Origin of the sequence: Leucothrix pacifica, from assembly GCF_003172875.1 — a bacterium.
Taxonomy (GTDB): Bacteria; Pseudomonadota; Gammaproteobacteria; order Thiotrichales; family Thiotrichaceae; genus Leucothrix; species Leucothrix pacifica.
Genome location: NZ_QGKM01000014.1, coordinates 1 through 57,671 on the forward strand (window position 1 = coordinate 1; position 57,671 = coordinate 57,671).

Here is a 57,671-nt window from a genome sequence, read left to right on the forward strand (position 1 = left end):
GTAAGCGATCAAACCACCCCGTTCTAGCCATCAATCCTTTCTGATTTTACGCTGAGGTTTTTCTCACAGGAGCCTCACATGCGAACTTCTTATCAATCCTACAGTGCCGACCAGTGGCGGCAGATCATGGATCACTACCACCGCAGCGGCCTGAACCAAAAAACATTTTGCCAACAGGAAGGACTGGCCATGAGCACCTTCAGTAAATGGCGTAAACAACTAGGGTTGGTGAATAACCGGCCTGCCGTCGATACCCCTGCAGATTTCAGGCCATTGATGTCGTCTCCGCCGCTGACTGTGACAGCCGCCGACGAGCAACCCCGTGATCATGGTCACTGGGACATCGAACTCACGCTGGGTGCCGGGATCATCCTGCGTCTGCGAACCGGCGTGTAGGCTGATGATTTATCGTCCCGCTCAATGGTGGCTGTGTACCCGTCCCACCGACATGCGAAAGCAACATCAGGGGTTAATTGCGCTGGTCACCGGGTTCATGGGAATGAATCCACTCAGTGGTCATGGCTTTATTTTTATCAATGCCCGTCGCACCTTGTTGAAGTGCCTGTACTTTGAACCGGGCGGGTACTGTGTGTGGTATAAACGCCTGGAACAAGGTGAGTTTGCCCGACAGAACACCCGTGATCACGCAACCCATCTGGCCTTATCAAACACTGAGCTACACAGTTTGCTGGAAGGTTTGGATTTAACCATCAATAAACGACGAAAACGCTGGAATAACCCCGACCAAACGAAGGTGAATCAGGTATAATGATGGCTAACCTAACCACCTCTGTTTCCTTTGATAAACAAGGCTTTGTATTGAACGCGTCAGTCGATGAACTCACCGCAGAAAACACGGATTTACGCCGTGAAAACCAAGTGCTGCAACATCAGCTGGAGTGGTTCAAACGGCAGTTGTTTGGTGAAAAATCTGAGCAGCGTTTAATCGATGTGCCACCGGAGCAAGGGCAATTATTTGCAGCCGGATCCTCCGGGGCGTTACCCGCACCGGAAGCCACGGTGATACCGGCTCATCAGCGCCGCAAAAAACAACGGGCGCCAGATGATGTACTGGATAGTGGCTTGCGTTTTACCGAGGATGTGCCGGTCAGAGTCATTGACCGGACACCTGAAGCACTGAGGGGAGCGGGTGCAGAAGATTATGTCATTCTCAGTTATGACAGTACTTACCGCCTGGCCCAGCGGGTAGGCAGTTATGAAGTACTGGAATACCGCACACCCCGCTATAAACTGAACGGTGAAGCCTCCATACACCACGTACCGGCACCGGCTAATGTGCTGGAAAACAGCTGTGTAGATGTGAGTTTACTGGCTGGACTGCTGGTCGATAAGTTTGCCTACCACCTGCCGATTCACCGGCAACACCAGCGACTGAAAGATGCCGGCATTACCGTCTCCCGGTCCAGTCTGTTGAACTGGTGCGGGCGGGCGATTGAACTACTGGAACCAATTGTCTATACCCAATACCAGTCCATCCTGACATCCCGTGTATTGGGGATGGATGAAACACCCGTCAAGGCCGGTAAAGCCAAAACAAAAGGTAAGATGAAACAAGGTTACCTCTGGCCCATGGTTGGTGATCAGGATGAAGTGGTCTTCCACTTCAATCCGTCACGAGGGTCAAAGGTCATTCAGGAACAACTGGGCAAACAGTTTGATGGTGTATTGCTATGTGATGGTTATGTCGCCTATAAAACCTATGCGGAAAACAAAGACAATAACGTGACGCTGGCGAATTGCTGGTCACATAGTCGCCGCAAATTTGAAGCGGTGAAAACGATTGACCCGCTGGCCTGTGAGGAAGCACTGCAGTTGATTGGTGCGCTTTATCACAATGAAGCGCATATTCGTGATCATGAACTGGAAGGGCAAACAAAACTGGATTACCGCACCCAACATAGCGAACCGATTGTTAAGCAATTCTGGCAATGGTGCGAAGCACAACAGCAACGGCCAGACCTGTTCCCCAAACATCCGCTACAGAAGGCCTTAAATTATGTTCTGGAACGGATCGAACCGTTGCAGGTATTTTTATCCGACCCGGATGTTCCACTGGACACTAACCATGTGGAACGTGCATTACGGGGGATTCCGCTAGGCAGAAAGAACTGGATGTTCTGTTGGACAGAAATGGGCGCACGTCACGTGGGAATCATTCAAAGCCTGATCGTCACCTGTCGCCTGCATGGGGTGAACCCTTATCAATATCTGGTGGATGTCTTACAACGAATCGCTGTTCATCCGGCTAAGCAGGTTGAGGAATTGACGCCCCGACTGTGGAAAACACAGTTTGCGAATGCCCCAATGTTATCGGATGTGAGTCGGGAAAGATAGACGGGGTCGTTTGATCGCTTACTCCTCAACTTCAGGGGGGTTATCATCACTACTGCCACCACCACATGAAACCAGAAATGGTAGAGTGGATAACAACATTTTATTTATCATGTTCATATTAAGTTCCTATTTGTTGTTTATTCAGAATATGAAGAGGGTGTTGTTTAGACAACAACTAGCTTACATCATACACATCTATATAATTAAAATTGTCTATTTTTAAACCAGTAAAAACCTAAAACTATCGACATGGTTTTACTTATTCCATGTAAATAAAATACAAATGCCTTCAAAATTAAGAGCATGGTTCGATCACCTAGGAACCCTTGACCACCTCGATAAGCAAGACACGACATTGCAGCGCGCATTTGCAGTGGTGATTTATCACACCATTACGGCTGACGATATTGAAACTGCTAAAGAGAAGCAGCGCTTTGCATCCTTCTTTAAGCAAGACTTTGGTTTGAGTGATGAGCAGGTTAGTGCCCTTCACGATGAGGCTTCCCGTTTTGATGACGACTTTGAGATTTATCTAGATGTGCTGAAAGAGAAAATCGCGGTGTATCCTGAGATTGAACTAAAGCTGATGCAGGTGTTAAACCGCATGCTGACGAGCCATCCTTTTAGTGAGAAGGAATACGAAGTCTTCGAACGGATTAAGCTGGCGCTGTTTCCCAAGTCATAATCTTCGAAGCATCTGTAGATTATGACCCCAGGGGCACCTTCAGTATCAACTGTTAATAACATCGGAAGTTACCCACAACAGGTGTGGATAAGTATGTTAATAGTCGCCTCATAAGCCCCTTGAAGCTGACCACTGCTTGCTCAGTGGAATTTGCTTAAAATATAAGCAAACAAAAATATCCTTTTACATGCCTGATTCAAGTGACCTGTTATCGCCTGAATCTGTACAGAAATGATCGTAACAATCTACTATCAGATTTCTATTTGCTGCTTCTCTTTGCCATGAAATCGATACTTGCACTGCTAATCATCTCCCTATTCCACGCGTCAGCTCATGCTGGAATTTTCAAATGCACCGTTGGGGATCAGGTGACTTACCAATCGGTTCCTTGTAACGATAGCGACAAACAAACCACCTCAGAATCGATTGATATTCCCTTGCAGTCCGAGAACGATGACAGTGAAAGCTGTGACCTGACTTGCTCCACCGCTGCCATGACCTGCCGCTCCAAACTCACGTTCGGTAACTACAATAGTGATGGTGGCTTGGAAGTATGCGCGTTGCTGGAGAAATCCTGCAGTGCGGAATGTAACGAAGAAGACAACGCTAGCAAGCTCAAACAGCAATACACCAAAGCAAAAAGTGCTTACGCGGCCAAACTAAAACGCATTGCCAGCGATCAACAACAGATCCAGAAAAACAAACAACTCGCACTTAAAGCCGCTAAGAAAAAGGAAAAAGCACGCAAGGCCTGTATTCTAAAAGAATCCGCTAAAATCGAGAAAATATACCAGCCGATTGATCAGCTTGATGGTAGCCAGCGGCGTCGTTATAAAAGCGCTCTTGAAGAAGTGGCAGAAAACTGTTGATAAAGACTTTTTCTAAAATGACATTAGTGTCATTTTCCTGCCAGATTGATGTCAGAGTCACCCTGTATAGTCCAACTCATAGACACTTTAACAGTGATTGCTTCAGGCAAATGTTTCTCTCGGCGCAAAGCCAACATAGCCAACGCATGAACTGACTAGAGTCGCTCCTTCAGCCTCTGATGAGTCTCCTCCCCAAAACCATCAGAGGCTTTTTTATGTCTGCTAGAAAAGTAATTTAACGCTCAAAACTCATCCACTTAAATTGTAAATATGCGACTGCAATATTTTAGACTAAGTCGTAAAACTGCTATAAATCAGAGCCTAAGCAGATATGCGCTTTGAGTCATGCTAAAATGGAGCCATCAATCCGTCAGAAGCACACATAATGAATCAGCGGCAAAAGCTCCCCATCGGCATCCAAACCTTTAGCGAAATCCGGCTAAATAATAACTACTATGTTGATAAAACGCCTTTGGCACTTAAGCTCATCAATAACGGAAAACATTATTTCCTATCGCGACCGCGACGCTTTGGAAAAAGCTTGTTCTTAGACACACTTAAAGAACTATTCGAAGGGAATGAAGCGCTATTCCAAGGTTTAGACGCACACACAAAATGGGACTGGTCGGTCAAATACCCTGTCCTGCGTTTTAGCTTTGCCCGTAAAAATTACAATGATCCAGAAAGCTTATCTGAAACCCTAAACCAACAACTCACTCGCTTTGAACAAAACTTCGGTTTCAAACAGCAATTTGATGATGCAGGAAGCCGCTTTGCAGACTTAATTGATAACCTCTCTGCCGAAACCAAACTCCCTGTCGTGATACTAATCGACGAGTACGACAAACCAATTTTAGACGCGATTAACTCACCCGAGATTGCCAAAAAGAACCGTGACTTCTTGCGTGGCTTCTATAGCATCATTAAGGACTACGACGCCCAAATTCAATTTAGCTTTCTCACAGGCGTTAGTAAATTCTCAAAAGTCAGCTTATTTTCCGGACTGAACAACCTTAAAGACATCACCCTCGATGCTCGCTATTCGACCATCTGCGGCTATACAGATCACGACATTGATACCGTCTTTGCAGCAGAACTGGACGGCTTAGATCGCGACAAAATCAGAGAATGGTACAACGGCTATCACTGGCTAGGAGAAGGCGTTTATAACCCCTTCGATATTTTGCAGCTATTTGATGAGCGCGCCTTTAAAAACTTCTGGTTTGAAACTGGCACCCCAACCTTCTTAGTTGACTTAATACGGGAGCGCCAGATCAGTAGTCTTCAGTTGAATAACCTCAGCGGTGATGACGAGCTACTATCCAGTTTTGAAGTAGAAAACATCACACTAGAAACGTTAATGTTTCAAAGCGGCTACCTCACCATTAAAAGCGTGGAAAAGGTTGAAGGCAACGACTTCTATGAATTGGGTTACCCGAACTTAGAAGTTTACCAAAGCCTCAATAACAGCCTACTGAAACACTTAGTGCATGACGGCGGTGCTCAGGTGAGGCAACGCCTCCAACTATCGAAACTTCTTCGGGCAAACGACTTTGATGGACTAAAACTACTCTTCCAAAGCTTCTTCTCCAGCATTCCTTATCACTGGTACACCAAAAACGAAATCCAGAACTACGAAGGGTATTACGCCAGTATTTTTTATTCGTACTTTGCTGCACTGGGTTTGGACGTCACTGTTGAGGACTGTACTAATTTAGGCCGCATAGATATGACGCTTAAATTCAATGACCAGATCTATATCTTTGAATTTAAAGTGGTCGAGTTGGTGCCCGAAGGGAATGCACTACAGCAAATTAAAGACAAAGGGTATGCCGATAAATACCGCGCACTCAAGCAAACGATTCACTTAGTTGGGGTAGAGTTTAGTAAGGAGACGCGTAATGTGCTGAGCTTTGAGGTGGAGCAAGCTTAGCATTATAGTGGTTTGCCTAATCTAATTACTCCTGAGCATTCCCCGTAGCTAATAGCGACCCCAAGCGATTAACCAAATAAAACGGCAAGTTGATCAGCTTGAAATCCCGCTCTTTACCTGCGCTCTTCGCCACCAACTCATTCACCGACGGCTTGCCCGAACTAACCCGAACCGCCAAATCTGCCTGCTTTTTGATGACATAGGATTGCAGCGATTTGATTGTGCCAGTGCTACCTGCTTTCACCTCAACCGGAATAATAGTATTGCCGGAAACATACAGGAAATCTACTTCAGCCTGCCCCTGAGACTTTGGCGGATGCCAATAATACAACTCAGGATTCACGTATTCAGGCTTTGAGTAAAGCAACTGCTGACCCACAAACTGTTCAGCCAATGAGCCTCGGTTGGCCAACTCCAGGTTTGCATTCATCACCTCCTGAGCAGGAATACCCTGAGCGGATAACAACAAACCAACATCGATAAACAGGAACTTACTAATCCTGACACTCGTATTCGCACCAAAGAAACCAAAGGGTGGTTAAGATCAGACATAGCGGCAATTATGGAGCGAAATGGAAAAGTCTTCCGAGTAGTGCCTTTTTCTTAGCTTACAATGTTTTAAGACCCTTATTCTCTAGCTACTACTGTGTTATACAACCCGTAATTAGTCAGCCCTTCGTGGCTTTGTATTCCTGTATAATTCAGCGAAGCATCTTCGTAACGACGAAACGCAAACACAGCTTGGTTCATGTGTTCTGTATTGAATACTTTAAGGCGAACCAGCATATAAAAGTCCTGCACAGTCAGGCCAGTAACAGTCAAAAACAAATCTGGTTCAAGCTTTGTAATAACATCCTGCAGCGTGTTCTCACGAAAATCAGTAAGATACATAAACGCTGGAATGCGCGTTGCGAATTTGATTAGTTTTTCCTGAACAAGCTTTCTTTTGGATTTAAACTCTTTCTCTTCAGCAGTTAACTCTCTCTTTTCCTCACCTGATAAACCCTCGTTCTTACCCTTTTTATTGAGTTCTTTTATTTTTTCGCTCTTGTTAATGATTGTTTCGATGACATTATCACCTAGTGATCTCCACCCTTCGATGCGCTCTACAGCAGCCATAGCCTCAGGGCTATCCAATACACGACGCAATGTCTCATTATCTACATTTACTAATAAAGCACTTTCCCATTTACGGGCTAGCAAAGTAGCAGAAGTACCTGCCATGGCAATATCAAGAATACCACCAGCATCGATCTGCGTCATATTTGCTCCGTCATAGGCGAGCACAGGAAGAAATGACACCAGCTCCTTAACTGCATTTTCTGGATTTGACTCGTTGGGTGAGAGACCAATACCGTACTCTGATAGCTGCCTCAACGCCCGTGTCGGTGCAAAATCAAAAACAAAGCAAGCAGGTTTGAGTACTTCTTCTTCATTAGGGTTATCACCATTCGGGTTTTTAATTGACCAGGGTGATTGCACGCGAAACGCCGCTTGAAAATACGTTTCCGGTGATTTTAGATTACGAAGCATCAAAATAGATGCCCACTGCGATACAGTTACACCCGTAGTAAGCTTACCGCAAGATAGCGTGATTGTTTTGGTATCAAAGCCACTGCCAATCGCCTTACGAACTGGCGGTAGTGCTTCCAAGCCTATACCGGCTGATGCACCTGCAACAACTAACACTTTATAACCATGCCAAAAAGTATTTTGCTTCTCTTCAAGCAAGTTGGCCATGGCGTGGCATGAGGCTACATTAGGCATAAACCAGAATGCATGCTGCAGATAAGGAAGAAGCCGCACATCAGAGTAAGGAAATGGTGGCCGAGTGCCTGTTTTCAGGTGCTCGTGAGATTTCGGTGCATACCCCCCACGTATAATATCAAGCCATTTTTGTACATCATCTGAGTGTTTGAACTGTGCATCTGCACCAGATCCTGAGGCCTCAAAAAAAGCATTAAGATCAAATTCGTCGAATTCACCTGCACTGGCAATAGCGAGTAACTCATCAGGCATTTGATAAGTAAGTAGACGCATCTGAGGAAGTGCGCCATATGGGTTCCGATGATTAGGATACTTTACTGCAAAGGTTTCCTTGGCACGTTGTTCGTCAGTATATGTCCAGTTAAAAATTTGTTCCTCGATAAATTCCCCAGTGGCTAATGCTTTAAAAGGCGTGCCTGACAGGTACAAATAAGCCTTGGTCGTTATTGGAAGAAATTCGGTTTCTTCTTCCAGTGGCTCTTGCAAATCCGCAATTTTATCTTTTAATTTGTTACCATCATCGAGTTGCGCTTCACGCTTATCGATGGTTTCTTCCTCCCCTTCTTCAAATAACTCTTTTGCTGTTTCTCGCCAAGCCCCGAAATGATATTCATCAAATGCTACCAGATCCCATTTCACCTTGTGCAGCCATTCATTATTGGGTTTTATATTTCCACTTTTATCACGACCCAGAAGATCCTGAAAAGAACCGAAGTAAACTACTGGCTTTCTTTTATCGATATGCGTTGGGTCGCTGTCGGAGTTACGCGAAAGATATTGCCAACCATCAAAGTCTCTATGACTTTCCAAATCAGTTTGCCATGCATCCTCTACGGCAGGTTTAAAAGTAACTACCAGCACACGCTTGGCACCCATTTTTTTGGCCAATTGATAAGTTGTAAATGTTTTACCAAAGCGCATTTTTGCATTCCACAAAAATCGTGGCACCGCATGCATGTCTTCTTTCCATAAGGAGTGATAGTAGGCATGGGTTTTGTTAACAGCCTCTTGCTGCTCGCGGCGCATCGAGAAAGTTTCATGATGAGAACCTGTGACTTTTTGGCCGCTACGTAGCTCTGTTAATACGGTTTTTACATCCTTAACCCTGCAACGCATCCATTCCAATTCAGTATTTTCAAAGCCTTTTTTAATCAGTGCAGCACGCACTTCATGATCACTAAAGATACTTCCATCATCGCGCTCAGCGGAGTCATCCAATTCAATTTTGTAATTACGAATTGCGGCGGTTCTTAGCTGTTCAGCAACACGTTGCTGAACATTACGCGTGGTTTGTCCAACCTTGAGCAAACCGTTATGTGCAATATCATCAATTGAATAAGCATAGATGCGTGGCCTAACTTCAGGCTTTACTGAGAGAATCTCTTCAATAGACTTACTCATCGTTTACTTCCATCGGACGTATTACCGCTTCAATATAATCGACTTCTTCGTGTGTCAGTTTATATTTTTTGTAAAGCTCCTCGTCTGACCATCTCTTGCTCCACTTCTGCTTCGGCACGAAGGTATATACGCTTTGAGTCGCATGCTGGGTAATTTTTCTTAGCGAAACCAGAAATCTAAAAAACTTTGTTGCATAGTAAGACTGAGCACTTGCTGCTTCCTGTTGAGAGCTAAAAGGGCCTAATACCAGATACGTAAGCGTGCATACTGAAGGCGGCCCCGCCACAATTGGTTTTCCTAGAACGATACTCGGTATCCTCTGCCCTCCATCAGAAGCCGCCTCTGGAACAAAGACCTTCCAAACATCAATTAGGTGTCGATTCTTTGTCGCTTTTTTTGAGTCTACCCAAACTGAAATTCTTTTTTGTCCCTGATTCATAAACAACCTAATATCACCAACTGAAGGTGATTCGCGAAATTCCTTGAATTTTGAGCCAAGGGCTGGGCCATAAGGATCACGAGGTGATACAAGTTCACTAAATGACTCCTCACTATACGCTAATACTTTTTTGAGTATATCTACGGCCCTTGGGTCCCGTATAAAAACATCAAACTCATTTAAGCTGCGTTTCGTTGGCCCAAAAGTAGTTTCACCGCGAATCATTGAGACAGACGCCGGACCTTTGTGTGAGGCAGACCATAGGAAATAACAAATACCTCCCTTTACTTCCACACCTGGAAATACTTCACTTGAAACTGGGTAGTCAACAAGAGCAGAAAGGCGACTGTCATTTAGCATTACTTCTCTGAACTGACCAAGTGCTCCAGTACTTTTACCTCCAGCCATCCACCTGGATGGGATAACCATACTAAGATAGCGCGGCTCAAGCGCCTTTGCCTGCTCAACAAATTTATTATAAATTGGGGCTACATTCTGACCGGATGAATCCATTTCAAGCTGGTATGGCGGATTTCCAATAATGACATCGAATTGCATCGTCTCTCCAAAAAGCTCAGCTAAACGAGCCTTGATATTGTTAGTGTGAATAAACGCATATGCGTGGGTCTCACGCTCATCACCACGATCCAGTACAGTTTTTCCTGCCCCGCAAAATACGCACTTATTACCATCCCACGTATGCTGTGTACGCTCAAACCAAATATTACCCGAATCATTATCAAAACCTTTCACGATGGAGTGTTCCCCATTGGCATGTTTTGAACAATAGAGGCTTCGCCTTGCCAGTAAACTAGTTAATTTTGTAATGCCAATGCCGTACACTTGCTTCGTTAATATATGATTGACCCGCTCTTCAAGCTCAGGAATTTCTTTTTCCAAACCTTCTGTCAAACGACTGGTGATTTCACGTAAAAATACACCCGACTTGGTGAACGGGTCGAGAAACTTGATTTTTTTGTCTGCCCAGATATTCGCCCCCTCGTTATCAGCCGCCCACGCTTCTGCTAATGCATCTAGCATGCGATTAGCAAAGTCTGGAGGAGTAAACACTTCATCGCTAGAAAGGTTAGCAATGCAGGTAAGGACATCAGGGTTACGGCCACGTAATGAAAAGCTGGCTCTTCTGCTTGTATCCTCGCTTGTCAAAAAACTCATGATCTAACCTCCAGTAAATCACTCTTCTGGGCTGCCAATTGATTAATTGTCATTGGCAAGTAAGTTTTGATCGGTTGGAAAATTTCGTGCTTCCCCAAATGAGCAAACAGTGAATCTTCCGCACTAAAAGCCGAAGAACCAGTAAGCACGTCGAAGCGAAAATCACGCCGCTGATATTTACCTTTACCCAAATAACCCCATTCCGCAAATGTGATTGGCTGATCACTCAAGTTACGCATCGTTAGCGCATCACCGTGCAGCAAGTTTTGTGATAGCACATAGAAAGCGGCGTGGTAGATATCACTCGAGCTGTCAACTTGAAGATACTCGGTAAACACCTCAAGCATATTTGCTCGACACTCTGCAATATTGTCATCGAGCAGTTCAATACCATAAATGCACATCACAGACAGAAGCGCGTAATGGCGTTTTTCAAATTCCAAATTTCCAAACTTAAGTTCAACCGCAGCCAATTTTCGGAGAAGTATTTGAAGCAGAAAATTGCCACTACCACAGGCAGGTTCTAAAAAACGAGAATCGATACGGTCTGTTTCACCCTTGACGAGATCTAGCATTGTTTCAACCATCCAAGATGGAGTAAATACTTCTCCATGGTCTGCTACTCGTTTTTTTGATTTGACTAGACTCATATATACATATTTTCTTGGTTATAGTTTGATGGAAGTGATCGCGGCTAAGGATCAAATCACCAGCGACAATTGAGCGTAACTGATTTGCCGTATAAGTGTGGCACTATCTCAGTCAGTTATAGATCATTATCTACTTCAAACTGATTCGCCAAATGAGGAACTCTCCTAACTAAACTCATCCTGATACAGCTCCTTATTTCGATTATCAATAGTTTTGGATTTAGTAATTATCCCGCCCTCTATATAAATATGCATCTCACACTCATAGACTGAACCGAACTCCATATGAACATAATGCATCATATTACCTTGGGGAACCCTAAGAACTCCTGTAAACCAGTCAGCAAAAATTGGCGTTTTATCTGCTAACTGAAAGTTTCCATCTAAGTTGATGAGGTAGAATTTATTTTCTTTGATTTCCCATGTGCCTACGTATTGTCGCCAACAGTCAGTCGAGAAAGAGATGTAGCCATCATCATCTTTCGATTCAATTACTCTTGAATCATTTTCTGGTAATGGAGGGCAGAAAGCCATTGAGGTTTCTTGACCATCTATGATGAGAACTTCATGTACTTGTGCAGTCATATTTTCTTTCCGATACAGGGGTATGCCTCAAAGAAGACTATATTCAGTAATCTATACAGATTACTCTCAGGTCAAAGAGAATAGTCTTTCTTAACGAAAAATTAAGGCAATAATAACACTTTAAGGCAATTTTTTACACGAAGACCAATAATATTAGACACCCAATCAATGCGGCGCCTCACCCCTCACAGGCTTAATCCCTCTCTCAGCCCGCAACTTCCGCTCTTCCTCAATCACCGCCTCCGGCAACTGACTCATAAAGCAATGACACAAATTATCATCGATCATAGTCCGTGGCCCATGCGGATGCGCCACATGCTTATAAACCCCATGCGAATGACCATGCGCTTTGGTGTGTTCTTCTGCACTACCCGCGCTCTTATTCTTATCGGCCGGAGCATCATGAGAATGGCTATGTCCGTGGCTGTGGGAATGATCACCGTGTGTGTGACTGTGCCCATCGTGGGTGTGTGTATGCTCTCCGTGCGAATGACTATGTCCGTGATCATGAGAGTGACTATGACCTTCAGCGCCTTCCGGCTGGAACTCCGCGTGGTGATGATGGATATCGACTTCACCTTTCGCCAATCGCTCATGGAATGATTTCATCAAGTCATGATTATCGGTAATTTCACCGGCGGCACATTCTTCAATGCGCGCCATAAAGGTATCCAGCACATGTGCCTGATCACTCAGATAATGCGCTGTCATAAACTTCACATCCGGATTTTGCTCTGCCACATGATCAATGTAATTGTGAATACGTGTAATTAAGCGACCAGAGAATAAGAAGTAAGGCGCGACCACAACTTTCTTGTATCCCAGCTTGAGCGCCATTTCCAGACCACGCCCTACTGACGGGAAAGTGACACCGGAGTAAACCGTTTCCGCCCAGCCAAAACCTAAGTCTTCCGCAACGATACGCGTCAGTTTTGCAGCTTCAGCATTGGCTAGTGTGTCAGATGTGCCACGACCAACCACCACTAACATCGTGTCATATAAGTCACCCGGTGATGGCGCCTCAGGCATATCCATCGCTTCTAAAATACGCGCTTCAAATGCCTTAATCATTAAAGGATGCAAGCCAAGTTCACGACCATAATGAATCGTCAAACCATCGTGCTTTTGTTGGTACGTGGTGAGAACGGAGGGGATATCATTTTTCACATGAGTTGCCGCAAATAACATGCCCGGTACGGCGTAGATTTCCTCCACACCTTGCGCCACCATGTCATCCAGTCCCATGTGAATATTCGGTGAGGAGTACTCCAAGAAGCCATATTCAACAGGAATATGTGGATAACGTGCTTTTAGCCCCTTGGCCAATAGACCGAACTCTTCGCCGGCGACTTTAGAGCGGCTACCGTGGCCGCAAATCATGATTCCTGTTTTTTTCATGGTAACGTTGTTTGTCAGTGTTTAAAGAATGCATTATCTCTGCATTCCACTAGCAATGACAAGAAAGGAAAACATTACCTAACTAAAAAGAAAGTTTTTGAACCCTTCTGTCCAGATTCCTACTAAATGGGTGGGCATAAACAGCGATTTATGATTGTTTTTACTGCTATTATTAGGCTGCAATCAATAAATCTAACAAATTTTATATCGGAGAAACATCAAATGAGTTTAATGGGAACATTAGGAAAAGTCGCCATGGGCGTAATCGTTGCTAAAGGCGTCGGTAAAGTCATGAACGGCGGTTTAAGCGGCGGTAGCAGTTCAGGTGGCGGGCTAGGCGGAATGCTTGGTGGCCTAATGGGCGGAAACAGCGCACAGAGCGGCGGTGGATTGGGTGGCATGCTAGGTCAGCTAACTGGCGGTGGCAACCAGCAATCTGGTGGCGGCTTAGGCGGTATGCTAGGTCAACTCACTGGCGGTGGCGCACAGCAACAAGGTGGCGGTCTGGGTGGTTTACTCGGTAGCGTCATGGGTGGTGCTGGCGGTGCAGGTGCAGCTGGTGGTTTAGGTGGTTTGATGGCGGGCCTAAGTGGTCAGGGTCAAAGTGGCACTGGTGGTCTGGGTGGTCTTTTAAGTCAATTAGGTGGTGCAACAGCGCCAACTCAAGGCAGCCAACCTGACTTCGGTAGCATGTTTAACTCTGCACTACAGGGTGAAGAGCCTGAGCAAGTTTCTCAGCAAGACGAAGAAAATGCAGCGGTTCTGCTTCGTGCAATGATCAGCGCAGCAAAAGCTGACGGTGAGCTGGATGCAGAAGAACAAGCTAAAATCACTGAGCACTTGGGTGACGTTTCTGAAGAGGAAGCAGAGTTCGTACGTAACGAACTAGCTGCGCCATTAGACCTTGACGGCCTGGTTGCCAGCGTACCAAGTGGTCTTGAGCAGCAGGTTTACCTAATGTCTCTAATGTCTATCACTTTGGATACTAAAGAAGAAGCGGTTTATCTTGATGCACTTCGTCAAGGTCTGAACATCTCTGAGCAAGCAAGTAACGATATTCACACTCAGCTTGGCGCTCCGACGCTTTACGGTTAATTCATACTGCTAAAGTCGATTAGCAACGGGCTGGCAGCAATGTCAGCCCGTTTTTTTTGCGTAAAAAAGATGATTCATCGCCTTTCTACTGATACTCTCTCGGCCTTTATTCACTGCGATCGACGGCCATCATGTTACAGCTACTGACATTACCACTGTCATTAATCGCTGACCGCCTCCTCGGCGAACCTAAACGCTTCCATCCTCTGGTTGGTTATGGCGCATTCGTCGATCGTATCGAAGCGAAACTCAATCAGGGTCAGGAAAGAATCAGTAAGGGCGCATTGGCTTGGGTGATTGCGGTGGTTCCTTGCGTTTGCCTGGTCTGGCTGATCGATGAACTCATCGGTGGCTGGTGGATGAGTATTATTTGTGGCTATTTGGCCATTGGTTGGCAAAGCCTCAGGCAACATGGACAATGGATCGAAAAAGCCCTACTCGCCAATGACATGGAGGAAGCCCGTTATAAATTAAGTTGGATTGTCAGCCGCGACACTTCACAACTTGATCGCTCAGACATCAGCCGCGGCAGCATTGAATCCTTATTAGAAAATGGCAGCGACGCTATTTTTGCACCGCTATTTTGGTTAGCCATCGGTGGCGCACCCGCAGTGGTTTTATACCGACTCAGTAACACGCTGGATGCCATGTGGGGCTATCGCAATCAACAATTCGAAGCATTCGGTAAATTCTCCGCACGGATGGATGATGCACTCAATCTTATTCCGGCCAGACTGACCGCACTGAGCTACGGCATCTGCGGCAACTTTAAAGGTGCAATGCGGGCTTGGCAGGCTCAATTCGGCCAATGGTATAGCCCTAATGCAGGCGTAGTGATGGCAGCGGGTGCAGGTGCATTAAACCTAAGCCTTGGCGGCGATGCCATCTATGACGGTAACACCAAAAGCCGTCCGACATTAGGCCACGGACACTCGCCAACGCCGGAAGACTTAACCCACGCACTCACACTGATTGACCGAAGCGTTTATCTGTGGGCTGCGATTGCTCTCATTCTTGCTGGACTCAGCACACTTTAACAGGAACACCATGCGACCGACTCACCAACATGGCGGACAGCTGAAACTGGCCAGCGAACGTTATAATATTCCTTTAGAAAACTGGGTGGATTTATCCACTGGCATCAATCCGGACAGCTACCCTTTACCCGCTGTACCGACAGAAATATGGCAGCGCTTACCTGAAAGCAATGATGGCTTAGAGTCGGCAGCTGCATCGTATTATGGTAGCTCTCATTTATTGCCGACAGCAGGCTCACAAGAGGCGATTCAACGTTTGCCTTTGTTACGTGAAAGAAGCCGTGTCGGTATTATCAACCCCGCGTATCACAGTCACAAACAAGCATGGCAAGCAGCTGGGCATGAGATCTTTCCACTCAATAATGCAGATATCGAAGGCAGCTTATCAGCGCTGGATGTATTGGTTTTGGTAAACCCAACCAACCCGACTGCTCACCGTTATTCTCTGGAGCAACTGTTGTTTTGGCATCAACAATTAGCACAGCGTGGAGGCTGGTTGGTGGTTGATGAGGCCTTTATGGACCTGACTCCTGAAGGCAGTTTAATCGCTGAAAAGCCTCGCGCAGGTCTGATTGTTCTGCGATCGATTGGTAAGTTCTTTGGTTTAGCAGGTATTCGCTTAGGCTTTGTCTGGGCTGACGATACCATTCTCAAAGGCCTAATAAAGCTGCAAGATGATTGGGCAGTGAGTAATCCGGCGCGTTGGGCAGGACGTTTAGCACTGAGTGATTTCAGATGGCAGCGCGATCAGCGTAAGAAGATCCCTGAATCGATGGCAGGGCTAAAGATACGCTTACAGGCAATTTACCAATGTGAGGTTGCAGAAGCAGGCTTATTCGCCTATGTGCCTTTGGGCAAAGAGTCGGCGATAGAAGAGCATGAACGCTTATGTAAAACGGGTGTGCTGACGCGCTTGTTTGCGGACGCTGGTGCGTTACGTTTTGGATTGGAGAAGCGCTAGACGCTAGATCACAGCCACCAAAGCCCGAAACTGTGGCAAACTAAAGCATATGATCGATCCAAGCCGTATTCTTGCTGACATAGACAACGCCAATGATCTGGCCACGTTACAACAGATCAGTCAGCAAGTGCCTGAACTGCAAATTCAGATCACACAGCAAGGCCGGAAAGCTAATGAACTGGGCCGCATCATTAGCTCAATCACTACCGAGATCACAATTCGCCTGATTCAACTGGCAGAACAACAACTTGGACCACCTCCTGTTCCGTATGCCTGGATAGTCGCAGGCTCGCAAGCAAGAGAAGAACAAACCAGCCACACAGACCAAGATACTGGACTGGTTATTAGCAATGCGATGCGCCCTGAGCATGATGCTTGGTTTGAGTCTTTAGCTCGTTTTGTCAGCGATGGCCTGAATAGTTGCGGGTACATCTACTGCCCCGGCGATGTGATGGCCAGCAATCCAAAATGGCGACAAACCCAAAACGGCTGGCGTGAACATTTTCATCAATGGATTGACCAGCCCCGTAAACGCGGCCTGATGTATTCGAGTATTTTCTTTGACCTCAGAGCAATCTATGGAGACATTTCGCTGTGGGATGAATTGCATAGCGAGGTTCTGCAGCATACCCGAGGCAACAGCCTGTTCCTAGCTCAGTTATCCTCAATAGCCCTACATCACAGAGCACCGCTGGGCCTGTTTAATCGCTTTCAATTATGCTCAGAGCCACATGCGGATACGGTCGATATCAAACATGGTGGCATTATTCCGATTGTTGATATGGCTCGCATATTTGCACTGGAAACAGGCGTGCTTGCGGTGAATACTCGTGAGCGTTTGCAGCAAACAGCGGGGAGCGAAGCGCTCTCACATAGCGGATCTCAGTCCCTACTCGCGGCGTTTGATTTCCTGCATAATTTACGGGCGAATCATCAGTTGCGGCAGCTTCTGGCTAATGAGAAAGCGGATAACTATATCAACCCAAAAGCACTTTGCGGCGCTGAACGGAAGCAACTGAGAGCCTCTTTTAAAGTGATCCGGTCAATGCAGCGAACCATAAAAAGTCGCTTAGGTGATGGTTTACTGGATGAATAAATTCAGTGGTGGTCGTTAAATATGCTACTGTAGCGCCAATCACACCTACCCATTTCAGACAATACACACCTCTTACTTTTTAAGGCTCCACCATGAACAATAACGACGTACTACGACGCCTCCGCTATACCTTCGAACTTGATGACTCCACCATGATCAAGCTGTTCGGCATGGCGGGGCATGAAGTCACTCATGCTGAGATTAGTGATTGGCTAAAGCGTGATGACGACCCTGAGATCAAACAAATTTCTGACACCGAAATGGCAGCCTTTCTCAATGGTTTTATCGTCTCGAAGCGCGGTAAGAAAAATGGCAAAACGCCTGAGCCTGAGAAAAAGATGAATAACAACATCATGCTCACTAAGCTCAAGATTGCACTCAACATTCAGTCTGAGGAAATACTCGCATTACTGACCTTGGCGGGGTTGCCTATTAGTAAACATGAGCTGAGTGCCTTTTTCAGAAAGAATTCACACAAGCATTACCGGACTTGTAAAGATCAGATTCTGAGGAATTTCCTGAAGGGAGTGCAGATGCATTATCACGATGGAATGGCGTTGCCTGAAATGACTGAGCAAACAAAAACAAATCAAAGCAAGACTGCTCCAAAGAACACTCCGGCAAAGAGCGGCCAGTCGAAAAAACACACGCAAAAAAATTCCCTAAGTAATGCACCTAAGAAAAAACCTAAGACATTCCAGTGGGGAAAACTACCGAGCGACGACTCCTAGGCACAGGAGTCATCGATCTAGGTATATTTATTTAGCCGGCTAAGATTGATTCAGCCTGAGCTTTAGCTTCACTGGCTAGGCGAGTGATCTCGTCCCAGTTCCCACCATTCAACATATCAGCCGTAACCAGCCACGTTCCACCGACAGTCGCCACGTTTGGTAGTGATAAGTAGTCAGCCATATTCGCTGGCTTCACACCACCGGTTGGGCAGAAACGGATTTCAGAAAAGACTGTTGAGAAACCTTTCAGTGCAGCCGCGCCACCTGAAGTACCCGCTGGGAAGAACTTAAGGTCTGTGATTCCAAGCTCCATCGCTGCAATGATTTCTGACGCAGTCACAGCACCCGGTAAAAATGGCATGTCGTTATCAGCCGCTGCATGCGCCAGTGTTGCAGTGCAACCAGGACTTACCACAAACTGAGCACCAGCTTTTTTCACCTGTGCGAACTGCTCTGCACGAGTCACTGTTCCGACACCAATAATAGCCTCCGGCACTTCATTCGCGATGCGCTCAACCACTTCCATCGCTGATGCAGTGCGCAAAGTCACTTCCAATGCAGTCAAACCACCCGCCACCAAGGCTTTAGCCATCGGTACAGCGTGCTCAGCATTTTCTACGACCAATACCGGAATTACAGGATTATTGCCTAGTGCAGCGAATACATCATTTTTAGCCATTATCATTTCCTTTAAAAACGTTTCAGGAGCAACCCTTCAGTTTCATTATTAAGTGATTGCATCAAGTGCAAACCAAACACACAATATGCATGAGCATCTATCCGCAATCACCTTACAGGTACTTAAGTTAAGCTTCCGCGTCAAAACTACACGCGCCCTGCTCTGCATCACCTACGTTATTGCGGAATGCCGAGAATAACTCCCGACCAAAACCGAAACCAGCCGCCTCTGAAGGGGTTAGTTCCTGAGTTCTGTTTTTCCAAACTTCGTCATCAACCAATGCGTTAACCTCACCCGTCTCACAGTCTACGCGGACAATATCGCCATCACGTAGTAATGATAAACCACCACCCACCATGCACTCTGGCGTCATGTGGATTGCGGTCGGTACTTTACCTGACGCACCAGACAATCTGCCATCTGTTACCAATGCGACACGATGACCACGGTCTTGTAGAACCCCCAGCATTGGCATCAATTTATGTAGTTCTGGCATTCCATTGGCTTTTGGCCCTTGGAAGCGCACGACCACTACAACATCGTGATCAAGCTCACCCGCTTTAAACGACGCCTGAGCATCCTCTTGTGAATCGAAGATACGACATTCTGCTTCGATCAACCAATTCGCCGGATCAACCGCGGACACTTTAGTCACCGCACGGCCTAAGTTGCCAGCCAGCAATTTAATGCCGCCCTCGTGACGGAACGGTGCATCAACTGTTGATAAGATATCATCATTATCACCCGCTGCTGGTGATTCACGCCATGTCAGCACTTCGTCACTCATAAACGGCTCTTGCGCGTAATCGCCCAGACCAGTCCCTGTTACAGTTTCAACGCTTTCATGCAACAAACCAGCGCCAAGCAACTCACGTATTACTGACCCAACACCACCAGCCGCGTGGAATTGATTGATGTCTGCCTGACCATTCGGGTAGACCTTTGCAATCAATGGCACAACGTCTGACAAATCACTGAAGTCATTCCAGTCGATCTGAATGCCTGCTGCACGCGCCATCGCCACCAAATGGATCGTATGGTTTGTCGAACCACCGGTTGCCATTAAGCCAATCATGCCATTTACAACCGCACGCTCGTCAATAACGTCGCTTAACGGTTTGTAGTTACCACCTGTTTTTGTCATCGCCAATAACTGACTAACCGCACGGTCAGTTAATGCATCACGCAGGTTACCTTGTGGTGGTACAAATGCTGCACCAGGCACATGTAATCCCATGATTTCCATCAGCATTTGATTACTGTTTGCCGTTCCGTAGAAAGTACATGTCCCTTCACTGTGATAAGCAGACAGTTCTGACTCTAATAACTCATCACGGCTCGCTTTACCTTCTGCATAACGCTGACGAACTTTCGCTTTTTCGCTATTACTAATGCCGGTTCCCATCGGACCAGAGGGTACAAACACCGCTGGTAAGTGACCAAATCGTAGCGCTCCAATTAATAAGCCAGGTACGATTTTATCGCAAATGCCTAAGTACAATGCGCCATCAAACACATTATGAGACAAAGCAACTGCAGTGCTCATCGCGATCAAATCACGACTAAACAGAGACAATTCCATGCCAGGTTCACCCTGCGTTACACCGTCACACATTGCCGGTGTAGCACCTGCTACCTGTGCAACAGCGCCCTTGGCACGTGCTGATTCCTTAATCAGATCCGGATAACGCGCATACGGAGAATGTGCTGACAACATGTCATTGTAAGCTGTCACGATACCTAAATTTGGTGGACGCTCCTGACGCAACATAATCTTGTCGCCTGCCGGTGCAGAAGCCAGGCCATGCGCTAAATTGGTACACCCTAAACCATGTCGTCCAGTATGCTTTAACGCTTCCTGCATACGACTCAGGTAGAGACCACGTGACTGCTCACTACGTTTGATAATGCGGTCCGTGACACGATCCACTACTGAGTTTAAGATAGCCATCGGTTTGACTCTCCGTGTAAATTATTTAAAATGTAGTTTAACTACATAATAATATGAATACAAGAGACCCAAATCACATTAATGTGATAAAGTAAAACCAAATTGTAATTTAATTACCAAACCGGCAAAGACCGTAGCTTATGTTATCTCTAATTGAATCCTCATTAACTGACCTCAGTAAATCTGAACGCAAAGTCGCCGAATACGTTCTCAAACACTCCAGCAAAACTATTGAACAGCACATTGCTAAACTGTCTGAAGCAATCGGAGTGAGTGAGCCCACGATTATTCGTTTCTGTCGACGTTTAGGGTTTAGCGGCTTCAAAGATTTCAAACTTCGACTTGCCCAAACAATTCCTCAGGCCAACCAAGGCCTACTGCTTGATATTAATTCTAGTGACACACCACTTGGCATTGGTCAAAAAATCATTGATGGCGCGATTGCCAGTTTGCAGCAAACCCGTGAGTCACTCGATATGGCCTCGTTAAACCCTGCAGTCTCAGCACTTAAACATGCCAAGCGTATCGAGTTTTACGGCCAAGGCGGTTCGGGTATTGTTGCCACTGACGCTCAGCAAAAATTCTTTCGTTTAGGTACTCCTGTTGTCGCTTATAGCGACCCTTATATTCATGGTGTGTCCGCTGCTCTGCTTGACGAGAACTGTGTTGTTGTCGCCATCAGCCGCTCTGGTGACTCCAAAGATCTACTCAGTAGTGTTGCGATTGCCAAGGAAAACGGAACCACCACAATAGCGATCTGCGCCAGTAATTCAGCACTGGCTGAGCTTGCTGACATTCACTTGCCTATTGATGTCAAAGAAGACAGTGATCATTACGCACCGATTAAATCCCGCATGTCTCAATTGGCAATGCTGGATACGTTAGCTGTCGCTGTCGCACTGACCGATGAAGATGCGTTGACTGACAAATTATCAAAAGCCAATGAAGCACTTGCGCACAAATATCAACGCTAGTCACAGTCGCAGACTATTTACAATACATCCGTAAACGATAGTAATCAGCAATCACTATGACATTCAAACACTCCGGCATTACCGGAGTATGCATAGTAAAAGCCGTAAACCAATAGGTATCACTACTAATAATTGTATTTATCTATCACAACGATAGCTTTAATCTGATTTATCAATTAATAAGTATTTAATAATATACTAATCGAAAGACAAGAAGCAGCACACAAACATGGCTTCGAGTCTTGCAACAAACATTAAACAAACAGACAAAGGATAAACATCATGGAAAATACAGAATACGGTATGCCACGCATCAATGAACCTGCCCCCGCTTTTGAAGCGCGTACTACACACGGTGTTAAAAAGCTGGAAGATTACAAAGGAAAGTGGTTAGTGCTTTTCTCACACCCTGCTGATTTCACACCGGTGTGTACAACTGAGTTCACAGCATTTGCAAAGCGCCACGAAGACTTCAAGGCACTTAACACTGAGCTACTTGGTTTATCTATCGACAGTTACTACAGCCACATTGCCTGGGTTCGCAACATTAAAGAAAACTTCGGTGTAGAGATAAACTTCCCAATCATCGAAGACCTCAGCATGGATGTAGCACGCGCATACGGCATGATTCACCCGGGTGCTGGCGACACTTCAGCAGTCCGTGCCACATTTGTGATTGACCCTGAAGGTGTACTAAGAGCAATGGTTTACTACCCGATGTCTAACGGTCGCTCTATTGATGAGTTCGTTCGCTTGGTAACGGCATTACAGACTTCTGATGCGCATGGTATCGCGACTCCGGAAGGTTGGCAGCCTGGTGACAAGGTTATTGTGCCACCACCTCAGGACATGGAAGCTGCAGAGGCACGTATGAATGAAGGCTACGAGTGTACCGACTGGTATTTCTGCAAGAAGTCTTTGTAATCATAAAAGCTAGCTGACTCTCATCGAGTCAATTGAGCAAACCAAAGCCCGTCATTATCGTCGGGCTTTGGTTCGTATGAGGAGATCAAGCAGGACCCATCATCCCTACTCTGCGTCCTAGTGCGTCTATTTTTTCGCGTAAATCATTAGGATTGAATGGCTTCTCGATATAATCATCGGCACCTGCTTCCAAAAATTCAGCCCGCTCTTCCCAACGCTCGTAACTGGTCATCACAATAATGGGATAATCCAGCATGAGATGTCTGATTTTCTTTATCAAATCAATACCGGATACACTCGGCAAACCACAGTCAATTACCGCCAGATCAATCTGAAAATCACAAGCCCGATGCAATCCCATCAAGCCATCTGCAGCCGTATCGACCACATACCCTTTTTTGCGGAGAAAGCCCGCTAAGTTCTCTCTAATTTCATAACAATCTTCGACAATTAATACTCTCATGTTCATCCTTGAAAATTCTGAGGTGTTACTATCTTCTGATTATAAATTATTCATTTAATTCCATAGAAATTTAACTAGATCACTCACTAAAACACCATCGTTTATGACAAGGCAGACCTCTTTAGCTGGCTCGCATTGATGTCAAAGATAGATTTACACAATATATTCTCAACCAAAGACCTAAATTCCCTTAACCGAAGCGCTGCAAAATGCGGTTTTATATTGCCATGAGATAGTGATGACTGTTGAAAAGCACTCTCCAAATCTGGCTGTATTTTACCTATTTTCTGGCAGCAAATTGATTGTCTATTATTCACCATCAAAGCCAAGTTAATAATCGCTGCACACGCATGGTGCAACTACCTTAAGCCTCGCATACCTATTGCCTAATCAACAATTACCTTGATTCTTCTTTATATAAAGTGATTTGCACCGTATTTTTATTCAAATCAGGCAATACCACTAAACGCTGAATGATATGCTATTACTCGTTTCATAATTTGACATGACAGATGATGCGCAAACAGACTACTAAGAACTGCCATTAGGCACAGTCTTGGTTCAGTCTCGCACAACAATGGACGACAGGATTTAGCCCCTAAAACATTCGGTGCTATCTTTAATGAGCCGCGCATAATATAGTCACTGGTGAAACACAGAGGATGAAATTGTTAAACGCAGAATTTTGGTCTGCCCGGCATGTCGGTCGCTAAAAGACCGTCTTGTTGTGTGGGCATAAATTGTGTAAGTTAGATTACAGACATATAACAGGGTTATCGTATTTATGAGTAACACGACTGGGGCAGCTGTCCGCTTTGAGAAGGTTCAGAAAAGCTACGACGGCGAAGTGATGGTGGTTAAAGACTTAAACCTGGACATCGCTCCTGGTGAGTTCCTGACAATGCTAGGCCCTTCCGGATCAGGTAAATCAACCTGTCTGATGATGCTGGCAGGATTCGAACCTGCAACTAACGGCGAAATATACCTCAACGATAAAGCCATCAACTCCGTCCCGCCAAACAAACGTGGCATTGGTATGGTGTTTCAAAACTACGCCTTATTCCCACACATGTCGGTCGCAGAGAACCTGGCCTTTCCATTGAAAGTGCGGGGTATTAGCAGCAAAGATATCGATGAAAAAGTCAAACATACACTGGATCTGGTTGAGCTAGGCGCGTTCGGTAATCGTCGCCCTGCACAACTCTCAGGTGGACAGCAGCAGCGTGTGGCCGTTGCCCGTGCTTTGGTTTTTGAACCAGAACTGATTTTGATGGATGAGCCACTAGGCGCATTGGACAAGCAGCTTCGTGAGCAAATGCAATACGAGATCAAACACATCCATGAACGACTCGGTGTAACCGTTGTTTATGTGACGCATGACCAGACCGAAGCATTGACCATGTCGGATCGCGTAGCGGTATTCGAAGATGGCATCATCCAACAACTATCTCCCCCTGATGAACTCTATGAAAGCCCGCAAAACTCTTTTGTAGCGCAGTTTATCGGTGAGAATAATAAACTCTCCGGCAAAGTGACCACGCTTGACGGCAATGTCTGTGACGTACTACTGGATGATGGAACACACGTAAAATCAGAGGCGGTTAATGTTTCTGCAGTCGGTGATCGCACCACTATTTCGTTACGACCAGAGCGTGTCGAAGTCGACCCACAGTCACCGATGGACAATAACCTCAAAGGCAAAATCAGTGAAATCCTGTATCTGGGAGATCACTTGCGAATCGTCATGGAAGTCGCCGGCAATAAAGAATTTATCGCAAAGATCAGAAACCGTGGTGAAACCAGACCGTTTGCAAAAGATCAGGTGGTGACCGTGAGCTGGGCTGCAAGCGACTGCAAAGCGCTGGACCCTGTTTCCTGACAACCAATTTAACTACCGAGACTCACGCTTCGGTTGTTTTTACTAGTGCCCGAGACCAATCGGGCTGTATTCTGAGGAGAATAAAATGAAGTTAAAATTACTTATCTCTAGCATGGCATTAAGCCTGGGCATGGGCTTTGCTGGTTCAGCAAGCGCTGCTGGCGGCGAAATCACCGTCGTATCATGGGGTGGTGCTTACACTAAGTCTCAGGTTGAGGCATACCACAAACCCTGGATTGCTAAGACTGGAAACAAGATCAAATCAGAAGACTACAATGGCGGTATCGCTGAAATCAAAGCAATGGTTGAAGCCGGTAACGTGAGCTGGGACATCGTTGACGTTGAACTATCTGACGCTATTCGTGCTTGTGACGAAGGTCTGCTTGAGACAATCGATCACTCGAAGCTTCCTCCTGCAAAGGACGGTACTCCTGCGACTGAAGACTTCATCGAAGGAACACTTTATGACTGCGCGGTAGCAAACATCGTTTGGTCAACTATCTTTGCTTATGACAAGTCAAAGATGCCAGAAGGCCCTAAGACAATGGCAGACTTCTTTGATACAAAGAAATTCCCTGGTAAGCGTGGTCTTCGCAAAGGCGCTAAAGTAAACCTTGAGTTTGCTCTGATGGCTGATGGCGTAGCTGCAAAAGACGTTTACAGCGTCATGGAAACTGAAGAAGGAATTGACCGTGCCTTTAAAAAGCTAGACACCATCAAAGATGATGTTGTTTGGTGGGAAGCTGGAGCGCAACCACCACAGCTATTGGCTGATGGTGAAGTTGCAATGACAACTGCATACAATGGTCGTATCTTTAACGCTGTTGCTGGTGAAGACAAGCCGTTCGAAATCGTTTGGGACGGTCAGGTTTGGGATTTAGACCTTTGGGTTATCCCTAAAGGCACTAAGAATAAAGAGCTTGCAATGGACTTCTTAGGCTTCTCAACAGGTACTGAGCCACTGGCAGCACAAGCTTCCTGGATCTCTTACGGCCCTGCTCGTAAATCTTCTGCACCATTAGTAGGTAACTATGCTACGAATGAGAAGATTGATATGGCGCCGCAAATGCCAACTAACCCTGAGAATCTTACTAACGCTGTACAGAACAACTTTGAGTTCTGGGCAGACAATGCTGACCAGCTTAACGAGCGTTTCAACGCTTGGTTAGCGAAGTAAGTTTTATTTAAGACGTCACACCTCGTACGGTGAGTCATCACCGTGCGAGCTTTCCACAAAAGCGTTGAGCACTCACAACCATAGAGATTCTTCATGCCAGATCCCACCACACCTATTCTGACTGCCGATGGAACGCCTCTTAAAGCCAAACTAGCGCAGACTACCCGTCAATTAAAGTGGAAAGCATTTTTACTGACACTTCCATTAGTACTATTTGTCGTCATCACGTTTGTACTCCCGATAGGCCAAATGCTCTATCGTTCGGTACACAACCCGGCAGGTTCTAATGTTGTTCCTCAATTCGCAGAATTCATTCAGGAGTGGGATGGACAAGGTTTACCGGACGACAAGTACGTTGAGTCATTTGTTAAAGATCTTGCTGTGGCACGCAAGAACCGCGAAATCGGTAAAACCGTCGGTAATCTGGCAACTCGTGTAAACTACGAAATGCCCGGCTCCCGAAGTCTGATTACTTCAACTGCCCGCAAAGCCGCTAAAATTACCGAAGGCCCGTACCTTGATGCGCTCATCAAGATCAATAAAAAATGGGAAAACCCCGCTATCTGGCTAACGCTGCAACGGGTATCCAAAGACTACACACTCGCCTTTTATCTCGCTGCTACCGATATGAAGTATGACGAGACCGGCAAAATCGTTCAGGCCGACGATCTTTATCAAATCTATATTCCTATCCTGCTGAAAACCCTCTGGCTATCGGCAGTGATCACCGTGTTATGTTTTATTTTGGCCTACCCGGTTTCTTATCTGCTCTCAACGCTACCACTGCGCACCTCGAATCTGTTAATGATTCTGGTATTACTGCCCTTCTGGACATCACTCTTGGTGCGAACCACCGCCTGGATAGCCATGCTGCAAACTGAGGGAATAATCAATGATGCTCTGGTATTCCTGGGAGCCATTGATGACGATGGTCGTATACAGATGATCTATAACCAGACCGGTACCATCATTTCTATGGTACACATCTTATTGCCATTTATGATTCTACCGCTGTTTTCGGTTATGAAGACTATTCCACCCTCCTACATGAGAGCAGCAAAATCAATGGGGGCATCAACGTTCTATTCATTCCGTCGCGTTTATTTCCCACAGACTATTCCAGGGATTGCCGCAGGAACATTACTGGTATTCATTCTGGCTATCGGTTACTACATCACTCCGGCCTTAGTTGGTGGTAACGATGGTCTGCTGATATCGAACCTAATCGCTGATCACATTAAGAAGACACTTAACTGGAGTCTTGGCGCCGCCCTAGGAACTATACTTCTGGTGGTCGTCATGGTGTTCTATTGGATTTATAACAAGCTTGTCGGCGTCGACAATCTGAAGTTCGGGTAAGGGGGAATTATGACAACACAAAAACCATTTATCACACGCCCCGGCACGATCGCACTATATGTTGCCACTGCGATTGTGTTCCTATTGACCTTCTCACCAGCAGTTGCGTTAGCGTTTATTCTGGTGTTTGGTATTCCACTGTTTTTTATGCACGAGATGCCTGCGTATACCACAACAGGGGAGAAAATCGGTAAGTACATATTTCTCACCATCTGTACGATGATCTTTATTTTTCTGATTACACCGATTCTTGTCATTATTCCGCTATCGTTTAATGCTGAGCCTTATTTCACCTTTACTGAAGGCATGCTGTCGCTAGACCCATCTGCCTACTCTCTACGCTGGTATAAGGATATTGTTCAGTTCGGTATGTTAGACCCCACTGGCACCGAAAACTGGTGGTCAGACATGTGGAATAACTCAACGTGGGTGCGCGCTGCCAGAAACTCTTTCTTTATCGCATTAGTTTCAACAATATTGGCAACAGCATTTGGAACCTTGGCAGCACTGGGCTTATCTCGCCCTGAGATGCCTTATCGTTCTGCGATTACAAGCTTGCTGATCTCACCTATGATTGTGCCGCTGGTAATCACAGCGACTGGCATGTTCTTCTTCTATTCGCAGAAGAATTTATTTCCATTCTATCCGGATGGATTATCTAAGACCTATCTGGGAATTATTCTAGCGCACGCAACTCTTGGTGTGCCATTTGTAATTATTACCGTGACAGCGACCTTGTCTGGCTTTGACCGCTCATTGATTCGCGCATCACAAGGTTTGGGCGCCAGTGGTACTACAACATTCTTTAAAGTCATTATGCCGCTGATTCTGCCGGGCATGATCTCAGGCGCATTGTTTGCCTTTATTACCTCTCTGGATGAGGTGGTGGCTGTTATCTTCCTTGCGGACGTGGATCAGCGAACCATTCCAAGACAAATGTTCTCCGGTATTCGTGAGCAGATTTCACCGACTATTCTGGCGGTGGCGACATTGTTAGTTGTGATGTCGATTGCCTTATTGACCGCGCTAGAACTGTTACGGCGACGTTCAGAGCGGTTAAGAGGACTGGCACCTAGTTGATCTGACATAGCGTCTTAACGAGCCAATACAGTTAGGGGTCAAGACCTTTGTCCATAACCCTTCATAAAAAACCGGTGGCTTAATTGCACCGGTTTTTTATTGCCTGACAGATTTGTAGCAGGCTATATAAGGCCGATTGAAAATGATAACTAAGCTAAAATAATTAACCAAACTGAAATGGTGACGACCGACAGAACCGTTGATAACAATACTGATGAGGCCGCTATTCCAGTTGCACGATCATACATGGTTGCAAAAATATAGACATTCATACCCGGTGGCATAGCTGCCATTAATACCACTGGCTTCAGAACTTCCGGAGCAAGGTCAAAAGCGTAACGCCCAAGCAGATAAGCAATCAGAGGATGAATAATCAGCATACTGATACTGATCAATCCTACCTCGCCTAATCCGGAGCGCAAACGATAACTCACCAACATCGCCCCTAAGCCAAACAGAGCCACCGGCAATGCGGAACGAGCAAATAACTCCAAGGCAGAGAGCATCGGGGCCGGAATGGTTATATGGGCTAAATTGACGATAAATCCAAGCAAGATGCCAAGCATCAGTGTATTGGAGAACACCTGCTTAAACACTACCCTCATGGTTGCAGCAAAGCCCAAACCGTCTGCCCGGGAAAACTCCATCGCAGTGATGCCCAATACATAACAAAAAGGGGCATGAATCGCCACGATTGCAAAGGCAACTTTCAATGCATCCGCACCATAGGCAAGCTCAACAATGGCCAGACCGATCAATACAAGGTTCGAGAAAAGTCCCGCAAAACCAATAGCAACCCGTACTCCCGGATTGTGTTTGAAGACCAAACCAGCGCCCAGCCAGACGATAACGAAACTACTCAATGCGCCGATATAAAACGGTAATAACACACTGGGGTTAAACTCTTTCGCCAGATCTAAATTAGCGACGGCGAGAAACAATAAGCAGGGAATCGCAAGCTGTGTTGCAAAGCGCATCAATGCCGATGCTTGTTCAGCGGTGAAGTATTTAAAATAAGCCGTTAGGTAACCCGTGCCGACAACCAAAAACACGGGCAAAACGATCGTGATAATGTCGAGCACTTAAACGCGCTCGAATAATAAATCCCAAACACCATGACCCAACTTGATTCCACGGTTCTCGAATTTCGTCAATGGGCGATAATCAGGGCGCTCAGCATATCCACCCTTCTCTGCCATATTTTTATAATCAGGTGCCGCCGTCATCACCTCCAACATCTGAATCGCATAATCTTCCCAGTCTGTCGCGAGATGAAGTATGCCGCCTTTTTGTAATTTTGTCGCCAGCAACGCAACGAATTCAGGCTTAACAATTCGGCGTTTGTTGTGTCGTGCTTTATGCCAGGGGTCAGGGAAATAGATTTGCACGCGATCCAACGTCCCATCCGGAATCATCTGATTAATTATTTCAACCGCATCATGGTGCATGACTCGCACATTAGTCAGTTCACCATCGCCTACCAGATGCAATAAGTGTCCTACACCTGGCCTGTGGACTTCTATCCCAAAAAAATCACGCTCTGGGGATGCTGCGGCCATTTTCGCCAACGAATCACCATTACCAAAGCCAATCTCTAAGGTAATTGGTGCTGTACGCCCAAACTCAGCTGCAAAGTCCAGCGGTTTACCTGAGAATTCGATACCAAACTTTGGCCATTGAGTTTCTAATGCGAGTTTTTGTCCTGTGGTGAGTCGCCCCTGACGTAGGACGAAACTGCGAAGTGGACGATGATGGCTTGTGTCAGTCATAGCTCTGTTCACTGAATGCTACAAAAGCGGGGATAATAAACGGAAATGTCAGTTGAGGGAAATTTGAAATGAAAAACGGGACTGCATTTCTGCAAGTCCCGTTATTGGTCGAAGCTGATTTAAATTACAAATCGACCTTATAATCCTGCGCCGTCTCCCGGACCAGCACCTTGAATCACCGACGGATTGGTAATGACAATCGCCTGACCAAAACTTGCCTGATAAGCACTAATCTCAGTTTGCATTTCTACTGTTGCATCTGTACTTTCAGCTGGATCCAAAACAGAGCCATGGTTTCCTTCGCTAAAGCGCACAATACCATTCACACCTGAGGCACTACTTTGCGTACTCGTAATGCTCTCTAACCCCATCAACGCAGCTAATGGCTCCGTTCCTGATAGTGGACCTGTTGCCACTGCATTAGGGATGACACTGTCACCAATCACCTCAATCATGTGGATAGAATGAGTGCCTGCAGCATCCATCGCGTAATTAATCGGATCCGCTGAATCCAGCACCCACTGAGCTCCGGTCAAATAACTTTGATAAGCGTCACCTACAACACCCTGAGCCGCTAAACCAGCACGAATTGTGTCACCAAATACCTCTGAGCCATCCAGTAATCGAGGTATTCCACCACCAGTGGTGACTAGTGATGATGTCGTCACACTGTCTTCAACCCCGAGGTAAACAGTACCGACAATTCCACCCAAGGAATGTCCAACAAAGCCAATCTGACTCCCATCTAATGTGACACCACTGAAGCTTGGTGAAGTTTCCAAAGTCTTTCTGAGTACCAGCAGGTTAAGAGCACCTTGGCGAATGTTGTCTCTGGATGTCAATAAGCTTGCTAAGTTAAGAAAGCTGCTTCCTGAACTATCTTCAACACCATCTGGAGTATTAGCAGTAACATTACCATCAGCATCCTCAGTCAAATAGTCAATACCAAACGTGAACTCGTTTTCTGTCTTAAACGGTAAAACTTGTGCATCAGATTGATCTGTTACTCCATGCAGTGGCAGGTCAATAGACACTACCGCAAAGCCTGCTTGTGCAAGCGAGTCTGCGACAGCAAGCATATCGGTACGGTTTCGTGTTATACCGTGCTGAAACATAACCACGGGCCATCCAGTTGCTGGCATGACTTGCCCGGTTAAAGGATTAGGTGTGGAGATTAAAACCGGAATAGTCAGCGTTTCATTGACAACCGGACTAGGGTTAAATCGCGTCAAATCACTACCGTCCGCCCCTTTCCAGTAACCTGTTACTGCAGCTACAGGATTAGCTTCCGAAGGCTTTTCAAGGTAGTAAGGAATATCCAAGGTACTCGTTGATATGACCGCGGCACCAAGCGGCGATATACCTGCAGTATTTACCTCACCCATCGATCCAGCCTCAACATCGGCTGCCAGGGTATCGAGTGTTTGGGAGATTGACTGTGTAGTGAATGACCAACTCAGTACGATATCACTACTGCTAAGGCTCGCATCTTGCGCCACAGCAGCTGACTCCATGGCAACTGTAAATGGACGCAAAGCATTCAATGCAGCTAGTGGAGAACCACTTGGATAATCCGCTAATACCTTTGTAAGATTGTAGATAGTCGATGGTACCGCCGCTACGGCTTCTCCAGACTCACCCGCCAGCACATCAATTCCACTCGTTAAGACAACCATATAGCTGGTGCTTGCCTTAAGAGGCTGAAGTGGGATTAACAACAATGAATCGTTATCGTCACCACTCGTGGTTACAGCAATCTGACTAGCGCCTAATTCACTATTGACAGCAGTGACCAAACCATTAGCATCTTTGGTTACCTCAAATACCCGAACACTATCACCAACCACCAAACTCGTAGGATCAATAGGTGTCCCAAAATTGGCAACCATTGGCGCTGATGTTGAGAACCCGTCCAGTTTATTAACCGCTGCAATGACAGGATTTTCATCTGCATTGGGAATATTCAATGTTCCATCAACTGACCCTGCAAACAGAAGATCATTTGTTGTCGGGATTAATCCATTGGCCGGATCAAAAATCGGACCTGCTGTGCTTGTATCTGGTGATGTAACTTCCTCTTCACGGTCAGAGTCATTATCAGAGCTCCCTGAACTACAACCAACTGCTAAAACAGAGGCAATACATATTGGTAATAACCACTTTTTAAATTTCATTTCCATCTCCTAAACCTCAGAACTTGTCGTTACCCTGAGTATTCTTTTGAATGTTATGATCGGGCACACGCTGACGAATGCCTGAAAAATTTACAAGCAGAAACCAATGAAAAACATCATTCTATATTCAATGGTTTCTGTGAGAATGACTTACTTGAAACGATAGTTAATTGATAGTGCCGCAGAAATCGCATCAGCCTCTACATCCGCACTGGTGTAGTAACCCGTTGGCTCACCCGTATCCGGATCAGGCGCTGTGTAATCAACATTCGTATCTTCAGGCTGCACATAAGCCAAACTAGCATCGATACCTAGCTTTTTGTTGACCTGATGAGAAACACCGACAGAGAACCACATTGAATCAGAGCGAGGCGCACGTGGTGTGCGATGTTGAGCATCTGGTGTTGGCGTTGGATCCTTTGCTATACCCATCCTCAACTTAGTTTTTGGATTCATTTGATACGTCAGACCAGCACCTACACGTACTGTGTCTTCCCACTCAAGTGACGTAACAGAGTCGCTCGCCGCTGTGTCAGGAAAAACAATGCGAATTTCAGGAACCGAAGACCACTGTGTCCAGGTAACATCACCATGAAGAGTGAGTTTATTGGTGACTTTGGTGGCAAATGCTAGTGAGGCAGATGCTGGTAATTCAAGATCAGCTGTTGCATCCTGATCACTCAATCCGGCACTACTAAGCGTGGCCTCATCAAAGATATTATCCAGGCCTTTCGACGTATCAAAATCTGCATCCCCTTCCATTTCATACTTAACCGCAGAGCGGTATCCAACGGAAATTCTAGTGTTAGGAGTTGGGGTGTAAGATGCACCAACGTTTCCACCAAATGCAAAACCAGACGCTTCTACACTGACTGAATTGTCACTATTCTCATTATGATACGCTGCTCCTGCTGCACCATTACAGAGTGATAACGCCTGAACTGTAGCCTGCTGAGCTGCTTGTGCAGGCGCAACACCCGCTGCAACAAGTTGTCTGGTTATACCAGCAGTATAAATACTACTGCAGCCCAGGTAAGTATCTATCGACTTAGCAAGTACTGCCTGACCATATTGGAAATTCAATCCTGCGCCCAGTGCTAATTTGTCATTAATCTTCCATGACATTGCCGGATTAATATTGATGGTTGAAAGTGAAGACTCCGTTGCTTCATAGCGTGCAAATTCATCCTTCTCGTACTCGGTGGACACACCGAATGGAATGTTAACCCCTAATCCAAATGCCTTATTCGCACCAATATCACGCTTATAGAATAAACTCGGCGTGGCAGATGCACCACCAGGTTTTGCGACTTCCCCTAGTGTACCAATCACTCCACCAACAGGGTCTTTAGAGCCAGTATTTGTCACCTGAAGGTCCGCACTGATGACTGAAACACCACCATTTAACTGAGTCCCTTCAACAGCAGATAACAACGCTGGGTTGTACCACATTGCAGAGGCATCTTCTGCCATTGCATGACCAGTAGCGGCATTACCACCACCTGATGCGCTTTGAACAGTTATACCAAACCCACCTGCCTGAGCAGTTCCGGAAAGACACCACAGTGAAACTGACACAGCCAGAATGCTGTACCGATAGTTTTTCATAAGATAATACTCCTCAGTTCATCTATTATTTTTTTGTATAGCCTTTGTACTTATAAGCCCTGCATCCGCACGCATGACTTGCCGATCATTTCGCCATACTAAACCTTTTGATCGTATATTACCAAATTGCAATAATATGAATGCTTAACCAATAGCAAAACACGCCATTGTTGGTGACACTTTTGTTCGTCGTTAACTAATAACACCCCCCATAAACCCACCAATTCGCTTACTGAGTGCGGTTGAACGCTCCGGATTTCTCAACCCCATTAAGACTTTGCTACGCATTTCAGGCAGCGTCATTAAATCAACTAATAAAATATTGAATATATTTTGTTCTTGAGAGGAGGCTGCTTCCAGAAACTGATGCAAAAAAGCCTCATCATTAAAGTCTGCCCAACAACGTCCTGAGATAGCGGCGAGGACATCAATATTGTGAGCCAATTCTGTTCTTAGTAGTTCACTTAGCAAACGAACTCGCTCAACCTGAGCATCACTACTGGAAAGTGCCCGAATCAGTGATGCAAGTAATGGTGCCCGCACTTCCTCTCGCTCCATCTCCTGCTCAAGCCGTTTGGATACAGCTGCACTGAGTCGTCCGGAAAAACGTCGGTGCTCTAAACACTGCATAAAAATATCAAGGGGCGCATCCGGGAGCTCTGGCAGTGCCTCTGCCAAACTATCGGCATTATTATCTTGTTTCAAGCGGGCAATAACATCCGCCACACCCTGTATGCCCAAAAACTGCCACTGATCAAAGCCCACCTCACCTCTTAAGTACTGCTGTGTGTGCTCATAGTGTTGAGAAGGCGCTTGGTTTAACTCAACTGTCGCAAGCGCGTGAAATATGGCTAAGCGGTCTTCTCTGGGCTTGAACGAGAATGGACTTTCTTTAAGACTGTCCTGCCCTGCTCCACCTTGCAGATGCGCCTGCATATTCTCACCAATATTTTCCAGCAGATCTCTGACAAAGGCATCGCGAGACTCCAGCTTCAGAAGCCCCATCTCATCAATAGGAAAACTGAGAAACCATATTACCGGCTCTTGTTTTTTCTTCTCATCCCAAAACAAAAATGCCAGCCACGCTTTTTGTTGAAAAGGATAAGGATATTGAGTTTGTTGGGCCTCTATCCCTGCAAAGGTTTGATTCGAGATGCGCTGAATCTTTCGCCCCATATCAAAAATACGGTACTGAAAGCCACTCATGACCAAAAAGTCACTAATCGATTCCAACTGCTGCTGCATCACTAACCTCAAACTACATACAAAAATTAATTACGAATAATCGCATACTCGCATCCACATGTCCGCATGGATATACTCTCCCCTCGATTCAATCTTCACAGAGCAGACGAGCGACATGATTAATCTTCGGCAGCAGTTTCCCCATTACCTCAAATTGATTCGCTTCGATCGCCCTATCGGCAGCTACCTGTTGCTATGGCCCACGCTGTGGGCGCTTTGGATCGCAGCTGATGGCATTCCAGATGTTAAAATATTACTAATCTTTGTGGCAGGTGTGTTTGTGATGCGGTCAGCCGGTTGTGCCATCAATGACTTTGCTGACCGCGATATCGATGCCCATGTGGAGCGTACTGAAAACCGCCCTCTGGCCACCGGTGTCATCAGTGCTAAAGAAGCCCTCGGCGTTTTTATCGTGCTCTCTATTGTCGCACTGTTGTTGGCACTACAACTCAATGCACTCACCATCAAACTCTCTGTGGTAGCAATCCTGCTGGCAGCAAGCTATCCCTTCATGAAACGAGTGCATATGTTGCCTCAGGTTCACCTCGGTGTCGCCTTCGCCTGGGCGATACCAATGGCTTATAGCGCGATTAATAATTCTTTACCCGACTTGAGCATCTGGTTAGTTTTCCTGACAACCATCATTTGGACAACAGCCTATGACACGATGTATGGAATGGCTGACAGAGAGGAAGATATACAACTGGGCTTGAAGTCGACCGCGATACTGTTTGGCGACTATGACAAACTAGCGGTCGGCTTGATGCAGCTATCGGTGATCATTCTGTTAGCCCTAATTGGTGCACTTAATGATTTGGGTAGTTTTTACTATATTGGTGTAATCATTGCTTCAGTTTTCTTTGTCTACCAGCAGTTTCTGATTCAGGATCGTGATGAAAAGCGTTGCTTTCAGGCATTCCTAAATAATAACTGGTTTGGCATGGTGGTGTTTATTGGCCTGGCACTGGATTATTTAATCTAAACTCACAACAGAGTGATGTTATAGTCAACGCCTCCAGTCACTCTAACAATCAGCGATTTACCATGATGGGGAAATCGCTTAGTCAATACCGTGATCACTGATGTCATGATTCACCGTCGGTATCAGAACTGTTAGCTTCTGCCAATATCCATGAGACAAATGCTTCCACGGATTCATTCTTTACATCTCTTTCGCGCCGGATGATGTAGTAGGCAGACTCCAGCGGCATCTTCAAATCAAACGGTATGCATAGACGGCCTGCATCAATATCATATTGAGCCAGAGGCTCCATACTCAATCCAATACCCTGTTCATCAATGGCACCGCCCAATACCAGCGATACATGATTAAAGTGCAGGCCACGTTTGGCGTCGATACCTTTGACACCAGCCATCTCTAACCACTTTTTCCAACTCGGGCGACCGGTATAGCCCGTATCATCATGCAAAAGAGTGTAATGGCGCAGATCATCAGGGGTCTTTAGAGGATTCTCTTTTCTGGTCAGTAAATTTGGACTACAAAGCGGCACCGCTGACACGTCAAACAACTTATCTACGACAAACCCCGGGTAGTCACCAGAACCAAAACGAATAACAACATCAATGTCATCACCCCGAAACCATTCGTCCAAATTACCAGAGTCAACACGATTACTAATCAACGTATCATCACCGATAATTTTCATATCAATGTCCGGGTGTGTACCGGAGAACTTGTGAAGCTTTGGAACCAGCCACTTCGCTGCGAATGAGGGGGCCATACACACGTTCACACTGTCATGTTGAGTGTGTTGCTGCATTAGCTTGACAGCCTCGGCAAGGTTGTTAAACCCTTCACGTAGTTTTGGCAATGCCAGCTCAGCCGCTTCTGTCAGCTCGATAGAACGATTCTTACGCTCAAATAACTGAAACCCCAGATATTCTTCCAGTGCTTTGATTTGATGACTGACTGCCGCTTTCGTCACAAAAAGTTCATCAGCAGCCTTGCTGAAACTCAGATTTCTGGCCGCAGACTCAAGCACACGCAGAGAATTTAGAGGGGGTAATTGAAACATTAGCTAGGATTGCCCGGAACGATGTAGCGTTGAATAAGAAAGTGCGATTATAAGATTTGGTATAACTTACCTAATCAAGCATAAGAAAAAAAGGCAACTGACACAAGTGATCATAATTATTTTATATAGTTACTGATGTATCAATGAGCTTCTCTTATAGCCTCAGAGCTCGGCTTTGAGGGCATACTCACAATAATAACCCCCACAATGATGATTAAAATGCCCAGATTCTTTTGCATACTAAAGTCTTCATTCAGGCCTGGCCAGAAAACAGCTCCAAGATACACAAAGACATAAGCCAAACTAAGCAACGGGTATGCTCTGCTCAACTTCAGAAATGAAAGCACATAAATCCAAAGCAACATAGACAGGAAGTAACAGGTAATACCAACAGAGAAGTCTAATAATCCCCTAATATCTTCGCTCGACAATTGCCATGCGTAAATACTTTGAACTAACTCACCCCAGGCCGATAACTGTACAGCGCTGAGTTTCATAAAAATCTGGCCGATAGCCGTAAGGATAATAGCTAGTAGCAATATGAGCCACGTGCGGGCTGAGATCGGGTTAAGCTGTGCCTGCTTCACAACCCACCTCTTATTAATACGCTGATGCCCGCTAATATGAACACTACACCAATCCAACGCCTTATCGGGATGGCTTCTCCAAACAAATATCTGGCACCAAGTAGAATCACAACATAATTAATACTGAGCAGAGGGTAAGCAACACTTAATTCTACTCTGGACAACACCAGCATCCAGAAGATAAGTCCGACTCCCAAAAAAAGAGTACTAGTCACCACTTCAACACTGAGCAAATGTTGAAAGATGCTATCGCCTTTTAATTGTGAGTACTTTAATGAGGCTTTTTTCTGCAACAATTGGCCACTCGTTGTAAAAAACACCGAGCAGATCAATGCGAGAACAACCTCCCGTGTAAAGACCACCTTGCCTTCCTCTTTGTGTATTATTCACCCAAAAAAACCTATTATTTCATTATCACCGTAACATAGATCATTGTAAAGTTAGATATAATTTATTTAATCCAAATCAATTACTTAAAGGAATAAGTACAAGGCAAATTTCAAACCTGAAGATAGAAATATGTCGAGTTGATATTCAATTTAAGCTTATTTAATAAGCTGTTTTTATAGTTATTATTTTTTCTATTTATCATAAACTTAAAAATAAATAATTCGGCTCTGAGGGATTAGTGATACAAGGGATGAAGGGCTTCCAGGAATTTATGGTTAAGCCGGATCGTTTGGATAAAATTCTGAAATCACTTGAAAAAACTCGTAAGCGTGAGTTTAAAGTGAAGTAAGTTTTGGCGTAAGTCAGAATGATCAGGGCGGCAGTGTTAACACTACCGCCCTTTTTTTACATCGAAATAACACACAAGACCAAGGTTTACAGTGAGGATTATAAATTCTTTAGATGAAATTCATCTTCGCAGCAATGGCCCGATCTACGTGCTTACCCTCTTCATCAGTATCTTCAGCACTTGTTTCGGTTTGCTCTTGTGATTCAGCCGATGGCTCGACGAGCTCTTCCTCAACGCCTTCTGGCTCATCAACAACATCCTCTAAACCCGGGCCACCGGGGTCAATCATCATCATAAAATCATTGGGCACTACCAGAGGCGGTTTATCTTCGCCTGAACTCGATATGTAGGAAAACTTAAGCACCTCAGTTTCCAGTAAAGCCGCGATGGTATTTTCCAGCTCCCAACTTCTACAACGCGCACTGGTCAACTCACCATCAGAAAAGCGCATCAAAATTGATTGTTTACTTTCCGTCAGTAACGTCAACATTCCGGATTCTTTATTTTTAAAGATTGTCCTGAGCCGGTCAAACAGCTCGGACTTTGGCACAAAATCGCTCGTCGCCATTTCTCTCTCCACTTTATTAATTGACACCTGATATTGATCAGATGCGTGAACCCCTTGTATTTATTTTATGATAAAGAGCCCTGTTGTTTTTCCGCCAATCATAACCTAACTTCTAATCTGCCGTCTATTATCGGGCACCGACAACCATTACACATGACTACCTAAAATCTGAATTAAGTTTACCAACCGTTTAAAACGACCTAGAGTTGTACCCTTAAAAATAATAAAAATGGTGTCGTCATGAGGAAAACCTTACTCTTATGTGTGTCGCTACTAATTACCCCCTTAATCGTTCAGGCCGATGAGACTACAAAAGCCAAAACTTATAGCTTTGGTGTTGTGCCCCAGTTTTCATCTGAACGAATTAGTCGTACTTGGGAGCCAATTCTTGAATTACTTGAAAAAGAAACCGGACTGTCGTTTGAACTGAGCGGCTCATTGGATATTCCGGCGTTTGAACGCACTTTTACTAAAGGTGTGTTTGACTTCGCTTACATGAACCCATATCACGCGATTGTGGCGCATGAGAGCGAAGGCTATGAGCCTATTATTCGTGATGTAGGGCGTAGTCTCTACGGGATTATCGTGGTCAAGAAAGACAGTGCATTTAGCACTGTTGAAGATTTAGACGGCAAGAAAGTTGCCTTCCCGGCACCGAATGCTCTAGGTGCAGCCCTGATACCTCGTGCTGAGTTTAGTCGAAAACATGGGATTGATGTTGAAGAAATGTATGTAGGCAGTCATAGCTCGGTTTATCTCAATGTAGCATTGGGGCTGGCCTCTGCTGGTGGTGGTGTGCAAAAAACTTTATCTCAGCAACCAGAGCAAATTAGCAGCCAGTTAAAAATTATCAACAAAACTCAGGAAGTACCGCCGCATCCGGTCACTGCCCATAAACGCGTCCCTGATGACGTTAAAAAAGCAGTTCGCGATGCGTTTTTGAAAATTGCAGCAACAGAAACAGGTGCTAAACTATTGAAAAAAGTCCCTATTAAATCAGCCGGAGAGAGCAGTATCGGTGATTATCAGCTACTGACTGATATGAAGCTGGATGAATTCTACGTGAAATAAGTGCTATGAATCTGCGCCTGAAACTCATATTACCTTTTGCTTTACTGCTGGCAGCAGTTTACGCCTATAGCTCACTCTACATGATTCCGAGCTATATCGATCTTGCAAAAAGTAAACAACTCGAGCAAGAGTCAACCTATGTCGACCTGCTATCCACCGCACTTCTGCCAGACTTACTGGAAAGTGACTTGGCCAATGTCTACAGTACGCTGGATACCGTGTTGTCTGAGCGAAAGCATTGGTACTCACTGTCGCTTTTTAATGTGGATAAGGTGCGTATTTATCCTTTATCAGACCGCTATATTCCCAAAGATGCGGTGCTCGAATCGCTGGACCGGGATGTCATTTTCAACGGCAAGTTTTACACTTCCATCAAGCTACAGTTGGATATCAATCATCAAATTCAGGAGGAAGTTGCCTACATCGCTAAAATCCAAAATTCGGTGATGATCGTGTTGTTCTTAACCTTCTTAGCGATGTCTGTGTTTCTTGACATATTGATTAGAAAACCGATGGTTAAACTGGCCAAACTTGCCGACAGAATAGCCCGAGGTGACTACCAATCAAAGCCTGTGATACACACCAAAGACGAGGTAGGTAAACTAGGTCAGTCTTTAGAGGCCATGCAACTGAAAATTCATGAACGTGATCAGGAGATGAATCATTATTCAAATATCCAGGACACCATTCGCTTCATCCAAAGCAAATTCATCTCTGAGCAAGAAGCGACACACGTTTTTCTGGAATTACAGCGTAAAATTTTAAAGCTTACGCATTGCACAGCCGGCTTAATTGGTGAACTTATCCTGGACGATAAGCAGCAACCATATCTGTCCCCTCTCTCCACTGACAATAAATTACACCTTTACTCAGGGAGCACTGTCATCAAGATTGCGGATGACAACTATGAGCAGTACAACCAGGCCGACACCTTGATGAGTAAACTCATGTCTACAGGAAAACCGTTGATCGATAATGGGCCTGATATCCAGATGGAGCGCCTTGGCTTTCCTGTAGAAAGTGATGAAGCTGTTAAGAATTTTCTGGGCTTGCCTCTATATACGGGTTATCAGTTTGTCGGTGTCTTGTGCCTGATTAATAATAAGACCAGCTTTGATCGTTCTATCTTTAATGATCTTGATGTCTTGCTGCAAACGCTGGCTCAGTTGATCGTTGCGTATCGTGAACGTAAAACCTTAATCGATAACGAAGCACGTCTGAGAATGGTTGTCGACAATGCGGTTGAGGGCATTATCTCAACCGATGAAAAAGGCACCATTACCAGCTTTAACTCGGCCGCTGAGCGTATCTTTGGATATAGCCAAAACCAGATGATTGGCGCAAATGTGATATCACTAATCCCTGAACACAACCATACCGGACACATTGAGGCCGTTAAATTTCTACTCGACAGTAATCTCAATATTCGTCAGGTTAACAACGAGTTGGAAACAGACGGTCTTCATCGTAACGGTAAGCTCATTCCTTTGGAACTCTCAATTTCTAAAGTGGTGACTCAACAAGGCATGCAATATACCGGCATTGTCAGAGACATTACAGAGCGTAAACAACATGAAGAAGAACTCAGTCGTGCTTACAGCGAACTACAGCTAGCCCACGAACAACTGGAAGAACAAAACCGCCGGGATGCCCTGACAGGACTGGCGAACCGTCGCCATCTCGATGAAGCGCTGCAACTGGAGTGGAAACGGGCGGAGCGTCAGGCCGACAGCCCCCTCAGCATTATTCTTTGTGATATCGACTATTTCAAACCGTATAACGATACTTATGGTCATCTTGAAGGTGATGAATGCTTGAGACAAGTTGCGCTGGCGATTAAAAACAGCTTTACTTGCGAAGTTGACCTGGTAGCGCGTTATGGGGGTGAAGAGTTTATGGTAGTGCTTCCGAATACACCTGGAGACTCTGCAACGCGTCAGGCAGAAAAAATGCGAAAGAACATCTGGGCACTTGCTCTGGAACATAAGTCTTCAAAAGTTGCCGCCAGAGTTAGCATCAGTGCAGGAGTGTATACGGTAACCACCACGAAGCACCTATCACTGAACCAGTGTATAAACTTTGCTGATGAGTCCTTGTATCAGGCTAAGGCAGCAGGACGAAACCAAGTGATGCATTATGACGCCATCAACGCTGAGATGTCTGCACCTGAACAGGACATCATTTAGCACTTAAGCACTCATGACAACAACCGTTAAACGCTTATATCTGGTCAGCGCTTAGCTCTATACCGAACACTCATCCACTAAGTAAGCAATTGAGCGATACTGTCGCCCCGAATGCAAGGACAAACCAATTTCACAGGTACGGCTATTACTCACTCCCGTGGCACAATTTTCAGGTATTTGCTGCTTTAAACGGGATAATGACGCCGCATTCAACTCAGGAACACTAAAGCCCTTATCCCCCGCAAAACCACAACAGCCTTCTTCCTCAGGCTCAAATACTGACTCGGCACACAGCTTGGTTAAGTGACGTAAGGTGTTGTCCAAACCCATTTTTCTGGCACTGCAGGTAATGTGTAATGCCATAGGCTCAGGCTTTGGCGTAATGCTGAGATGTGGCAGTAAATACTGCTCGATAAAACCTGCGGTTTCTAATAATTTCAGTGGTTTTTCGAACTGCTCGATCATCCTTAACGTACAAGGACTGGTATCGCACAGCACCGGATATTTACCCTGCTCACTGGCCTCCCACAACATCATTTCCAACTGTTTGGAGGATTGCTCCGCGGCCTCGGGATAACCTTTACTGGCAAATGGCATGCCGCAACACAGCTTATCGACCTTATCAGGAATAATCGCTTCAAACCCTGCCTTATCCAATAAAGATGCCATCACTGTTTTAAGATCCCGGGATTCGCTATCGTTCACGCTTGATCCCATGCTTCGTGTAACGCAGGCGGGGAAATAGACCACTTTGCCATTACTCGCGGCCACCGAATTTGAGTGCGACGACCCGGTCACCGCTGCCGTTGCCTTATCAGCACCACGTGGCATATAAGGATGCCATGTTGGAATATGCCCGGCAGACACTTTACTCATTCCACGACTGACTTTAGACAAACCAGACTCACCTAGTGCCTTGTAAGCAAGATTCGCTGACTTTAAGCCCATACGCGTTGCCGCAGTAATCGGTGCCATATTCTTTTGCACACCACTGGCTATTTTTGCTGACAAGTCACCATGGCGATCCGTTCTTAATTCACGCATCAACTCGCCCGTATTAATCTCTACCGGACAACGCGTCGCGCATAAACCATCTACCGCACAGGTATCAATCGCATCGTAATCCAGTGACTTAGCCCATGTTTTTGCCGCCTCATCCTGACCATCAGCTAGTAATCGCGCTTGCTCACGCACCGCAACGATCCGCTGTCGTGGTGTCAGTGTAAGATGCCGGGAGGGGCAAATCGGCTCACAGAATCCGCACTCAATACAACGGTCTACCAAGTCATTTGCCGCTGGCATTGGCTTGAGGTTTTTCAGATGGATATCAGCATCTTCATTGAGAATCACACCAGGGTTTAATAGGTTCTCAGGGTCAAACAGATGCTTCAATGACCACATCAATTGATACGCATCTTTCCCCCACTCCATCTCTACAAATGGCGCCATATTACGGCCAGTGCCGTGCTCTGCTTTTAGTGATCCGCCGTACTTAACTGCCACCAATTCAGCAACATCATGCATAAAGCCAGCATAACGATCGACTTCAGCTTGCGTACTAAAATCCTGTGTAAACACAAAGTGCAGATTACCTTCCAGCGCATGACCAAAGATAATCGCTTCGTTGTAATGATATTTTTCAAATAAAGCCTGCAGCTCTCGGGTACCACGTGCCAATGACTCTATGGGGAACGCCACGTCTTCGATAATTACAGTGGTGCCTTTTTCACGCACCGCACCCACCGCCGGGAACAATCCTTTACGGATATTCCAAAGTCGTGTGTACTCCGCAGGGTCGGTACTGAACTCAGCAGGCATTAACAAGTTTTGGCCTGACAAGCACTGCTGCACTTCAACGATTCGGGCAGTTAAGGCATCAGCCGACCCACCCCGTACATCAATTAACAATGCAGCAGCTTCATTGTCCAAGGTTTTAAGTCGCTCCGGCATGCCCGGTTTATCTTGCACCGACCGAAGCCCCGCACGATCCATCAACTCAACCGCGTCAACCGGCTCAGACTTCAACGCCGCAACAGCATTGCAAGCATCTTCAATGTTTGGGAACAAGACTAATGCAGTCGCCTTGTTGGCGTAATCTGGAACCGTGTTATAGGTAATTTCTGAGATGAAGCCCAGCGTACCCTCTGAACCAATCATCAGATGCTCAAGAATATCAATTGGCTGCTCATAATCCACCAACGCATTCAGGCTATAGCCGGTGGTGTTTTTCAGGCGAAATTTATGGCGTATTTTCTCACTTAGCGCCTTATCAGACTGGACTTTCTTTGCCAGTTCAGACAGCCCTTGCAACAACTCACCATGTGACTGAGCAAAGTACTCACGACTTTTTTCATCACGTGTGTCCAGTACCATGCCGTCAGCGAATACAACCCGCATTCCCGCTAAGGTACGGTAACTATTGTGTGCAGTTCCGCAACACATACCGCTGGCATTATTGGCTGCGATACCACCAATTTTAGCAGTGGCAATAGAGGCAGGATCAGGGCCGATTTTACGGCCTAGTGGCGCGAGATACTTATTCGCTTGTGCGCCGATAATACCCGGCTGCAAGGTAATCCGCTGCCCGGCCTCGTGAATGGTAAACTTACGCCAACTGTCCCCTTCCAATACCACCAGCACCGAATCCGTTACCGATTGCCCGGATAAGCTGGTTCCGGCAGCACGAAAGGTGACAGATATATTATTCTGCCGCGCCAGCCTCAGAACATTGACCACCTCTGCCTCATCGACAACTTTCACCACCACCTTAGGAATCAGGCGGTAAAAACTGGCATCAGTGCCATAAGTCAGGCAATGCAACTCATCACGAAACACCCGGCTTTCGGGAATCCTTTCTGATAAGGAGTCACAAAAAGTATCGTAATTAGTGGTGGTCATTGAGTGTACTCCAAGTTTTCAGATACGGTGATCCGACGCCTGATCACCTTTAAATTGATTGAGTCATTCTATTTTCGACGTCAGGCATGGTCTTGCCAAGTCTGTGAGTGCCTAAATATAAAAGTATTGCCCACAGCCGTTAGTAAAACACATACCTGACTTCGTGATTGCGCTCTAACGCGCTAAGCTAATTACCATAAGCCACAGAGGGTAGCCATGTAACCAATGCAGGGAACATAAATACCAGCGCGAGACCAATCATCTGCAAGATAACAAACGGAATAACTCCTTTGTAAATATCCAGCAATGTAACACCAGGAGGACACACACCTTTCAGATAGAATAAGGCAAACCCAACTGGTGGCGTCAGGAAAGATGTTTGTAAAGTCACAGCGACCAGCAAGGCAAACCAGACCAATTCCGGCTTATCCACCACACCGTAACCATCAACTCCCAAGTCCAGACCAGACACAACGGGTGCCAGTAAGGGTAGCATAATCAGGGTGATTTCGATCCAATCGAGGAAGAATCCCAACAAGAAAACAATCAGCAGAATAAACAGGATCAAACCCATATCACCAAATGGCAATCCGGTTAATACGTCTTCAATCAGCTCATCTCCGCCTAATTCACGCAGGACTAATGCAAATACAGTCGCACCCACAAAAATAGCGAAGATGTAACCTGCGGTGTTGAACGTGTTAATCACGACTTCTTTAAGCACAGCGAAGTCCAGACGGCGATACATCATCGCCATAATCGTCGCGCCGATTGCCCCAATACCAGAGGCCTCGGTGACCGTGGCAATACCTGCAAAGATCGAACCCAGAACGGCCAGAATTAATATCGCAGGTGGGATGATATCTAAGAACACACGCCCAACCAGCGACCATTCATTGACGGGTTCTTGGTTCTCAGCCAGTGGTACATTGTTGGGTTTAATCAGACCGTAGATAAAGATATAGCCGATATACAATACACCGAGCAACAAGCCGGGGAATACTGCCCCCATAAACAAGTCACCCACCGACAAGGCCATTTGGTCACCCATGATGACCAGCATAATGCTGGGTGGAATCAGGATACCTAAACAACCCGCACTGGCCACAGTACCCAGCGCAATACTCTTACTGTAGTTTTGATTAAGCATAACCGGCAGTGACATCAGACCCAGCAATACCACCGAGGCACCGATAATACCGGTTGATGCAGCCAGAATGACACCGATCAGCGTTACCGTAATCGCCAGACCACCACGCACATTACCGAATAAACGCTGCATGGAATGCATCATGCGTTCAGCAACACCGGACTTATCCAGCATCAAGCCCATAAAGATAAACATGGGCAAAGCAACCAATACCCAGTTATCCATGACACCATAAATACGCCCGACTGCAAGCCCCAACACGTTGTAATCAAGGCCGGTAATAGTGTCTAAATAAATATCCGAAAAATAACCAACAGCGGTAAACAAAATTGCTACACCACCCAATACCCATGCGACCGGATAACCGATGAATAGCAGCAACATGAACGTGCCGAACATCGCGATAACTAAAATCTCACTGACTTCCATTAGTGCTTCTCCTCAGTGGATGTTTCGTTCTGGTGCGCTTGTACTGAAAACATGTGACGTAACAAAGAAATGCGTCCCGACGGCTCCGCAGGTTGCGGCGCATCATGGTCGTGACGGAATAAAACAAAGGACTGAATCAATCGCGCGATACCAGCAACGATCAACAAGAAAAAGCTCACCGGAATGACACTTTTAATGATCCAACGATGCGACAAACCCTGCGGACTGGAGGATGCCTCGTTCATCGCATAAGAATCCCAAACCCACTCCAGACTGTGATGAAAAATCACAATCGCAAATGGCAATAACAGGAACAGCAATCCAAATATCTCAATCGCATACTGCAATTTTCTTGGGAATTTTGAATGTAGAATGTCCACTCTGATGTGGCTGTTTTTAACAACGCCATAACTGAGGCCAAACATAATGCCGACCGCATACAGATACCATGTCAGCTCCTCCAGTGTGACCATTGCCTGATTCATGCCGTAGCGCATAAATACCGAAGCCAGAATCACAGCGATTAAAATTACATTGACCCAAGCGGCAAGATTACCTATCCGCTCGACAAAACTATTGAGTTTCTCAACCACCGGAATCCGGTAAGTAGAAACTGCTGCAGTGCCTGCACCCATCGCACTCTCCTTTTGAAGACTTGATCTTCACTTCACTACATAACGGAAAATCCGGTATTTATCTCACCTAGTCTCAAGCTACACCTGAATACTCGATTTGAAACAAACCACAGACTCCTTTTCGGTCTCACTGATAAAGCTAAGTGAGAGTCAGATACCTAATTCGCAATAACAACAAAGCAGGCATCTGACAGACCAGCTTAATTACTCAGCTTTAGCACGTGGTAAATAGCCAGTTGCACCCCATATCGCATAACCTTCCCGGAACGTCGCAAGGTTATCCCAGATCGCTTTAAACTCAGGGTCTTTTGCGGACTCTTCCACAACCACTTCGTCCCACTTGCTCTTAAATGCACCCAGCATCTCATCAGACCACACGCGGTTTTCAACGCCGTTCTTCACGTTCTCCTGCATCACAGGGAACTGCATAGACTCACCCATCGCGAATGCATCAAGAATCGCCGCTTTACAGGTCGTCTCGATCTGGTTTTGCTGGCCTTTGCTCATGTCTTTCCACGTGTCACCGTTGATGATCAACTCAAACAACGTTGTTGGCTGGTGCCATCCAGGGAAGTAGTTGTACTTCAGGATCTTGTGGAAACCGAGGTTCTTATCGATCGCAGGCATAGAGAACTCAGTCGCATCGATCGCGCCTTTTTCCAATGCAGGGAAAATTTCTTTTGACGATAACAAGCTCGTCGATACACCCAACTTTTCCATCACCAATGCACCCAGACCGAAGAAGCGCATGCGCAAACCTTCTAAATCTTCCGGCTTATCGATTGGCTTTGAGAACCAGCCTGAAGTCTCAGGAGCAACCGTTCCACAAGGAATCGCATGAACGTTCAGATTCTTCTTCTCGTACATTTCCTGCCACATTTTGCGGCCGTCACCGTAGTAAACCCACGCCAGGAACTCACCGAAGTCTGGACCGAACGGAACGGCTGAGAAAATCGCTGCGCCATTACCCAATACGCCCGTGTTGTAACCCGGAGTGGTGTAACCCGCATTGACCTGACCTTTACTGACTGCCTGCAGAATTTCTTTAGGTGGGATTAATTTGCCCGGCTCGTAGACTTTTACTTTTACAGTGCTGTCTTGAGCTTTTAGATTATCAGCCAACCATTTAGGCGTTGTTCCTAAACCAGGCAGGTGTGTACCAAAATAAACAGGCAGTTTTAACAGAACTTTCTTATCTTTTGCGTGTGCAACTGCTGACCCACCTAATGCCGCAGCGATAGCAACACTCATTGCTACCTTAGTCAGTTTTTGAAACATGATTGCTCCTCATCGTGTTAACTAAAAAACTTACCAATTAATTGAATTGGTAAACTGGTAAGTCCAAATATTCTCAACGCTAAGTCATCAAATTGTCAACCGAAAAATTATGAACAAGGTTTAAAGAGACGCCAAAAATAACTATTAATCTAGTAGTTTCATAAACTTAAGAGTCAATAAATTTTATCTTTAATAGGGCTATTGCATTCCTGTTTCGGACTTATTAGAATGATTTCACAAATTGGTAAGACCAATAGTTGAGGGAGTCATGAAAAAACCACGTCTGTCAGAACGCATCGCCGAACAACTTGAAAGCATGATTTTAGATGGCAGTCTAAAGCCGGGTGACCGCCTGCCAGCCGAACGTGTTTTATCCGAACGGCTGGAAGTGTCACGCCCTTCCCTGCGCGAAGCGATTCAAAAATTGATTAGTAAGGGACTGCTATTTACCCGACCGGGTGGCGGCACTTTTGTAAAAAACAGCATCGCCACCAGCTTTAATGATCCAATGGTTGCGATGTTTCGGGAGAACCCGGAATACCGCTTTGACGTACTGGAAATTCGTCATGCACTGGAAGGAAACGCTGCGTTTTATGCCGCTTTGCGCGCAACGGATGATGACAAAGTACGCATCCGCAGCAACTATGAGCAAATGATCAAATTGCACGGCAGCAAAGACCCAATGGATGAGGCACGGGCCGATGCTGCCTTTCATTTATCCATCGTAGAAGCCTCTCATAATCTGGTTCTGCTGCACGTGATGCGTGGACTGTTTGAGCTCTTACAAAACAGTATCACCCACAACCTTGACAAGCTTTACACCATCCCACGCGTGTTCGATCCGCTTAGCGCGCAACACAAAGAACTGATGGAAGCCGTGGCTGAAGGCCGTCCGGAAGATGCCCGCAAAGCGGCACAGCATCACCTCGCCTTCGTTGAAGATTCCATCAAAGAAATTGACGCTGAAGAAGCCCGTAAAATCCGCTCTCTCAACCGTATGAACATCCTCGGAGAAACACCAAAATGACCACTCTATTGCAACCCGACTCCGTTTATTTTTACGGGACTTGTCTAATCGATTCTGTCTATCCGAACGCTGGTGTGTCTGCCGTTGAGTTACTGCAACGTGCAGGCATTCGTGTCATCTACCCACAGGCGCAAACCTGCTGCGGTCAACCCGCATGGAACTCTGGTTACCGGGATGAGGCACGTGAAGTTGCGCGTAAGCAAATCGCTTTGTTTCCTAAAGACATTCCCATCGTTGTGCCTTCCGGCTCTTGTGGCGGCATGATGAAACACCACTACCCTGAATTATTTAAAGGCGAACCGGATGAAGCAATGGCATTGCAAGTTGCCGGACGTATCTATGAGTTCACAGAGTTCTTGGTCGATGTCTTAGAAATCAAACTTGCCGGAAAGGGCGTCAAAACTGATGTTGCGATCCATACCTCCTGCAGTGCGCGACGTGAAATGGGCGTGGCTGATAAAATTGAACAACTGGTCGGACAATTAGAAAACATCACTGTTCACGAACAACATCACAAGAAAGAATGTTGTGGTTTCGGCGGAACATTTGCCATCAAAGAGCCAGAAATTTCTGCCTCGATGGTCACCGACAAAGCGGATGCCATTCGCGAGACCGGTGCGAGTGTGATGATCACTCAGGACTGTGGTTGCATGATGAACATCAGCGGCGCGTTTGAGTATGAGAATCAACATCATGCTTTACGAATGCCACAATCAAAACACATCGCTGAATTCTTACTGGAACGCAGTGAAGTGTTGTGCACTAAGTACGATATCAATGTGCCAGAAACATCTGATACAACGGAGGATGCAACCCATGGCTAAGCTGTCAGACTTCAGAGTCCGCGTAGAAGACGCCCTCGCCAATGAAGAAGTACGCGGCAATTTTCGCAAGGCAATGGATGGTTTAATGAGTCGCCGCCTAGACCAATTTCCGGATGAGGCAGAGTTAGAGCGCCTGCGTACACAAGCCATGGCGATTCGCTCCAACTCGCTGGACAACCTGCCAGATCTTTTAGAAAAGCTGGAAACTAATCTCACCAAAAACGGCATTCAGGTGCACTGGGCAGAAACGGTTGAGGAAGCCAATCAGCATGTGCTGGCGATTATGAATAAGCACAATGCCAAGTCCATGATCAAAGGGAAGTCCATGGTTTCCGAGGAAATGGGACTCAACCACTTCATGGAAGAGCTTGGCATTGAGTGCTTAGAGTCAGATCTTGGCGAGTTCATTATCCAGCTAGATGGCGAAATGCCCTCGCACATTATCATGCCGGCGATTCACAAAAATAAGCGGCAGATTGCCAAGCTGTTTCAGGAAAAATTCCCGGACATTCCTTACACCGAAGACGTGGATGAGTTGACTCAAACCGCGCGTAAAATTCTGCGCGAGAAGTTCTTTAATGCACCTGTGGGCTTATCAGGCGTGAACTTTGCTGTCGCAGAAACTGGTACGCTCTGTTTGGTAGAGAATGAAGGTAACGGACGTATGTCTACCACCGTTCCACCGGTGCATATAGCCGTGACAGGTATTGAAAAAGTGGTGGAAAAACTCAGCGATGTACCACCACTAATGAGCATTTTGACACGCTCCGCCACCGCTCAACCCATTACCACCTATGTAAATATGATTAGCTCACCGCGTAAAGAAGGTGAAATGGATGGGCCGAAGGAAGTGCATTTGGTACTACTGGATAATGGCCGCTCCAATATTTACAGCGACCCTGAGTTGCTGGCGACTTTGCGCTGTATTCGTTGTGGTGCCTGTATTAATCATTGTCCGGTGTATGTACGCGTTGGTGGACACAGTTACGGCACGGTTTACCCCGGCCCGATTGGTACTGTGCTGGAGCCTCAAAAGGATGGTTTAAAAGCACATGGAGAACTGGCACAAGCCTCCAGTTTATGCGGTGCCTGCGGTGAAGTTTGTCCGGTACGTATTCCGTTACCAAGCCTGATTAACCGCTTGCGTTACGAAGGCGTGAGACAAGACCAAAGCAGCACCAAAGACTCCGGCAGTCGTCGTAAAACTGCTGAAGCACTGACATGGAAAGGCTGGTCATTTGCCGCACAGCATCCCCTGATCTACAACACCGGAGCCAGTGCCGCTGCCAGCTTCCGCAAACTGATGCCATCAAAAATGGGCGCCTGGACGCGGGTACGCACCGCACCACCTATCGCTGCAAAAACCCTGCACCAACAGCTAAAAGCAAAAGGAATCGACAATGAGTAAGGCACGTAACAATATAATCAATCGACTCCGCACCACTAAGCCGGAGCCTTGCCATTTTAGCGAGCGCGACCACCTCAGCCGCTTTAACTGGGATAAAGAGGAACGTATCAACCGTTTTGTTGAACGCATGGTTGCGGTGCGTGCTGAAATTATTCATGCCAGCAAAGACGACTGGGCTGAAAAAATCGCTGAGATATGTCAGGAGAAACGCCTGAAAAACATGTTGGTATCGCCGGAAACAGCGCAAGGAAAAGTGCTGTATAACATGGTGGATCAGCTACCAGACTTGCAATCTTACGACCACGAAATTGAAGACTGGAAGTCGGAAATGTTCAATCAAACCGATGCTGGATTTACGACGACATTGGGCGGCATTGCTGAAACCGGGTCATTGATTTTATGGCCAACCAAGCATGAACCTCGTTTGATGTCGTTAGTACCACCGGTGCATATTGCGCTACTGGATACGAATCAGCTGTATACGACCTTTTCGGAGGTAGTGAAGGAGCAAGGCTGGGTGGATAAGGGGATGCCAACGAATGCGTTGTTAGTATCCGGGCCTTCTAAATCGGCAGATATTGAACAAACGCTGGCTTATGGTGTGCATGGCCCCAAGGAATTGGTGGTAGTTTTAATTTCTTAAAATATGGCTAAAATTAAACCAATGATTAACCAATTTCATTAAATTCCTAATGGGAATGAGGCCGGCATATTCATTTAATTTCGCCTCGATTAGGATTATATAGAGACAATTGAGACCAAGTAGCGAACAATAGCGACCTGTGGAAATATAGACTGGCGAATAATATGCTATTATCGACACAAAGAAACATTCTTAATAAACGTCGCCAGGTAGGAAAGCGATGCAGGATAAGGCACTTAGTAGCAGTCATGAGACCAGTTGCACAGATATGCTGTGCCACCTCTTAGACCAAAACAATGATCATGGTGCTGCTATGATGAATCTTATTGAGCACTACATCAATCATTTCAACCAACGCTACGCCAATCTGGAATTTCACGAGCGCCAGGACATTCGGCAGGACATTGCTATTAAACTGATTAGTCAGGGCCATAAAGTCAGAGATAACTGCAGTAGAGCCTGGGTTTACACCGTCGTTAGAAACCAATGTATCAACCACATTCGCAGCAAATCGAAACACTTATCGATACCAAACGCTCAGCACTACACCGACGTCGAAAGTAATGAGACGGGGTTAATTCCATCACTGGATGAAGGCCACAACGTTCGCCTATTGCAACAGATGGATTGTCTTCAAAAAATATTTGATCAAATTGAGGCCAAAGAAACGGGCAAAGCGGATGTTGCTATGTATACGCAATATGCTTTTGGACTGAGTTATAAAGAAATATCAAAGTGCTCTAAACGCAGGGTTGACGCCATCGGTCGACGTATTTCAATACTAAAAAAGCGTCTGAAAAAACTCGCTGAGGAATGTTGTTAGGAGGAGAGATGAGTAATCAAGATGATCCGGATCAAACATTAATTCCAAAAGACGACGACGAACAGTGGCGTAAAGTCCTTCATGGCGAGATCCCCCCCTGATCATGGATGCGCAGGGACATCCTTTTGTAATGAATCCTGAGCTTTCATGGAGTAATCCGGGTTATGAACAAAATGATAGCTTCCCGGTTACCTGCGTCAGCTGGCACGACGCACAAAACTATATAAGTTGGCTGAACAAAAAACCAACTCCAACTACCGTCTGCCAACCGAAACTGAGTGGGAGTATGCGGCCAGAGGTGGACAATCCACCGCCTACTTCTGGGGCTCTCAAGCCAGTCACAACCAAGCCAACTACAAAGGCGTAAAAGGAAAAGATCGCTGGAAATTTGCAGCACCGGTCGGCCAATTCCCTGCGAACAAATTCTCAGTCCAAGACACCTCTGGGAATATGTGGGAATGGGTACAAGATTGCTGGCATGACACTTACCAAGGCGCACCAACAGACGGCAGTGTATGGGATTATGACTGCAAAGATATCGACACTCAGGTTCGCCGGGGTGGTGCATGGGACGCCAATACGGTGGGGATTCGCTCTGCAAACCGCAGTCCCGGCGGCAAACATGACCGCAGTAATCTCTATGGTTTCAGAGTGGCCAGAGATTGGCTGAAACCGGAGTAATCACTCAGGAGTAACCAGATCTTCACCATCAAAAGGCTCCACCGTATACCCCTTTTTCTCCAACTGCTGCAATAGCCCATCCTTACCAATCATGTGCAGCGCGCCCACCAGCACCAGCTCAATTTCCGGTGTTTCAAACAGTGCCTCAATCTTTGGCATCCAGTTATTATTACGCTCAACCAATAGCGCTTCATAAGCCTTCGGGTAATCCTTTACAAACGGCTCCAGTAACAGCTCGCGATATTTTGCCCGATCTCCTGATCGCCAGGCGTCTTTCATATCCTTCATCATTTTTGGCATGTCTGCCAGATCACGCAGGGTATACATAATCAGCTGATCCGGGTTACCTTCGCCGATCGTGGAGAAAAATGCCATTTGCTCTTCGATGGTTTCCATCTGGCCCAACGTCTTTTTATCTTCACGCGCTTTGGTATCGTAAAACTCATCCACGCCTGAATCGGTCATGCCCATGGCCATTAGCTCCATCGACATCAACACCAAATAGACGCCACTGGGATTAAAGCCATTGATCACTGCCATTGGTAAGCCGCGCTCTTTGGTAAAAGCCTCCAGCGCCTCCATAGTTTCAGGCTTTAATACCTTGTCCAGTGTCTCCCCTTCCTCAGCCATGAGAAGCGGCATAAGCGCCTCGGCGGTTTCCGGGTCTTTCATCTTCTTAATACCCACCTCAAAGAAAACAGCTTCAGACTTTTGGTACGCCTGCTCATACTCCTCAGGCAGCGGATAATCATCCTTACTGAGTACATGAACTGTGCCACCAAGGTAGATATATTTTCCGTCTTTTTCTGCTTTCCACACCGAGCTATCCGCCATCGCTGCGGGGCCGCACAGTAGGGAGGAAAGTAGCAGAGAGGTCAGTGAGGGTAGTTTATAGCGCTTATTGTTATCAGTCATGATGAGTTCCTGAGTATGCTGTCGGGGGCTTAAACAGTGGAGGCGTGTTTAAGGTTTAAACTGAATACTACAAGCATCTTTTGTAAATATAAACCGATAATGTTTAACTAATAACCTTCAGGTATTTTGATTCATGCGGCATTGGCTTAGATAATATCGCCCAAGTACCACCAACAGGATGCCACCGAGTATCATGACACCTGATAATAACAAACGACTAGTGATCGCTTCTTGCATAAAAATAACGCCGCCGACTGCTGCGATAACCGGCACCAATAATTGCAAAACCGCTGCCTGTGTGGATGACAAACCGCGTAAGGCGCTATACCAGATGGTATATCCCACGCCTGAGGCAATGCCGCCCGACAACATCGCCAACAATACACCTTGGGCAGTTAGTTGCAGCTGCGATAGCATCAGAACAAATAACACAATCGCCATGGGCACTGTCCGCGCAAAATTAGAAGTGGTGTCACCAAGCGGATCTTCAGAACCTTGACCGCGTAGTGTATAAAAACCCCAAGCCACACCTGACAATGACATCAGGATAAAACCAATCAACGACGGCGTACCCAGCCCCGGCAACACTAAATACACAAATCCACCAAAAGCCAGAATCACGCCCAGCCATTCCAACCAATACAAACGATTCCCGCGAATCAGAGACACCGCGATCATGGTCAGCTGCACCGCACCAAATAATATTAACGCGCCTGTACCGGTATCCATCGACACATAAGCAAAGGAGAATGTCGCCGCGTAAGTAAACAACATGACTGCGGCAAACCAGCTGCCTTTTTTCATTAGACTAGCCCTCACCACCGAGCGAGTACCGCCGTCATTGCTACCGGCAATAGGCTGAGTGGTGACATCATTGTGATTTATGCCGGAGTCAGACGTCGTCCCCTGCGTCCGTTGCATTTGAATCCCCACAATCAACAATAACACCACTGCACCAGTGGCCAAACGGATCACGGTAAAACCGGATGCATCTATCGCTTCAGTGCCCAGGGCCAGCCGACATAATATAGAATTTGCTGCGAAAGCAATTAATGCCAGCGCAGTGAGTAAAATAGTCTTAAGTATCGGGGAGTATGTGTTTGCCAAGGTGTCTGCCTTTTTACTGATTGGGTCTTGAGAATATACGGGTTTTAGCTTGCATTTTTAAGTATACGGATAAAGCTGAAGTATAGATATCGACAGCTTGAGAGGCTTATTTTCATTACGTCAATCCATTTTTAAAAAATAATTGTTGCACCGCAACATAAGCCTTGATACATTACACCCATGCTGCAGTGCAGCAACGAATCAGAAACATAGATTCCTCCTCCTTAAAATTTGATTGAGATTATTACCATGACACAAGCATTTGATTTTGAAAAAGCACTAGCGCCTTCTAAGGCAATGACTTCTTTGGCTATCGAAAAAGCTGAAGCATTAATCGCTCTTAACACTGAGTTGCTATCTAAGTACAGCGCAATGACTATTGCTAACACTAAAGAAGCTATCGAAGTAAAAGACGCTGAAGCGGCTAAAGCTTACTTCTCTAAGCAAGGTGATGTTGCAAAAGAAGTAATGGAAAGCATCATGGAAGACAGCAAGAAAGTTGCTAAGATCAGCGAAGAGTACACTGCTGAAGTACAGAAGCTAGTTGCTGAGTCTGTAAAGTCGTAAGACCTTTTATCGTTCCCTAAACGATAGAAACAAAGAAGCCGCGATCTAATGATTGCGGCTTTTTTCGTTGAGCGGGGTAACTCAGGTGCTGGTAGCATTTTTATTATTATTTTTATCGCTATTTTGTAAAGATTGGGAGCCGGCAATCGGCGGGGACTTCTCACACGACCCCCAAATTTTCACAACAATTTCAATGACTTTTATTATTATAGTGTTTTTATTTTTCTAATTATTAAATCATTGTTAGCCCCTAGAAGCTGTTGACTATTCTACGTTTTGAGAATGAATCATTTATTAACTAATCAACGAGTTTTTAGCCCATTCTCAGTTAATACGCTGACCTAGAAAGCTAGTGTTCAGTTTCAGAAAAAGATCTTCATAAGCCCCGTTATTTTAGTCTTTATAGTCGTCTCCGGCTTTATCCAGAATCTCTTTTAAGCTGGCAAAATGCTTTTCTGCCTGACCAGGGTACAAGGCTAATTCTCTGGCCGTTTTCTCCGCGACCTCATGGGATAGTACTCGCAGTGGTTTTCCAGTCTGCAAGGCACGAATGTAGGTTTCAGCAGCTCGTTCAAAATAGAACAAACGATTGAAAGTATCCGCAACACTGTCACCTAACACCAATAAACCATGATTACC

General features: G+C 45.9%; 51 protein-coding genes and 1 pseudogene (1 of these 52 running past the window's edge). 28 read left to right on the forward strand and 24 right to left on the reverse strand.

Annotated features, from left to right (window positions below; translation table 11 throughout):
• The first annotated feature begins 78 nt into the window (after window positions 1-78).
• From tnpA to DKW60_RS07270, 6 genes are all read left to right on the forward strand, one after another.
• Window positions 79-396: an IS66 family insertion sequence element accessory protein TnpA gene (tnpA, locus tag DKW60_RS23485; RefSeq protein WP_146203445.1), complete on the forward strand. Its 318-nt coding sequence runs from the start codon at window positions 79-81 to the stop codon at window positions 394-396.
• 4 nt (window positions 397-400) lie between these two features.
• Entirely contained in the window at window positions 401-769 is a 369-nt protein-coding gene (gene tnpB / locus DKW60_RS07250; RefSeq protein ID WP_181389614.1) for an IS66 family insertion sequence element accessory protein TnpB, read from the forward strand.
• The gene (gene tnpC, locus DKW60_RS07255) at window positions 769-2,355 is read left to right on the forward strand and encodes an IS66 family transposase (protein WP_109836994.1); all 1,587 of its coding nucleotides are present in this window, start codon (window positions 769-771) and stop codon (window positions 2,353-2,355) included. The genes tnpB and tnpC overlap by 1 nt, the downstream gene beginning before the upstream one ends.
• Before the next feature lie 283 nt (window positions 2,356-2,638).
• Entirely contained in the window at window positions 2,639-3,040 is a 402-nt protein-coding gene (locus DKW60_RS07260; RefSeq protein WP_109836995.1) for a TerB family tellurite resistance protein, read from the forward strand.
• 281 nt (window positions 3,041-3,321) lie between these two features.
• Window positions 3,322-3,909 carry a hypothetical protein gene (locus DKW60_RS07265; RefSeq protein WP_146203447.1) on the forward strand — a complete coding sequence of 196 codons (588 nt, stop codon included), beginning with the start codon at window positions 3,322-3,324 and terminating at the stop codon, window positions 3,907-3,909.
• A gap of 385 nt (window positions 3,910-4,294) precedes the next feature.
• The gene (locus DKW60_RS07270) at window positions 4,295-5,842 is read left to right on the forward strand and encodes an ATP-binding protein (RefSeq protein WP_109836997.1); all 1,548 of its coding nucleotides are present in this window, start codon (window positions 4,295-4,297) and stop codon (window positions 5,840-5,842) included.
• Between the two features lie 25 nt (window positions 5,843-5,867).
• On the opposite strand, the gene DKW60_RS07275 is transcribed toward DKW60_RS07270, so the two are convergent.
• The 6 genes from DKW60_RS07275 to DKW60_RS07300 all read right to left on the reverse strand — a co-directional run bounded on the left by DKW60_RS07275 (window position 5,868) and on the right by DKW60_RS07300 (window position 13,258).
• Entirely contained in the window at window positions 5,868-6,341 is a 474-nt protein-coding gene (locus DKW60_RS07275) for a DUF4143 domain-containing protein (RefSeq protein WP_109836998.1), read from the reverse strand.
• 128 nt (window positions 6,342-6,469) lie between these two features.
• Window positions 6,470-9,010, reverse strand: a complete 2,541-nt coding sequence (locus DKW60_RS07280; RefSeq protein ID WP_109836999.1) for a DEAD/DEAH box helicase family protein — start codon at window positions 9,008-9,010, stop codon at window positions 6,470-6,472.
• On the reverse strand, window positions 9,003-10,625 hold the full coding sequence (locus tag DKW60_RS07285) for an Eco57I restriction-modification methylase domain-containing protein (RefSeq protein ID WP_109837000.1): 1,623 nt from the start codon (window positions 10,623-10,625) through the stop codon (window positions 9,003-9,005). The genes DKW60_RS07280 and DKW60_RS07285 overlap by 8 nt, the downstream gene beginning before the upstream one ends.
• On the reverse strand, window positions 10,622-11,275 hold the full coding sequence (locus DKW60_RS07290; RefSeq protein WP_109837001.1) for an N-6 DNA methylase: 654 nt from the start codon (window positions 11,273-11,275) through the stop codon (window positions 10,622-10,624). Before DKW60_RS07290 ends, DKW60_RS07285 begins: the two co-directional genes overlap by 4 nt.
• A 165-nt stretch (window positions 11,276-11,440) precedes the next feature.
• Complete coding sequence (locus DKW60_RS07295) at window positions 11,441-11,860, reverse strand: hypothetical protein (RefSeq protein ID WP_109837002.1); 420 nt, start codon at window positions 11,858-11,860, stop codon at window positions 11,441-11,443.
• A gap of 165 nt (window positions 11,861-12,025) precedes the next feature.
• Window positions 12,026-13,258 (reverse strand): sirohydrochlorin chelatase, encoded by a 1,233-nt coding sequence (locus DKW60_RS07300; RefSeq protein ID WP_109837003.1) that lies wholly within the window; start codon window positions 13,256-13,258, stop codon window positions 12,026-12,028.
• Between the two features lie 222 nt (window positions 13,259-13,480).
• Between DKW60_RS07300 and DKW60_RS07305 the strand changes: the two genes are divergently transcribed.
• The 5 genes from DKW60_RS07305 (at window position 13,481) to DKW60_RS07325 (ending at window position 18,178) form a co-directional block, all read left to right on the forward strand.
• Window positions 13,481-14,353, forward strand: coding sequence for a DUF533 domain-containing protein (locus DKW60_RS07305; RefSeq protein ID WP_109837004.1), 873 nt, complete (start codon window positions 13,481-13,483; stop codon window positions 14,351-14,353).
• A 131-nt stretch (window positions 14,354-14,484) separates the two neighbouring features.
• Window positions 14,485-15,390: an adenosylcobinamide-phosphate synthase CbiB gene (gene cbiB / locus DKW60_RS07310; RefSeq protein WP_109837005.1), complete on the forward strand. Its 906-nt coding sequence runs from the start codon at window positions 14,485-14,487 to the stop codon at window positions 15,388-15,390.
• Between the two features lie 10 nt (window positions 15,391-15,400).
• On the forward strand, window positions 15,401-16,351 hold the full coding sequence (gene cobD, locus DKW60_RS07315; protein WP_109837006.1) for a threonine-phosphate decarboxylase CobD: 951 nt from the start codon (window positions 15,401-15,403) through the stop codon (window positions 16,349-16,351).
• A 49-nt stretch (window positions 16,352-16,400) separates the two neighbouring features.
• A complete protein-coding gene (locus tag DKW60_RS07320; RefSeq protein ID WP_109837007.1) occupies window positions 16,401-17,447 on the forward strand; it encodes a DUF294 nucleotidyltransferase-like domain-containing protein in 1,047 nt (348 codons plus the stop codon).
• 92 nt (window positions 17,448-17,539) lie between these two features.
• Window positions 17,540-18,178: a YehS family protein gene (locus tag DKW60_RS07325; protein ID WP_109837008.1), complete on the forward strand. Its 639-nt coding sequence runs from the start codon at window positions 17,540-17,542 to the stop codon at window positions 18,176-18,178.
• 31 nt (window positions 18,179-18,209) lie between these two features.
• Here the strand turns inward: DKW60_RS07325 and eda are convergent, their stop codons facing one another.
• Together eda and edd are read right to left on the reverse strand one after the other, a co-directional pair.
• A complete protein-coding gene (eda, locus tag DKW60_RS07330) occupies window positions 18,210-18,857 on the reverse strand; it encodes a bifunctional 4-hydroxy-2-oxoglutarate aldolase/2-dehydro-3-deoxy-phosphogluconate aldolase (protein ID WP_245929622.1) in 648 nt (215 codons plus the stop codon).
• A 127-nt stretch (window positions 18,858-18,984) separates the two neighbouring features.
• Window positions 18,985-20,808 (reverse strand): phosphogluconate dehydratase, encoded by a 1,824-nt coding sequence (gene edd / locus DKW60_RS07335; protein WP_109837010.1) that lies wholly within the window; start codon window positions 20,806-20,808, stop codon window positions 18,985-18,987.
• Between the two features lie 140 nt (window positions 20,809-20,948).
• On the opposite strand from edd, the gene DKW60_RS07340 reads away from it, so the two are divergent.
• Both DKW60_RS07340 and DKW60_RS07345 read left to right on the forward strand, forming a co-directional pair.
• Entirely contained in the window at window positions 20,949-21,782 is an 834-nt protein-coding gene (locus DKW60_RS07340; RefSeq protein WP_109837011.1) for a MurR/RpiR family transcriptional regulator, read from the forward strand.
• Window positions 21,783-22,064: 282 nt separating this feature from the next.
• Entirely contained in the window at window positions 22,065-22,706 is a 642-nt protein-coding gene (locus tag DKW60_RS07345) for a peroxiredoxin (protein ID WP_109837012.1), read from the forward strand.
• Between the two features lie 85 nt (window positions 22,707-22,791).
• Here DKW60_RS07345 and DKW60_RS07350 read toward each other — a convergent pair whose 3' ends face one another.
• Window positions 22,792-23,169, reverse strand: coding sequence for a response regulator transcription factor (locus tag DKW60_RS07350; protein ID WP_181389615.1), 378 nt, complete (start codon window positions 23,167-23,169; stop codon window positions 22,792-22,794).
• 784 nt (window positions 23,170-23,953) lie between these two features.
• Here DKW60_RS07350 and DKW60_RS07355 point away from each other — a divergent pair.
• The 4 genes from DKW60_RS07355 (at window position 23,954) to DKW60_RS07370 (ending at window position 28,664) form a co-directional block, all read left to right on the forward strand.
• On the forward strand, window positions 23,954-25,048 hold the full coding sequence (locus DKW60_RS07355; protein ID WP_109837014.1) for an ABC transporter ATP-binding protein: 1,095 nt from the start codon (window positions 23,954-23,956) through the stop codon (window positions 25,046-25,048).
• An 85-nt stretch (window positions 25,049-25,133) separates the two neighbouring features.
• On the forward strand, window positions 25,134-26,225 hold the full coding sequence (locus DKW60_RS07360) for an ABC transporter substrate-binding protein (protein WP_109837015.1): 1,092 nt from the start codon (window positions 25,134-25,136) through the stop codon (window positions 26,223-26,225).
• Window positions 26,226-26,318: 93 nt separating this feature from the next.
• Window positions 26,319-27,584, forward strand: a complete 1,266-nt coding sequence (locus DKW60_RS07365; protein ID WP_109837016.1) for an ABC transporter permease — start codon at window positions 26,319-26,321, stop codon at window positions 27,582-27,584.
• A 9-nt stretch (window positions 27,585-27,593) separates the two neighbouring features.
• Complete coding sequence (locus tag DKW60_RS07370) at window positions 27,594-28,664, forward strand: ABC transporter permease (protein ID WP_109837017.1); 1,071 nt, start codon at window positions 27,594-27,596, stop codon at window positions 28,662-28,664.
• 149 nt (window positions 28,665-28,813) lie between these two features.
• Here DKW60_RS07370 and DKW60_RS07375 read toward each other — a convergent pair whose 3' ends face one another.
• The 5 genes from DKW60_RS07375 to DKW60_RS07395 all read right to left on the reverse strand — a co-directional run bounded on the left by DKW60_RS07375 (window position 28,814) and on the right by DKW60_RS07395 (window position 35,460).
• Entirely contained in the window at window positions 28,814-29,746 is a 933-nt protein-coding gene (locus tag DKW60_RS07375; RefSeq protein ID WP_109837018.1) for an AEC family transporter, read from the reverse strand.
• Window positions 29,747-30,433, reverse strand: coding sequence for a tRNA (guanosine(46)-N7)-methyltransferase TrmB (gene trmB, locus DKW60_RS07380; protein WP_109837019.1), 687 nt, complete (start codon window positions 30,431-30,433; stop codon window positions 29,747-29,749).
• A gap of 137 nt (window positions 30,434-30,570) precedes the next feature.
• Window positions 30,571-32,607: a lipase gene (locus tag DKW60_RS07385; protein WP_109837020.1), complete on the reverse strand. Its 2,037-nt coding sequence runs from the start codon at window positions 32,605-32,607 to the stop codon at window positions 30,571-30,573.
• A gap of 150 nt (window positions 32,608-32,757) precedes the next feature.
• A complete protein-coding gene (locus tag DKW60_RS07390; RefSeq protein WP_109837021.1) occupies window positions 32,758-34,215 on the reverse strand; it encodes an OmpP1/FadL family transporter in 1,458 nt (485 codons plus the stop codon).
• A 192-nt stretch (window positions 34,216-34,407) separates the two neighbouring features.
• Window positions 34,408-35,460, reverse strand: coding sequence for a DUF3549 family protein (locus tag DKW60_RS07395; RefSeq protein ID WP_109837022.1), 1,053 nt, complete (start codon window positions 35,458-35,460; stop codon window positions 34,408-34,410).
• Between the two features lie 115 nt (window positions 35,461-35,575).
• Between DKW60_RS07395 and ubiA the strand changes: the two genes are divergently transcribed.
• Entirely contained in the window at window positions 35,576-36,442 is an 867-nt protein-coding gene (gene ubiA, locus DKW60_RS07400) for a 4-hydroxybenzoate octaprenyltransferase (protein ID WP_109837023.1), read from the forward strand.
• Between the two features lie 103 nt (window positions 36,443-36,545).
• Here the strand turns inward: ubiA and gcvA are convergent, their stop codons facing one another.
• The 3 genes from gcvA to DKW60_RS07420 all read right to left on the reverse strand — a co-directional run bounded on the left by gcvA (window position 36,546) and on the right by DKW60_RS07420 (window position 39,390).
• The gene (gene gcvA / locus DKW60_RS07405) at window positions 36,546-37,496 is read right to left on the reverse strand and encodes a transcriptional regulator GcvA (RefSeq protein ID WP_109837024.1); all 951 of its coding nucleotides are present in this window, start codon (window positions 37,494-37,496) and stop codon (window positions 36,546-36,548) included.
• Window positions 37,497-37,636: 140 nt separating this feature from the next.
• The gene (locus tag DKW60_RS07410; protein WP_109837025.1) at window positions 37,637-38,083 is read right to left on the reverse strand and encodes a DMT family transporter; all 447 of its coding nucleotides are present in this window, start codon (window positions 38,081-38,083) and stop codon (window positions 37,637-37,639) included.
• Between the two features lie 848 nt (window positions 38,084-38,931).
• On the reverse strand, window positions 38,932-39,390 hold the full coding sequence (locus DKW60_RS07420) for a hypothetical protein (protein ID WP_109837027.1): 459 nt from the start codon (window positions 39,388-39,390) through the stop codon (window positions 38,932-38,934).
• A gap of 240 nt (window positions 39,391-39,630) precedes the next feature.
• On the opposite strand from DKW60_RS07420, the gene DKW60_RS07425 reads away from it, so the two are divergent.
• Both DKW60_RS07425 and DKW60_RS07430 read left to right on the forward strand, forming a co-directional pair.
• A complete protein-coding gene (locus DKW60_RS07425; protein ID WP_109837028.1) occupies window positions 39,631-40,461 on the forward strand; it encodes a phosphate/phosphite/phosphonate ABC transporter substrate-binding protein in 831 nt (276 codons plus the stop codon).
• 5 nt (window positions 40,462-40,466) lie between these two features.
• Window positions 40,467-42,647 (forward strand): diguanylate cyclase domain-containing protein, encoded by a 2,181-nt coding sequence (locus DKW60_RS07430; RefSeq protein ID WP_109837029.1) that lies wholly within the window; start codon window positions 40,467-40,469, stop codon window positions 42,645-42,647.
• Between the two features lie 57 nt (window positions 42,648-42,704).
• Here the strand turns inward: DKW60_RS07430 and DKW60_RS07435 are convergent, their stop codons facing one another.
• The 4 genes from DKW60_RS07435 to DKW60_RS07450 form a co-directional block, all read right to left on the reverse strand.
• Entirely contained in the window at window positions 42,705-45,545 is a 2,841-nt protein-coding gene (locus DKW60_RS07435) for an FAD-binding and (Fe-S)-binding domain-containing protein (protein ID WP_109837030.1), read from the reverse strand.
• A gap of 187 nt (window positions 45,546-45,732) precedes the next feature.
• Window positions 45,733-47,124: a TRAP transporter large permease gene (locus DKW60_RS07440; RefSeq protein WP_109837031.1), complete on the reverse strand. Its 1,392-nt coding sequence runs from the start codon at window positions 47,122-47,124 to the stop codon at window positions 45,733-45,735.
• Window positions 47,124-47,759: a TRAP transporter small permease subunit gene (locus tag DKW60_RS07445; RefSeq protein ID WP_109837032.1), complete on the reverse strand. Its 636-nt coding sequence runs from the start codon at window positions 47,757-47,759 to the stop codon at window positions 47,124-47,126. Before DKW60_RS07445 ends, DKW60_RS07440 begins: the two co-directional genes overlap by 1 nt.
• 204 nt (window positions 47,760-47,963) lie before the next feature.
• The gene (locus tag DKW60_RS07450) at window positions 47,964-49,037 is read right to left on the reverse strand and encodes a TRAP transporter substrate-binding protein (RefSeq protein ID WP_109837033.1); all 1,074 of its coding nucleotides are present in this window, start codon (window positions 49,035-49,037) and stop codon (window positions 47,964-47,966) included.
• Window positions 49,038-49,305: 268 nt separating this feature from the next.
• Between DKW60_RS07450 and DKW60_RS07455 the strand changes: the two genes are divergently transcribed.
• The 7 genes and pseudogenes from DKW60_RS07455 (at window position 49,306) to DKW60_RS07485 (ending at window position 54,443) form a co-directional block, all read left to right on the forward strand.
• A complete protein-coding gene (locus tag DKW60_RS07455; protein WP_109837034.1) occupies window positions 49,306-50,064 on the forward strand; it encodes an FCD domain-containing protein in 759 nt (252 codons plus the stop codon).
• Window positions 50,061-50,888, forward strand: coding sequence for a (Fe-S)-binding protein (locus DKW60_RS07460; protein ID WP_109837035.1), 828 nt, complete (start codon window positions 50,061-50,063; stop codon window positions 50,886-50,888). The genes DKW60_RS07455 and DKW60_RS07460 overlap by 4 nt, the downstream gene beginning before the upstream one ends.
• A complete protein-coding gene (locus tag DKW60_RS07465; RefSeq protein ID WP_109837036.1) occupies window positions 50,881-52,296 on the forward strand; it encodes a LutB/LldF family L-lactate oxidation iron-sulfur protein in 1,416 nt (471 codons plus the stop codon). Before DKW60_RS07460 ends, DKW60_RS07465 begins: the two co-directional genes overlap by 8 nt.
• Complete coding sequence (locus tag DKW60_RS07470) at window positions 52,289-52,939, forward strand: LutC/YkgG family protein (RefSeq protein ID WP_109837037.1); 651 nt, start codon at window positions 52,289-52,291, stop codon at window positions 52,937-52,939. The genes DKW60_RS07465 and DKW60_RS07470 overlap by 8 nt, the downstream gene beginning before the upstream one ends.
• 313 nt (window positions 52,940-53,252) lie before the next feature.
• Window positions 53,253-53,762, forward strand: coding sequence for an RNA polymerase sigma factor (locus tag DKW60_RS07475; protein WP_181389617.1), 510 nt, complete (start codon window positions 53,253-53,255; stop codon window positions 53,760-53,762).
• A 130-nt stretch (window positions 53,763-53,892) separates the two neighbouring features.
• A pseudogene (locus DKW60_RS24645) lies at window positions 53,893-53,958 on the forward strand (hypothetical protein); the annotation flags it as partial.
• A gap of 32 nt (window positions 53,959-53,990) precedes the next feature.
• Window positions 53,991-54,443, forward strand: a complete 453-nt coding sequence (locus DKW60_RS07485; protein WP_109837040.1) for a formylglycine-generating enzyme family protein — start codon at window positions 53,991-53,993, stop codon at window positions 54,441-54,443.
• On the opposite strand, the gene DKW60_RS07490 is transcribed toward DKW60_RS07485, so the two are convergent.
• Window positions 54,444-55,358, reverse strand: a complete 915-nt coding sequence (locus DKW60_RS07490) for a TraB/GumN family protein (RefSeq protein WP_109837041.1) — start codon at window positions 55,356-55,358, stop codon at window positions 54,444-54,446.
• 117 nt (window positions 55,359-55,475) lie between these two features.
• Entirely contained in the window at window positions 55,476-56,465 is a 990-nt protein-coding gene (locus tag DKW60_RS07495; protein WP_245929623.1) for a DMT family transporter, read from the reverse strand.
• A 249-nt stretch (window positions 56,466-56,714) separates the two neighbouring features.
• Between DKW60_RS07495 and phaP the strand changes: the two genes are divergently transcribed.
• Window positions 56,715-57,032, forward strand: coding sequence for a TIGR01841 family phasin (gene phaP / locus DKW60_RS07500; protein ID WP_109837042.1), 318 nt, complete (start codon window positions 56,715-56,717; stop codon window positions 57,030-57,032).
• Window positions 57,033-57,425: 393 nt separating this feature from the next.
• On the opposite strand, the gene DKW60_RS07505 is transcribed toward phaP, so the two are convergent.
• A protein-coding gene (locus DKW60_RS07505; protein WP_109837043.1) for a class II aldolase and adducin N-terminal domain-containing protein crosses the window boundary here: on the reverse strand, window positions 57,426-57,671 show its end. The gene runs 489 nt beyond the window's last position; only the last 246 of its 735 coding nucleotides appear in the window; its start codon lies beyond the right edge, outside the window — the gene reads right to left on this strand; its stop codon occupies window positions 57,426-57,428.

Excerpts from the sequence above, each read along its gene's own strand:
- tnpA (WP_146203445.1), top strand. The coding sequence starts at position 79 with ATGCGAACTTCTTATCAATCCTACAGTGCCGACCAGTGGCGGCAGATC.
- tnpB (WP_181389614.1), top strand. The coding sequence starts at position 401 with ATGATTTATCGTCCCGCTCAATGGTGGCTGTGTACCCGTCCCACCGAC.
- tnpC (WP_109836994.1), top strand. The coding sequence starts at position 769 with ATGATGGCTAACCTAACCACCTCTGTTTCCTTTGATAAACAAGGCTTT.
- DKW60_RS07260 (WP_109836995.1), top strand. The coding sequence starts at position 2,639 with ATGCCTTCAAAATTAAGAGCATGGTTCGATCACCTAGGAACCCTTGAC.
- DKW60_RS07265 (WP_146203447.1), top strand. The coding sequence starts at position 3,322 with ATGAAATCGATACTTGCACTGCTAATCATCTCCCTATTCCACGCGTCA.
- DKW60_RS07270 (WP_109836997.1), top strand. The coding sequence starts at position 4,295 with ATGAATCAGCGGCAAAAGCTCCCCATCGGCATCCAAACCTTTAGCGAA.
- DKW60_RS07280 (WP_109836999.1), bottom strand. The coding sequence starts at position 9,010 with ATGAGTAAGTCTATTGAAGAGATTCTCTCAGTAAAGCCTGAAGTTAGG.
- DKW60_RS07285 (WP_109837000.1), bottom strand. The coding sequence starts at position 10,625 with ATGAGTTTTTTGACAAGCGAGGATACAAGCAGAAGAGCCAGCTTTTCA.
- DKW60_RS07290 (WP_109837001.1), bottom strand. The coding sequence starts at position 11,275 with ATGAGTCTAGTCAAATCAAAAAAACGAGTAGCAGACCATGGAGAAGTA.
- DKW60_RS07295 (WP_109837002.1), bottom strand. The coding sequence starts at position 11,860 with ATGACTGCACAAGTACATGAAGTTCTCATCATAGATGGTCAAGAAACC.
- DKW60_RS07300 (WP_109837003.1), bottom strand. The coding sequence starts at position 13,258 with ATGAAAAAAACAGGAATCATGATTTGCGGCCACGGTAGCCGCTCTAAA.
- DKW60_RS07305 (WP_109837004.1), top strand. The coding sequence starts at position 13,481 with ATGAGTTTAATGGGAACATTAGGAAAAGTCGCCATGGGCGTAATCGTT.
- cbiB (WP_109837005.1), top strand. The coding sequence starts at position 14,485 with ATGTTACAGCTACTGACATTACCACTGTCATTAATCGCTGACCGCCTC.
- cobD (WP_109837006.1), top strand. The coding sequence starts at position 15,401 with ATGCGACCGACTCACCAACATGGCGGACAGCTGAAACTGGCCAGCGAA.
- DKW60_RS07320 (WP_109837007.1), top strand. The coding sequence starts at position 16,401 with ATGATCGATCCAAGCCGTATTCTTGCTGACATAGACAACGCCAATGAT.
- DKW60_RS07325 (WP_109837008.1), top strand. The coding sequence starts at position 17,540 with ATGAACAATAACGACGTACTACGACGCCTCCGCTATACCTTCGAACTT.
- eda (WP_245929622.1), bottom strand. The coding sequence starts at position 18,857 with ATGGCTAAAAATGATGTATTCGCTGCACTAGGCAATAATCCTGTAATT.
- edd (WP_109837010.1), bottom strand. The coding sequence starts at position 20,808 with ATGGCTATCTTAAACTCAGTAGTGGATCGTGTCACGGACCGCATTATC.
- DKW60_RS07340 (WP_109837011.1), top strand. The coding sequence starts at position 20,949 with ATGTTATCTCTAATTGAATCCTCATTAACTGACCTCAGTAAATCTGAA.
- DKW60_RS07345 (WP_109837012.1), top strand. The coding sequence starts at position 22,065 with ATGGAAAATACAGAATACGGTATGCCACGCATCAATGAACCTGCCCCC.
- DKW60_RS07350 (WP_181389615.1), bottom strand. The coding sequence starts at position 23,169 with ATGAGAGTATTAATTGTCGAAGATTGTTATGAAATTAGAGAGAACTTA.
- DKW60_RS07355 (WP_109837014.1), top strand. The coding sequence starts at position 23,954 with ATGAGTAACACGACTGGGGCAGCTGTCCGCTTTGAGAAGGTTCAGAAA.
- DKW60_RS07360 (WP_109837015.1), top strand. The coding sequence starts at position 25,134 with ATGAAGTTAAAATTACTTATCTCTAGCATGGCATTAAGCCTGGGCATG.
- DKW60_RS07365 (WP_109837016.1), top strand. The coding sequence starts at position 26,319 with ATGCCAGATCCCACCACACCTATTCTGACTGCCGATGGAACGCCTCTT.
- DKW60_RS07370 (WP_109837017.1), top strand. The coding sequence starts at position 27,594 with ATGACAACACAAAAACCATTTATCACACGCCCCGGCACGATCGCACTA.
- trmB (WP_109837019.1), bottom strand. The coding sequence starts at position 30,433 with ATGACTGACACAAGCCATCATCGTCCACTTCGCAGTTTCGTCCTACGT.
- DKW60_RS07385 (WP_109837020.1), bottom strand. The coding sequence starts at position 32,607 with ATGAAATTTAAAAAGTGGTTATTACCAATATGTATTGCCTCTGTTTTA.
- DKW60_RS07390 (WP_109837021.1), bottom strand. The coding sequence starts at position 34,215 with ATGAAAAACTATCGGTACAGCATTCTGGCTGTGTCAGTTTCACTGTGG.
- DKW60_RS07395 (WP_109837022.1), bottom strand. The coding sequence starts at position 35,460 with ATGCAGCAGCAGTTGGAATCGATTAGTGACTTTTTGGTCATGAGTGGC.
- ubiA (WP_109837023.1), top strand. The coding sequence starts at position 35,576 with ATGATTAATCTTCGGCAGCAGTTTCCCCATTACCTCAAATTGATTCGC.
- gcvA (WP_109837024.1), bottom strand. The coding sequence starts at position 37,496 with ATGTTTCAATTACCCCCTCTAAATTCTCTGCGTGTGCTTGAGTCTGCG.
- DKW60_RS07420 (WP_109837027.1), bottom strand. The coding sequence starts at position 39,390 with ATGGCGACGAGCGATTTTGTGCCAAAGTCCGAGCTGTTTGACCGGCTC.
- DKW60_RS07425 (WP_109837028.1), top strand. The coding sequence starts at position 39,631 with ATGAGGAAAACCTTACTCTTATGTGTGTCGCTACTAATTACCCCCTTA.
- DKW60_RS07430 (WP_109837029.1), top strand. The coding sequence starts at position 40,467 with ATGAATCTGCGCCTGAAACTCATATTACCTTTTGCTTTACTGCTGGCA.
- DKW60_RS07435 (WP_109837030.1), bottom strand. The coding sequence starts at position 45,545 with ATGACCACCACTAATTACGATACTTTTTGTGACTCCTTATCAGAAAGG.
- DKW60_RS07440 (WP_109837031.1), bottom strand. The coding sequence starts at position 47,124 with ATGGAAGTCAGTGAGATTTTAGTTATCGCGATGTTCGGCACGTTCATG.
- DKW60_RS07445 (WP_109837032.1), bottom strand. The coding sequence starts at position 47,759 with ATGGGTGCAGGCACTGCAGCAGTTTCTACTTACCGGATTCCGGTGGTT.
- DKW60_RS07450 (WP_109837033.1), bottom strand. The coding sequence starts at position 49,037 with ATGTTTCAAAAACTGACTAAGGTAGCAATGAGTGTTGCTATCGCTGCG.
- DKW60_RS07455 (WP_109837034.1), top strand. The coding sequence starts at position 49,306 with ATGAAAAAACCACGTCTGTCAGAACGCATCGCCGAACAACTTGAAAGC.
- DKW60_RS07460 (WP_109837035.1), top strand. The coding sequence starts at position 50,061 with ATGACCACTCTATTGCAACCCGACTCCGTTTATTTTTACGGGACTTGT.
- DKW60_RS07465 (WP_109837036.1), top strand. The coding sequence starts at position 50,881 with ATGGCTAAGCTGTCAGACTTCAGAGTCCGCGTAGAAGACGCCCTCGCC.
- DKW60_RS07470 (WP_109837037.1), top strand. The coding sequence starts at position 52,289 with ATGAGTAAGGCACGTAACAATATAATCAATCGACTCCGCACCACTAAG.
- DKW60_RS07475 (WP_181389617.1), top strand. The coding sequence starts at position 53,253 with ATGATGAATCTTATTGAGCACTACATCAATCATTTCAACCAACGCTAC.
- DKW60_RS07490 (WP_109837041.1), bottom strand. The coding sequence starts at position 55,358 with ATGACTGATAACAATAAGCGCTATAAACTACCCTCACTGACCTCTCTG.
- phaP (WP_109837042.1), top strand. The coding sequence starts at position 56,715 with ATGACACAAGCATTTGATTTTGAAAAAGCACTAGCGCCTTCTAAGGCA.